Source organism: Micromonospora sp. BRA006-A (assembly GCF_033433935.1).
Taxonomy (GTDB): Bacteria; Actinomycetota; Actinomycetes; order Mycobacteriales; family Micromonosporaceae; genus Micromonospora; species Micromonospora aurantiaca.
Genome location: NZ_JANCLW010000001.1, coordinates 973670 through 1028840 on the forward strand (window position 1 = coordinate 973670; position 55171 = coordinate 1028840).

The 55171-nt window shown below is 72.2% G+C and carries 57 protein-coding genes (3 of these 57 running past the window's edge); 36 read left to right on the plus strand and 21 right to left on the minus strand.

Annotation, left to right across the window (positions count from 1 at the left end; translation table 11 throughout):
• Together NMK34_RS04845 and NMK34_RS04850 are read left to right on the plus strand one after the other, a co-directional pair.
• Positions 1–19, plus strand: partial view of a serine/threonine-protein kinase gene (locus NMK34_RS04845; RefSeq protein ID WP_318332375.1) — the 3' end only. Its footprint begins 1958 nt before the window's first position; 19 of the gene's 1977 nt are visible here — the last part of the coding sequence; its start codon lies beyond the left edge, outside the window; it ends in the stop codon at positions 17–19.
• Between the two features lie 88 nt (positions 20–107).
• The gene (locus tag NMK34_RS04850; RefSeq protein WP_091047495.1) at positions 108–320 is read left to right on the plus strand and encodes a hypothetical protein; all 213 of its coding nucleotides are present in this window, start codon (positions 108–110) and stop codon (positions 318–320) included.
• A 64-nt stretch (positions 321–384) separates the two neighbouring features.
• On the opposite strand, the gene NMK34_RS04855 is transcribed toward NMK34_RS04850, so the two are convergent.
• Positions 385–1137, minus strand: coding sequence for a GH25 family lysozyme (locus NMK34_RS04855; protein ID WP_318332376.1), 753 nt, complete (start codon positions 1135–1137; stop codon positions 385–387).
• Between the two features lie 128 nt (positions 1138–1265).
• Positions 1266–1814 (minus strand): Uma2 family endonuclease, encoded by a 549-nt coding sequence (locus tag NMK34_RS04860; protein WP_318332377.1) that lies wholly within the window; start codon positions 1812–1814, stop codon positions 1266–1268.
• 100 nt (positions 1815–1914) lie between these two features.
• Between NMK34_RS04860 and NMK34_RS04865 the strand changes: the two genes are divergently transcribed.
• The 4 genes from NMK34_RS04865 (at position 1915) to NMK34_RS04880 (ending at position 5169) form a co-directional block, all read left to right on the plus strand.
• Positions 1915–2658, plus strand: a complete 744-nt coding sequence (locus NMK34_RS04865; RefSeq protein WP_135243321.1) for a M50 family metallopeptidase — start codon at positions 1915–1917, stop codon at positions 2656–2658.
• A gap of 100 nt (positions 2659–2758) precedes the next feature.
• Entirely contained in the window at positions 2759–3742 is a 984-nt protein-coding gene (locus NMK34_RS04870; protein WP_318332378.1) for a ketopantoate reductase family protein, read from the plus strand.
• A gap of 61 nt (positions 3743–3803) precedes the next feature.
• Entirely contained in the window at positions 3804–4304 is a 501-nt protein-coding gene (locus NMK34_RS04875; protein WP_318332379.1) for a SigE family RNA polymerase sigma factor, read from the plus strand.
• On the plus strand, positions 4297–5169 hold the full coding sequence (locus NMK34_RS04880) for a hypothetical protein (protein WP_318332380.1): 873 nt from the start codon (positions 4297–4299) through the stop codon (positions 5167–5169). The genes NMK34_RS04875 and NMK34_RS04880 overlap by 8 nt, the downstream gene beginning before the upstream one ends.
• Before the next feature lie 43 nt (positions 5170–5212).
• On the opposite strand, the gene NMK34_RS04885 is transcribed toward NMK34_RS04880, so the two are convergent.
• Entirely contained in the window at positions 5213–6796 is a 1584-nt protein-coding gene (locus tag NMK34_RS04885; RefSeq protein ID WP_318332381.1) for an acyl-CoA carboxylase subunit beta, read from the minus strand.
• 72 nt (positions 6797–6868) lie between these two features.
• Between NMK34_RS04885 and NMK34_RS04890 the strand changes: the two genes are divergently transcribed.
• On the plus strand, positions 6869–7741 hold the full coding sequence (locus tag NMK34_RS04890) for a biotin--[acetyl-CoA-carboxylase] ligase (protein ID WP_318332382.1): 873 nt from the start codon (positions 6869–6871) through the stop codon (positions 7739–7741).
• Positions 7742–7928: 187 nt separating this feature from the next.
• A complete protein-coding gene (locus tag NMK34_RS04895) occupies positions 7929–8498 on the plus strand; it encodes a PH domain-containing protein (RefSeq protein ID WP_318332383.1) in 570 nt (189 codons plus the stop codon).
• Between the two features lie 57 nt (positions 8499–8555).
• On the opposite strand, the gene NMK34_RS04900 is transcribed toward NMK34_RS04895, so the two are convergent.
• Both NMK34_RS04900 and NMK34_RS04905 read right to left on the minus strand, forming a co-directional pair.
• Entirely contained in the window at positions 8556–9251 is a 696-nt protein-coding gene (locus tag NMK34_RS04900; RefSeq protein WP_318332384.1) for a GtrA family protein, read from the minus strand.
• Positions 9252–9313: 62 nt separating this feature from the next.
• A complete protein-coding gene (locus NMK34_RS04905; protein WP_318336273.1) occupies positions 9314–9850 on the minus strand; it encodes a GtrA family protein in 537 nt (178 codons plus the stop codon).
• Between the two features lie 491 nt (positions 9851–10341).
• Here NMK34_RS04905 and NMK34_RS04915 point away from each other — a divergent pair, with 491 nt between their 5' ends.
• From NMK34_RS04915 to NMK34_RS04930, 4 genes are all read left to right on the plus strand, one after another.
• The gene (locus tag NMK34_RS04915) at positions 10342–12183 is read left to right on the plus strand and encodes a phosphoenolpyruvate carboxykinase (GTP) (protein WP_194798589.1); all 1842 of its coding nucleotides are present in this window, start codon (positions 10342–10344) and stop codon (positions 12181–12183) included.
• Between the two features lie 40 nt (positions 12184–12223).
• A complete protein-coding gene (locus tag NMK34_RS04920) occupies positions 12224–13081 on the plus strand; it encodes a hypothetical protein (protein WP_318332385.1) in 858 nt (285 codons plus the stop codon).
• A gap of 91 nt (positions 13082–13172) precedes the next feature.
• Positions 13173–14333, plus strand: coding sequence for a geranylgeranyl reductase family protein (locus tag NMK34_RS04925; RefSeq protein WP_318332386.1), 1161 nt, complete (start codon positions 13173–13175; stop codon positions 14331–14333).
• A 31-nt stretch (positions 14334–14364) separates the two neighbouring features.
• Entirely contained in the window at positions 14365–15135 is a 771-nt protein-coding gene (locus NMK34_RS04930) for an isoprenyl transferase (RefSeq protein WP_013284060.1), read from the plus strand.
• 156 nt (positions 15136–15291) lie between these two features.
• On the opposite strand, the gene otsB is transcribed toward NMK34_RS04930, so the two are convergent.
• From otsB to NMK34_RS04945, 3 genes are all read right to left on the minus strand, one after another.
• Positions 15292–16116, minus strand: a complete 825-nt coding sequence (gene otsB, locus NMK34_RS04935) for a trehalose-phosphatase (RefSeq protein ID WP_318332387.1) — start codon at positions 16114–16116, stop codon at positions 15292–15294.
• Positions 16117–16185: 69 nt separating this feature from the next.
• A complete protein-coding gene (locus NMK34_RS04940) occupies positions 16186–16539 on the minus strand; it encodes a hypothetical protein (RefSeq protein ID WP_013284062.1) in 354 nt (117 codons plus the stop codon).
• Between the two features lie 163 nt (positions 16540–16702).
• Entirely contained in the window at positions 16703–17143 is a 441-nt protein-coding gene (locus tag NMK34_RS04945) for a helix-turn-helix domain-containing protein (RefSeq protein WP_318332388.1), read from the minus strand.
• Between the two features lie 264 nt (positions 17144–17407).
• Here NMK34_RS04945 and NMK34_RS04950 point away from each other — a divergent pair, with 264 nt between their 5' ends.
• From NMK34_RS04950 to NMK34_RS04975, 6 genes are all read left to right on the plus strand, one after another.
• Positions 17408–17749 carry a hypothetical protein gene (locus NMK34_RS04950; RefSeq protein WP_013284064.1) on the plus strand — a complete coding sequence of 114 codons (342 nt, stop codon included), beginning with the start codon at positions 17408–17410 and terminating at the stop codon, positions 17747–17749.
• Positions 17746–18171, plus strand: a complete 426-nt coding sequence (locus NMK34_RS04955) for a hypothetical protein (protein ID WP_135243334.1) — start codon at positions 17746–17748, stop codon at positions 18169–18171. The genes NMK34_RS04950 and NMK34_RS04955 overlap by 4 nt, the downstream gene beginning before the upstream one ends.
• A gap of 317 nt (positions 18172–18488) precedes the next feature.
• Positions 18489–19895: a PhoH family protein gene (locus tag NMK34_RS04960; RefSeq protein WP_318332389.1), complete on the plus strand. Its 1407-nt coding sequence runs from the start codon at positions 18489–18491 to the stop codon at positions 19893–19895.
• A gap of 232 nt (positions 19896–20127) precedes the next feature.
• On the plus strand, positions 20128–20811 hold the full coding sequence (locus NMK34_RS04965) for a transglycosylase SLT domain-containing protein (RefSeq protein WP_318332390.1): 684 nt from the start codon (positions 20128–20130) through the stop codon (positions 20809–20811).
• Positions 20812–20913: 102 nt separating this feature from the next.
• The gene (locus NMK34_RS04970; RefSeq protein ID WP_318332391.1) at positions 20914–21570 is read left to right on the plus strand and encodes a rhomboid family intramembrane serine protease; all 657 of its coding nucleotides are present in this window, start codon (positions 20914–20916) and stop codon (positions 21568–21570) included.
• Between the two features lie 105 nt (positions 21571–21675).
• A complete protein-coding gene (locus NMK34_RS04975) occupies positions 21676–22644 on the plus strand; it encodes an NAD(P)/FAD-dependent oxidoreductase (RefSeq protein ID WP_318332392.1) in 969 nt (322 codons plus the stop codon).
• Between the two features lie 12 nt (positions 22645–22656).
• On the opposite strand, the gene NMK34_RS04980 is transcribed toward NMK34_RS04975, so the two are convergent.
• Positions 22657–23343 carry a TetR/AcrR family transcriptional regulator gene (locus NMK34_RS04980; RefSeq protein ID WP_318332393.1) on the minus strand — a complete coding sequence of 229 codons (687 nt, stop codon included), beginning with the start codon at positions 23341–23343 and terminating at the stop codon, positions 22657–22659.
• A gap of 141 nt (positions 23344–23484) precedes the next feature.
• Here NMK34_RS04980 and NMK34_RS04985 point away from each other — a divergent pair, with 141 nt between their 5' ends.
• Entirely contained in the window at positions 23485–24423 is a 939-nt protein-coding gene (locus NMK34_RS04985) for an NAD-dependent epimerase/dehydratase family protein (protein ID WP_318332394.1), read from the plus strand.
• On the opposite strand, the gene NMK34_RS04990 is transcribed toward NMK34_RS04985, so the two are convergent.
• Positions 24420–25400 carry a DMT family transporter gene (locus NMK34_RS04990; protein ID WP_412098852.1) on the minus strand — a complete coding sequence of 327 codons (981 nt, stop codon included), beginning with the start codon at positions 25398–25400 and terminating at the stop codon, positions 24420–24422. The two genes, NMK34_RS04985 and NMK34_RS04990, sit on opposite strands and share 4 nt — an antisense overlap.
• The gene (gene glpX / locus NMK34_RS04995; RefSeq protein ID WP_318332395.1) at positions 25397–26428 is read right to left on the minus strand and encodes a class II fructose-bisphosphatase; all 1032 of its coding nucleotides are present in this window, start codon (positions 26426–26428) and stop codon (positions 25397–25399) included. The genes NMK34_RS04990 and glpX overlap by 4 nt, the downstream gene beginning before the upstream one ends.
• A 147-nt stretch (positions 26429–26575) precedes the next feature.
• Between glpX and NMK34_RS05000 the strand changes: the two genes are divergently transcribed.
• Positions 26576–27253: a DUF4245 domain-containing protein gene (locus NMK34_RS05000; protein WP_318332396.1), complete on the plus strand. Its 678-nt coding sequence runs from the start codon at positions 26576–26578 to the stop codon at positions 27251–27253.
• Positions 27254–27344: 91 nt separating this feature from the next.
• Positions 27345–28184: a hypothetical protein gene (locus NMK34_RS05005; RefSeq protein ID WP_318332397.1), complete on the plus strand. Its 840-nt coding sequence runs from the start codon at positions 27345–27347 to the stop codon at positions 28182–28184.
• Positions 28185–28224: 40 nt separating this feature from the next.
• Here the strand turns inward: NMK34_RS05005 and NMK34_RS05010 are convergent, their stop codons facing one another.
• Complete coding sequence (locus NMK34_RS05010; protein WP_120571616.1) at positions 28225–28437, minus strand: exodeoxyribonuclease VII small subunit; 213 nt, start codon at positions 28435–28437, stop codon at positions 28225–28227.
• 13 nt (positions 28438–28450) lie between these two features.
• Complete coding sequence (gene xseA / locus NMK34_RS05015; protein ID WP_318332398.1) at positions 28451–29689, minus strand: exodeoxyribonuclease VII large subunit; 1239 nt, start codon at positions 29687–29689, stop codon at positions 28451–28453.
• 87 nt (positions 29690–29776) lie between these two features.
• Here xseA and NMK34_RS05020 point away from each other — a divergent pair, with 87 nt between their 5' ends.
• Together NMK34_RS05020 and NMK34_RS05025 are read left to right on the plus strand one after the other, a co-directional pair.
• On the plus strand, positions 29777–30766 hold the full coding sequence (locus NMK34_RS05020) for a 4-hydroxy-3-methylbut-2-enyl diphosphate reductase (RefSeq protein WP_318332399.1): 990 nt from the start codon (positions 29777–29779) through the stop codon (positions 30764–30766).
• Positions 30767–30804: 38 nt separating this feature from the next.
• The gene (locus NMK34_RS05025; RefSeq protein WP_318332400.1) at positions 30805–31221 is read left to right on the plus strand and encodes a hypothetical protein; all 417 of its coding nucleotides are present in this window, start codon (positions 30805–30807) and stop codon (positions 31219–31221) included.
• A 54-nt stretch (positions 31222–31275) separates the two neighbouring features.
• Here the strand turns inward: NMK34_RS05025 and NMK34_RS05030 are convergent, their stop codons facing one another.
• The 3 genes from NMK34_RS05030 to NMK34_RS05040 all read right to left on the minus strand — a co-directional run bounded on the left by NMK34_RS05030 (position 31276) and on the right by NMK34_RS05040 (position 34246).
• The gene (locus NMK34_RS05030; protein WP_318332401.1) at positions 31276–32199 is read right to left on the minus strand and encodes a hypothetical protein; all 924 of its coding nucleotides are present in this window, start codon (positions 32197–32199) and stop codon (positions 31276–31278) included.
• A 153-nt stretch (positions 32200–32352) separates the two neighbouring features.
• Positions 32353–32886: a hypothetical protein gene (locus NMK34_RS05035; protein ID WP_318332402.1), complete on the minus strand. Its 534-nt coding sequence runs from the start codon at positions 32884–32886 to the stop codon at positions 32353–32355.
• A gap of 214 nt (positions 32887–33100) precedes the next feature.
• Positions 33101–34246 (minus strand): DNA recombination protein RmuC, encoded by a 1146-nt coding sequence (locus NMK34_RS05040; protein ID WP_318332403.1) that lies wholly within the window; start codon positions 34244–34246, stop codon positions 33101–33103.
• Between the two features lie 54 nt (positions 34247–34300).
• On the opposite strand from NMK34_RS05040, the gene NMK34_RS05045 reads away from it, so the two are divergent.
• Positions 34301–35113 (plus strand): hypothetical protein, encoded by an 813-nt coding sequence (locus NMK34_RS05045; RefSeq protein ID WP_318332404.1) that lies wholly within the window; start codon positions 34301–34303, stop codon positions 35111–35113.
• Positions 35114–35178: 65 nt separating this feature from the next.
• Here NMK34_RS05045 and ppc read toward each other — a convergent pair whose 3' ends face one another.
• Together ppc and NMK34_RS05055 are read right to left on the minus strand one after the other, a co-directional pair.
• On the minus strand, positions 35179–37965 hold the full coding sequence (ppc, locus tag NMK34_RS05050; protein ID WP_318332405.1) for a phosphoenolpyruvate carboxylase: 2787 nt from the start codon (positions 37963–37965) through the stop codon (positions 35179–35181).
• Positions 37966–38088: 123 nt separating this feature from the next.
• Positions 38089–39117 carry a hypothetical protein gene (locus tag NMK34_RS05055; RefSeq protein ID WP_318332406.1) on the minus strand — a complete coding sequence of 343 codons (1029 nt, stop codon included), beginning with the start codon at positions 39115–39117 and terminating at the stop codon, positions 38089–38091.
• A gap of 84 nt (positions 39118–39201) precedes the next feature.
• On the opposite strand from NMK34_RS05055, the gene NMK34_RS05060 reads away from it, so the two are divergent.
• Entirely contained in the window at positions 39202–40242 is a 1041-nt protein-coding gene (locus NMK34_RS05060) for an LD-carboxypeptidase (protein ID WP_318332407.1), read from the plus strand.
• A 289-nt stretch (positions 40243–40531) separates the two neighbouring features.
• Here NMK34_RS05060 and NMK34_RS05065 read toward each other — a convergent pair whose 3' ends face one another.
• Positions 40532–41440: a cyclase family protein gene (locus NMK34_RS05065; RefSeq protein WP_318332408.1), complete on the minus strand. Its 909-nt coding sequence runs from the start codon at positions 41438–41440 to the stop codon at positions 40532–40534.
• 155 nt (positions 41441–41595) lie between these two features.
• Here NMK34_RS05065 and mfd point away from each other — a divergent pair, with 155 nt between their 5' ends.
• From mfd to NMK34_RS05085, 4 genes are all read left to right on the plus strand, one after another.
• Positions 41596–45252, plus strand: coding sequence for a transcription-repair coupling factor (mfd, locus tag NMK34_RS05070; protein WP_318332409.1), 3657 nt, complete (start codon positions 41596–41598; stop codon positions 45250–45252).
• 104 nt (positions 45253–45356) lie between these two features.
• Positions 45357–46127 carry a SurA N-terminal domain-containing protein gene (locus tag NMK34_RS05075; protein ID WP_318332410.1) on the plus strand — a complete coding sequence of 257 codons (771 nt, stop codon included), beginning with the start codon at positions 45357–45359 and terminating at the stop codon, positions 46125–46127.
• The gene (locus NMK34_RS05080; RefSeq protein ID WP_318332411.1) at positions 46124–47113 is read left to right on the plus strand and encodes a nucleoside triphosphate pyrophosphohydrolase; all 990 of its coding nucleotides are present in this window, start codon (positions 46124–46126) and stop codon (positions 47111–47113) included. The genes NMK34_RS05075 and NMK34_RS05080 overlap by 4 nt, the downstream gene beginning before the upstream one ends.
• A 362-nt stretch (positions 47114–47475) precedes the next feature.
• On the plus strand, positions 47476–49095 hold the full coding sequence (locus tag NMK34_RS05085; protein ID WP_318332412.1) for a DUF885 domain-containing protein: 1620 nt from the start codon (positions 47476–47478) through the stop codon (positions 49093–49095).
• Between the two features lie 31 nt (positions 49096–49126).
• Here the strand turns inward: NMK34_RS05085 and NMK34_RS05090 are convergent, their stop codons facing one another.
• Together NMK34_RS05090 and NMK34_RS05095 are read right to left on the minus strand one after the other, a co-directional pair.
• Complete coding sequence (locus tag NMK34_RS05090; protein ID WP_318332413.1) at positions 49127–49951, minus strand: NAD(+) diphosphatase; 825 nt, start codon at positions 49949–49951, stop codon at positions 49127–49129.
• Entirely contained in the window at positions 49948–50640 is a 693-nt protein-coding gene (locus NMK34_RS05095) for a hypothetical protein (protein ID WP_318332414.1), read from the minus strand. Before NMK34_RS05095 ends, NMK34_RS05090 begins: the two co-directional genes overlap by 4 nt.
• 212 nt (positions 50641–50852) lie before the next feature.
• On the opposite strand from NMK34_RS05095, the gene eno reads away from it, so the two are divergent.
• On the plus strand, positions 50853–52136 hold the full coding sequence (eno, locus tag NMK34_RS05100) for a phosphopyruvate hydratase (RefSeq protein ID WP_013284093.1): 1284 nt from the start codon (positions 50853–50855) through the stop codon (positions 52134–52136).
• A gap of 28 nt (positions 52137–52164) precedes the next feature.
• Positions 52165–52800 (plus strand): septum formation initiator family protein, encoded by a 636-nt coding sequence (locus NMK34_RS05105; protein ID WP_318332415.1) that lies wholly within the window; start codon positions 52165–52167, stop codon positions 52798–52800.
• An 82-nt stretch (positions 52801–52882) separates the two neighbouring features.
• Positions 52883–53440, plus strand: a complete 558-nt coding sequence (locus NMK34_RS05110; RefSeq protein WP_135243360.1) for a DUF501 domain-containing protein — start codon at positions 52883–52885, stop codon at positions 53438–53440.
• A 1-nt stretch (position 53441) separates the two neighbouring features.
• Positions 53442–53951: an amino-acid N-acetyltransferase gene (locus tag NMK34_RS05115; protein WP_318332416.1), complete on the plus strand. Its 510-nt coding sequence runs from the start codon at positions 53442–53444 to the stop codon at positions 53949–53951.
• A 42-nt stretch (positions 53952–53993) separates the two neighbouring features.
• Positions 53994–54935 (plus strand): Ppx/GppA phosphatase family protein, encoded by a 942-nt coding sequence (locus NMK34_RS05120; protein WP_318336275.1) that lies wholly within the window; start codon positions 53994–53996, stop codon positions 54933–54935.
• 35 nt (positions 54936–54970) lie between these two features.
• Positions 54971–55171, plus strand: partial view of a ribbon-helix-helix domain-containing protein gene (locus NMK34_RS05125; protein WP_013731632.1) — the 5' portion only. It continues 3 nt past the right edge of the window; only the first 201 of its 204 coding nucleotides appear in the window; its start codon is at positions 54971–54973; its stop codon lies beyond the right edge, outside the window.
• Position 55171 carries a 1-nt sliver of a type II toxin-antitoxin system death-on-curing family toxin gene (locus NMK34_RS05130; RefSeq protein ID WP_318332417.1) on the plus strand. It continues 377 nt past the right edge of the window, so a 1-nt sliver of its 378-nt coding sequence is all that appears in the window; its start codon straddles the right edge of the window (only 1 of its three bases is visible, at position 55171); its stop codon lies off the right edge, out of view. The genes NMK34_RS05125 and NMK34_RS05130 overlap by 4 nt, the downstream gene beginning before the upstream one ends.

Here is a 55171-nt window from a genome sequence, read left to right on the forward strand (position 1 = left end):
GCCGGACCGCAGGAACTGACCGGGAATCCCGCCGGTCACGAAACTCGCTCGCATGGCTTTCCGTCCTCGGGGGTATGAATCCCTCCGACGACGGAAGGAGGCGCGACATGGGTTACCGACGGAGGTACACCGGCCCGCGGCTGGCACTGTGGATGCTCGTGGCGCTCGGCGACGTCGTACTGCTCCTGATCAGCGCCGGCCTGTCCGCGCCGGTCGCGGTCCTCGGCGTGCTGACGCTCACGGTCGCCGGCGTGGCGGCGTGGCGTCTGACGCGCCGCACGCCGGTGCCCGTCCCGGCCACCGCGCGCCGCAGAGCCTGACTTCGGGTACGACGACAGTGGGACCGCCTCGTGAGGGGGCGGTCCCACTGGTTTCCGGCGTACGTCAGGTGTTGTTGGCCAGGGCGATCAGCCGGCTGCGGTCACCGTTCCAGTAGTTGCGGTCGACGTTGCCGCTGATCCCGGAGACGGCGCCGGTGCTGGTGTACTGCCAGAAACTCCAAAACGGTGCCCCGGCCGGCAGGGTGCCGGGCGAGCTGGCCCAGCGGGCGAGCCACAGCGGGTGGTTGGCCCACGGGCCGGACCAGCTGCCCGTGCACTGGTTCCACCAGCTCGTGGTGGTGTAGATGACCGCGTACCGGCCGGTGCGGGAGCGGTAGGTGTTCAGGAAGTCCTGGATCCAGTTGCGCATGCCGGTGGTGCTCAGGCCGTAGCAGTAGCCGCCGCTGTACGGGTTGCCCTCGATGTCCAGCGCGGCGGGAAGCGTACGGCTGTCCGCCGACCAGGCGCCACCGTTGCTGGCCAGGTAGTTGGCCTGGGTGGAACCGGCGGAGATGTTCGGCCGGGCGAAGTGGTACGCCCCGCGGATCACCCCGGCGTTGTACGCGTTGACGTAGTTCGCGTTGAAGTTCGGGTCCTTGTAGCTCGTACCCTCGGTCGCCTTGATGAACGCGAACTGGATGCCCGAGTTGCGCACGCTGGTCCAGTTGATGCTGCCCTGGTAGCGGGAGACGTCGATCCCGGGCGTGGTCGCGGCGGCGGCCGGTCCGGCGGTCGCCACGAGGGCCGCGGCCGCGGTGGCGGCGGCGGCCAGGCCGGCGGCGAGAAGCCGGCGTACGGAGAGTCTGGTGCTGGGCATGGTTGCCTCCAGAGGGACGTCCATCTATTGACGCCCATCTTTGGAGGTTAGTGCCCTAGATCGCAATAGGCAGAAAGGAAATCTTCATCGACGGCCGTCGTTCGCCCAGGTGGCGCGACAGTTGCGGGTCAGCGCAGGACGCTCGGGTCCATCGCCCAGCGGAACGGCTCGGTGACACTGAGCGTCTCGCCCGCCTTGGCGACGACATCCTCGACGTAGTGCGCGCCGTCGAGCCGGTGCAGCCGTAGCGAGTGGCTGTCACCGTCCTGCTCGACGAGCAGGTACCACGGAATCCGGGCGATCGCGTAGAGCTGCATCTTCAACACCCGGTCGACGCCCGCGTTCCGGGGCGAGACGACCTCGCCGACCAGCGCGACATGTTTCGCCTCGAGGACCGTGCTCTCGTCCTGCGCATCCGTGACGACGAGGTCGGGGATCATGACTCGGTCGACGTCGAGCCGAACGTTGACGCCGTGGTACACGAGGAGACCGGTCGGCGCGGCCGCCGACTCGACGGCGTTCGCCAGCCGTCGCGCCACCCGCTGATGCCGAAGGTCGGGGGCGGGACTGACGACCAGTCCCCGGTCGAACAGTTCGACGCGATGACGACCGTAGTCCGCCGCGAGGTAGTCGGCCTCGGTCAGCGGAGTCACGGACGAACCGCCTACCGGATCCACTTGATCTCATCTCCGTTCCCGCGTCTGCCCGGCCAAGTGTGACCGCCCCACAGAGCACGCCCGTCGAGCGACACGGCTCGGGGCGGTAGGCTCCCCGCCCATGCCCCTGATCGACGGTCTCACCACGCTCTGGGACACGCTGACCAGCGCCCAGCCGGACCCGCCGCCGCTGCTCGTGGTGGTCACCGCCGCCGTCGCGCTCGCGGTGGTCGTGGCCCGGTTGCCCTGGCGGATCGCCCGTAACGCGGTGACCATCGCGCACGAGGGCGGCCACGCGCTCGTCGCGTTGCTCACCGGCCGGCGGCTGCACGGCATCCGGCTGCACTCGGACACCTCCGGGCTCACGCTCTCCGCCGGCCGTCCCACCGGGCCCGGCATGATCCTCACGCTGCTCGCCGGGTACGTCGCGCCGTCCCTGCTCGGTCTCGGCGGCGCGTGGCTGCTGGCCGGTAACCGGATCACGCTGCTGCTGTGGCTCGCGGTGGCACTGCTGCTGGCCATGCTGGTGATGATCCGCAACCTGTTCGGCGTGCTGTCGCTACTCGTCACCGGCGGCGTGGTGCTCGCCGTCTCCTGGTACACCTCGCCCGAGGTGCAGGCCGCGTTCGCGTGGACGTCGGTCTGGTTCCTGCTGATCGGCGGCGTGCGGCCGGTGTTCGAGCTGCACCGGCAACGCGCCCGGGGCCGGATGCCGCAGTCCGACGCCGACCAGCTCGCCCGGATCACGCCGTTCCCGGCGCTGTTCTGGGTGGGCGTGTTCCTGCTGGTGAGCGTGGGCGCGCTGGCCGCCGGAGCGCTGCTGCTGGCCGGCCCGATCCTGGCCGACGCGGGGCTCACCGGCTGACCGTGCCGAGCCGCACCGCTGCGGGCCGCGCCGAGCCGGCCCGCAGCGCGCCGTATCGCGTCGCGGAGCGGGCCGCTACGCGGCAGGGCAGAATCGGGCCGTGCGATACGTGATCATCGGAGCGGGCGCGGTCGGCGGCACCATCGGCGTACTCCTGGCCGACGCCGGCCACGACGTGACGCTCGTGGCCCGTGGGGCGCACCCGGACGCGTTGCGGGAGCGGGGTCTGACGCTGCGCACGCCGGACCGTGACGTGACGGGCCGGCTCCCCGCAGTGGCCGGTCCGGACGGGCCGCCGCTGCCGGCGGACACCGTGCTGGTCCTCACCGTAAAGTCGCAGGACACCGTGGCGGCGCTCGACGTCTGGGCGGACGCCCCGGTCGAGGGCGGCGGGACGGCGGGCGAACGGCTGCCGGTCGTGCTGGCCCAGAACGGCGTCGCGAACGAGCCGGCCGCGCTGCGGCGCTTCGCCCGCGTACACCCGGTGTGCGTGTGGCTGCCCGCCACCCACCTGGAGCCGGGCGTGGTGGTCGCCAACGGCCATCCGCATCCGGGCATGCTGCACATCGGCCGCTACCCGAGCGGCGCCGACGACACCAGCCGCGCGGTCGCCGCCGACCTGACCGCAGCCGGGTTCGTCGCGCCGGTCCGCGACGACGTGATGCGCTGGAAGTACGGCAAGCTGCTCGCCAACCTCGGCAACGGCCTCCAGGCGCTGCTCGCATGGGACGTGCCCGAGTCGCTGTCGAAGCGGGTACGCGCCGAGGGCGAGGCGGCGCTCGCCGCCGCAGGCATCGCCCACACCACCGTCGAGGAGGAGGCCGCCGAACGCGGCGACCGGGTGTCGCACCGGCCGGTGGGCGGCGAGGAACGCTCCGGCGGCTCCACCTGGCAGAGCCTGGCCCGTGGCGCGGGCTCGGTCGAGACCGACCACCTCAACGGTGAGATCGTGCTGCTCGGGCGCCTGCACGGCGTGCCGACCCCGGCCAACGCGGCGGTGCAGACGGCGGTCCGCCGAGCGGTCCGCGACCGGATCCCGGCAGGCGGCTTGCCGGTGAGCGAACTGGAGAAAATGATCGGCTGAGTGGCAACCGCACCCGGTACGCCAGGCGTCTCCCCTGCGACCGCCACTCGGGAGGTAGCAGGTGCCGGAGGTCGACGGGTTCGACGAGTTCTACCGGGGCAGCCGGCAACGGCTGCTCGGGTTCGTCTACGTGCTCACCGGCAACCTCGCCGAGGCGCAGGACGCCGTGCAGGAGGCGTACATCAGGGCCTGGCAGCGGTGGTCCACAGTGCGCGGGTACGACGACCCGGAGGCGTGGGTGCGGGTGGTGGCGAGCCGGATCGCGGTGAGCCGCTGGCGCAGCCTGCGCAGCCGGGCGCGCGCCTACCTGCGGCACGGCGCCGAGGAGAGCATGCCGGCCCCGAGCACCGACACGGTCGAGGTGGTGGCGGCGTTGCGGCGGCTGCCCGAGGAACAACGCGTCGCCCTCGCGCTGTACTACCTGCTCGGCATGCCGGTCGCCGAGGTCGCCCGGGAGACCGAGGCGCCGGTCGGCACGGTCAAGGCGCGTCTGTCCCGGGGCCGAGCCGCCCTGGCCGAACTGCTCGCGGTCGTGGATCTGGAGGAGCCCGCCGATGCGTGACGACGACCTGGCGTTCATCGACGTGATGCAGCGGGACCTGCGCAACGTACGCTGGGCGGAACCGGCCGAGTTGCGGGCACGTGCCCGGCGCCGCAGCCGCCGCACGGTGGCCGCCGCGGCGGTGACGGTGCTCGCGCTCACCTCCGGGACCGCGTTCGTGGCGGCCGGTCGTGCCGCCCCACCGGCGCCGGCCCCGGTCGCCGCCAGTCCGTCGGTCACCCCGTGGAGCGCCACGGATGTGCCCGCCGAGGCGTTGCTGCAACCGTCCGACCTGCGGCCGGCCGGCACGACGCCGTGGAACGACGCCGGCCTCGACGAGGAGATCCGGCTGGACCAGTTGCTGGAGGTCTGCCGGCAGGATCAGGGCCTGCGGACGGAGTGGGTGAAGTCCCGCTATTCGCGGTCGGTGACCCTCCTGCGGCAGCGGCCGGGCAGCAGCGATCCGTCGGACCGGCAGCCGGTGGCCCTTCAGGACGTCTACCGGCTCGCGGCGCAGGACGGTGAGCGGCTGTTCGACGGGCTGCCCGCGCTGCTGGCGCCCTGCCGCACGTGGCGATCCGCCGGCCCCGTGGAGGTGAAGGGCAAGCGGATCCAGGCGGAGGTCGTCCACTCCTGGCAGGCGGTCGACAGCGGCTTCGCCGGCGACGAGTCGGTGCTCGTGCGGCACACCGTCGGGAAGGGCCGGCGGCTGGACACCGGAGCGTCGCTCGGTCCCGGGAGCCCGCCGAGGGAGCAGGCGGTGGTGCGGGTCGGTGACCTCGTCACGGTGCTGCGCACCGGCGCGGGCGGCGACGAGGTGGCCCTGCGAGATCTGGCGAGGGTCGCGGCCGAGCGGATGTGCGTGGCCGCGAACCCGGGCTGCTGACGCCGGTGCCCCCGCCACCTCAGCGGCGGGGGCACCGGGCCGGCTACAGCGGGATGTTGCCGTGCTTCTTCGGCGGCAGCGTCTCGCGCTTGGTGCGCAGCACCCGCAGCGCCCGCACGATCTGGGTACGCGTCTCGTGCGGCGGGATCACCCCGTCCACGTAGCCGCGCTCGGCGGCGATGTACGGGTTGGCGAGCGTGTCCTCGTACTCGGCGATCTTCTCGGCGCGGACGGCGGCCGGATCCTCGGCGTTCGCCAGCTCCGAGCGGTAGAGGATGTTCACCGCGCCCTGCGCGCCCATCACCGCGATCTGCGCGGTCGGCCAGGCGAAGTTCAGGTCCGCGCCCAGGTGCTTGGAGCCCATCACGTCGTACGCGCCGCCGTACGCCTTGCGGGTGATGACGGTGACCTTCGGGACGGTGGCCTCGGCGTACGCGTAGATGAGCTTCGCGCCGCGGCGGATGATGCCGTCCCACTCCTGACCGGTGCCGGGCAGGAAGCCGGGCACGTCCACGAAGGTGAGCACCGGGACGTTGAACGCGTCGCAGGTGCGCACGAACCGGGCCGCCTTCTCCGACGCGGCGATGTCGAGCGTGCCGGCGAACTGCATCGGCTGGTTCGCCACCACACCCACCGGGCGCCCCTCGACGCGGCCGAAACCGACCACCATGTTCTGCGCGTACAGCGGCTGCACCTCGAGGAACTCGCCGTCGTCGAGCACGTGCTCGATGACCCGGTGCATGTCGTACGGCTGGTTCGCCGAGTCCGGGATCAGCGTGTCCAGCTCGCGGTCGGAGTCCGTGACGTCGAGGATCGCGGGCGCGTCGAAGACCGGCGGCTCGTCCAGGTTGTTCGACGGCAGGTACGACAGCAGCGCCTTGACGTACTCGATCGCGTCCTCCTCGTCGCTGCCGAGGTAGTGCGCGTTGCCGCTGCGGGTGTTGTGGGTACGGGCGCCGCCCAGCTCCTCCATGCCCACGTCCTCGCCGGTGACCGTCTTGATCACGTCGGGACCGGTGATGAACATGTGCGAGGTCTGGTCGACCATGACGGTGAAGTCGGTGACCGCCGGGGAGTAGACGGCGCCGCCCGCGCACGGGCCCATGATGAGCGAGATCTGCGGGATGACGCCGCTGGCCCGGACGTTGCGGAAGAAGATCTCGCCGTAGAGGCCGAGGGACGTGACGCCCTCCTGGATCCGTGCGCCGCCGGAGTCGTTGATGCCGACCACCGGGCAGCCGATCTTCATGGCGAGGTCCATCAGCTTGACGATCTTCTCGCCGAAGACCTCGCCGAGGGAGCCGCCGAAGACGGTGAAGTCCTGTGAGAAGACGCAGACCTGCCGGCCGTCGACGGTGCCGTAGCCGGTCACCACGCCGTCCCCGTACGGGCGGGTCCTCTCCAGCCCGAAGTTGGTCGAGCGGTGCCGGGCGAACTCGTCCAGCTCGACGAACGAGCCCTCGTCGAGGAGCATCTCGATCCGCTCGCGGGCGGTCTTCTTGCCCCGCGCGTGCTGCTTCTCGACCGCGCGTGCCGACCCGGCGTGCACCGCCTCGTCGAGCCGTCGCTCCAGGTCCGCCAGCTTGCCGGCGGTCGTGTGGATGTTGAACCCGGTCTCGGTAGTCACCAGGGGAATATAACGATGGTTCAGGTCGAAGAGGCTGTGCAGTGCGCCTCACTCGGGCCGTAGGCTGGCGGGATGCCCGGCTCGCCGTACACCGATCTGGACCGACCGCCGCTGTCGGCGGCCCGGCTGCGGCGCGCGTTGGTCGCGCCGCACGGGCCCTGGCGCCGCCTGGAACTGCTGGCCGAGACCGGCTCGACGAACGCCGACGCGGTGGCCGCGGCGCGCGCCGGCGAGCCGGAGGGCCTGGTGGTGGTCGCCGAGCGGCAGACGTCCGGCCGGGGCCGGCGAGGCCGCGTCTGGCAGTCGCCGCCGCGCGCCGGTCTCGCCACGAGCGTGCTGCTGCGGCCCGGAGAGGCGGTCCCCGAGCGCGGCTGGGCGCCGGTGCCGGTCACCGGGTACGGCTGGCTGCCGCTGCTCGCCGGTGTCGCGCTGGTCGAGGCGGTACGCCTGCTGGCCGAGCTGGACGCGCGGCTGAAGTGGCCGAACGACCTGCTGGTGGACGGCGCGAAGTGCGCCGGGGTGCTCGCCGAGGCGGTGCCGGGGGAGAACGACAGGCCGCCGGCGATCGTGGTCGGTGTCGGGCTGAACGTGACGCTGCGCGCCGACGAGCTGCCGGAGAACCCGACCGGGCTGCCGGCCACCTCGCTCCAGCTCGCCGGCGCCACCGCCACCGACCGGGATCCGCTGCTGCGGGCGCTGCTGCGCGCGCTCGCCGACTGGTACGAGCGTTGGCGTGACGCCGGAGGGGACGCGGAGGCCAGCGGGTTGCGCGAGGCGTACCTGGCCGGGTGCGCCACCATCGGCCGCCAGGTACGGGTGCTGCTGCCCGACGGCAGCGAGGCGCGCGGTACGGCCACCGGTGTGGACGCCGACGGGCAGCTCCTGGTGGAGACGGGCGCCGAGACGCTGCGGCTGGCGGCAGGCGACGTGCTGCACCTGCGGTGAAAGGAAGGGCCCCCTATTAACGCCTCCGGTAGAGGAAGGGCCCCTTCTTAACAGCCGCGGGCCGCCGCCCCGCACAACCGCGGGCCGCCGCCCGCACAACCACGGGCCACCGTCCGCGCGGCCGATGCCGACCGGGTGCGCCGACCGGTTACGGTCAGCGCGTCCTGTTCTGCGAGGAGGTTCCCCCGTGGCGTTCCCCGAAGACGTGCTCACCGAGGACGAGCACGTCGTGTTGCACCTGCACCCGCACTGGAAGGCCCTGATCCGGCCGGTCCTGGTGCTCGTGCTCGCCGTCGCGGCGGTCGTCGCCGGCTGGCTCCTGCTGCCCGACGGCAGCGGCGGCACGATCGCGCTCTACGCGATCGCCGTGGTCGCCCTGGCGCTGGTGCTGTGGCTGGGTCTGTGGCCGTTTCTGGTCTGGCGCACCACGCACTACCTGTTCACAAACGAGCGGGTGCTGCTCCAGCAGGGGGTGCTGTCGCGCAACCGGCGGGACCTGCCGCTGACCCGGATCAACGACCACGCCATGCATCAGCGTTTCGTGGAGCGGCTGCTCGGCTGCGGCACGCTGACCATCGAGTCGGCGGGTGAGCGCGGCCAGTCGGTGCTGCACGACGTGCCGGGCGTGGACAGGGTGCAGACGAAGCTCTACGAGCTGGTCGAGGCGCACCACGACAAGCACAGCCTGGGTGACGGCGAGATGCGCGAGATCCTGGCCGACATGACCGAGGGCAAGTCCCTGCGCGAGCAGCCCTGAACGCGTTCGACGGAGAAGGCCGGTCCCCCAGTTCGGGGGTGCCGGCCTTCTCGTGGTTCAGCGGCGGGCGCGGCGGGGCTGGAGTTCCGCGGCGAGTTCGGCGTCCAGGTCGGCGTCGAGCGCCCCACCGAGTCCGGCGTCCGCCGGTGCGGGGCGACCACGCGGTGGCGGGAAGTCGGGTGCCCGGCCGGTGCCGGGAGGCGGTTCCTCCTCCTCCAGCTCGCTGACCGACTCGGCCAGCTCGGCCACCGGGTCCATCTCGGCGACGTTGTCCCACTCGTCACGCGGCACCGAGTGCCAGGTCTCCTCGGCGTGCTTGGGGACGGGCTGGAAGACGAACGTCCGGTAGGACCAGAAGCGGAACAGCGTGGCCAGCAGGACACCGATGGTCTTGGCGACGTTCAGCGCGAGCAGGCCGTGGACGCCGAGGCCGTACTTGGCCAGGGCCAGGACGCCGAGCTCGATGAGCAGACCAGCACCGTTGAAGAGGAAGAACAGGACGTATTCGCGCCGGAGTGCCGATTTCGGTCGATCACGGTACGTCCAGTGACGATTCATCAGATACGACGTGATCGTGGCGACAATCGTCGCGATCACTGTCGCCTTCAGCTGGCCGTCACGGAAAACCGTGAGTGCCAGCGCATTGAACACCGCGTAATTGATGACGGTGTTGATGCCGCCGACGATGCCGAATTTGAGCGCCTCGTGGATGAACTTCTGCCAGCGCTCGGGCAGCAGACGGACTCCAGGCATGCGGAACACCTTAGGCAGTTGGCTGGGCCGGCTGGGCCCGGCGGGTCGGGATGGGCGGTTCGTCACGCCCCGGACTCTCGGTCGTGGCTCGTTGCCGGAACGGGAGGTGTTCCCGCCTCGACGAAGACGAACCGTCGGTACGACCAGAACCGGAAGAGCGTTCCCAGGCCGGTGCCGACGATGAAGCTGGCGAGGTTGTCGGCCAGGGGGGTCTGGAACACCGCGGGCCAGATCGCGCCGAGCCCGTAGTGGCTGATCGCCAGGCAGGCCACCGCGATGCCGAGGCCGACCGCGTTGAAGAAGAAGAACAGGGCGTACTCGCGGGCCGGGTTCGACCGCTGCCGGTGCCGCCACGTCCAGAACCGGTTGCCGACGAAGGCGACTGTCGCGGCGATCACCGTGGAGATGGTCTTCGCGGCCAGCGGCGGCATGTCCCGGCCGCTGGACAGGTAGTTGAAGAGGATGAAGTCCACGACGAAGGCGAGCCCGCCGACGGTGGCGAACTTGCTCAGCTCGTGGATGAGGTGACCGAAACGGTCGAGCAGTGCTCCGATCGGACCCCGGCGGGTCTGCGGAGCCCCCGGTTGGTCTCCGGTCATCGTCGCGGCCACCCGCCGAGAGTACCGGTTGGGCGGTAACCGGGCGGACTCCAACGGCGAGTCGGCCACGACGGCTTCGCCGCGGCCGTCGCCCGCGGGCCGCCCGGGTCGGAGAGGCGTCGCCCGTTCTCGATGTCCGTGAGCAGAGCGTAACGCGCTGTGCGAATCTGTGGAGCGCATCACGGAATCGTCTTTCGCGACATGTTCGTACGCTTCCCCGCGATCGGACGTCCGTGTCACTCCGGTGCCGGACCCGGCCGTCGAAGGTTCACCGCAGGATTTGCGTGAAACTGCGCGCGAAAGCGGGTATCAGATCGTGATGCCGCAGCGTGGCCGTACCTTGTGCAGTTCTTCACAACCAGTCCCACTGACTGACGAGGCAGTCCGGTTTACGCTGAGCCCAATCCCAGGTTTCCACGAGGCGGCGTACCAGCCCGCCGGAACTCGTGCACCCCATAGATCGGTCAGCGTCGACCACAAGGAGAAGTGACATGGTTGCTCCGGCTGCTGTTCGGGGTATCGATCAGGCCCCGACATCCCACCCCAAGCTGCTGGCCTGGGTACGTGAGGTCGCGGAACTGACCACCCCCGACCGCGTGGTCTGGGTGGACGGGTCTGATGAGGAGTGGCGCCGCCTCACCGACGAACTCGTCGAGAACGGCACCCTGATCCGACTGAATCCCGAGAAGAAGCCCAACTCGTTCTACGCGCGTACCGACCCCACGGACGTCGCCCGGGTGGAGGAGCGCACCTTCATCTGCTCCGCCGACGAGGCGGACGCCGGCCCGACCAACAACTGGATGGCGCCGGCCGAGATGAAGCGGACGATGACGGAGCTGTACCGCGGCAGCATGCGCGGGCGCACCATGTACGTCATCCCGTTCTGCATGGGCCCGGTCGAGGCCGAGAACCCCATGTTCGGCGTGGAGATCACCGACAGCCCGTACGTCGTCGCCTCGATGCGGATCATGACCCGGATGGGGTCTTCGGTCCTGGAGGCGATGGGCGACGACGCCGACTTCGTGCACGCGCTGCACTCCATCGGCGCCCCGCTCGCGCCGGGCGAGCAGGACGTGGCGTGGCCGTGCAACGAGACCAAGTACATCTCGCACTTCCCGGAGACCCGGGAGATCTGGTCCTACGGCTCCGGCTACGGCGGCAACTCGCTGCTGGGCAAGAAGTGCTACTCGCTGCGTATCGCCAGCGTGATGGGGCGCGACGAGGGCTGGCTGGCCGAGCACATGCTGATCCTCAAGATCACCTCGCCGGAGGGCAAGGTCTACCACATCGCCGGCGCCTTCCCGTCGGCCTGCGGCAAGACCAACCTCGCCATGCTGGAGCCGACCATCCCGGGCTGGAAGGTCGAGACCATCGGCGACGACATCGCCTGGATGCGGTTCGGCGCGGACGGCCGCCTCTACGCGGTCAACCCCGAGTACGGCCTGTTCGGCGTCGCGCCCGGCACCGACTGGAAGACCAACGCCAACGCCATGCGGACGCTGGACCGGGGCAACTCCATCTTCACCAACGTGGCGCTCACCGACGACGGCGACATCTGGTGGGAGGGCATGGGTGAGCCGCCGGCGCACCTGATCGACTGGAAGGGCAACGACTGGACGCCGGAGAGCGAGAACCTCTCCTCGCACGCGAACAGCCGTTTCTGCACGCCGATCACGCAGTGCCCGATCCTGGCCGACGACTACTACGACCCGAACGGCGTGCCGATCGACGCGATCCTGTTCGGTGGCCGCCGCCGGGACACCATCCCGCTGGTCACCGAGGCCCGCGACTGGGTGCACGGCGTCTACATGGGCGCCACGCTCTCCTCGGAGACGACCGCCGCCGCCTCCGGCGCGGTCGGCGTGGTCCGCCGCGACCCGATGGCCATGCTGCCGTTCATCGGTTACAACGCCGGCGACTACTTCCGGCACTGGATCGAGATGGGCAAGGGCGCGGACGGCGACGAGGCCAAGCTACCCAAGATCTACTACGTGAACTGGTTCCGCAAGGACGCCGAGGGCAACTTCCTCTGGCCGGGCTTCGGCGAGAACTCCCGCGTGCTCAAGTGGGTCATCGAGCGGCTGGAGGGCCGGGCCGAGGCGGTGGAGACGCCGATCGGCATGGTGCCGGCGCAGGACGCGCTCGACGTCGAGGGTCTGGACATGACCCCGGAGGACGTCCGGATCGCGCTGAAGGTCGACGCGGACGAGTGGCGCAACGAACTGCCGCTGGTCACCGAGTGGTTCGAGAAGTTCGGGGACAAGCTCCCCGGCGTGCTCTGGGCCGAGCTGGACGCGCTGCGCGCCCGGCTGGACGCGGAGCCGCAGAAGTAACAGGTGTGCCTGTTGCCCGCGCCGGGCAACATCGGATGCCATGAGGACGGCCGCTGAACCTGTCGAGGTCCGGCGGCCGTCCGCCGTCCGGGCGCTCACCACGCTGCTCGCCGTGACCGCGGCGGCCACCGTCGTGGTCGAGCTGCTCAACTACTGGTACGCCCCGGAGCAGGAGTTCGGTCTGGCCGTACGCACCGGCTGGGCGATGCTCCGGTCGCTCGGCTTCCTGCTGCTGATCGGCCACGTGAACAAGGGCCGGGTGGGCGCCCGGCCGTTGGGGCTGATCCTGGCGGTGACCACGATCTTCGCGGTCGGGCGGCTGATCGTGCCCCGGCAGGGGGTGCCCGCGCTGCCCGGCCTGGTCGGGTTCGCCGTGCTCACCGCGCTCTGCGTCGCTGTGGTGGTGCTGCTGTACCGCTCCGAGGCGATCCGCGCCCACCTGGTCCGGCACCGCAAGGGTCTGGTCGTCGAGGGCGGGACGATCGCCTGGCGGGAGGTGGCGCCGAAGCGCCCGCAGGCGAACGGCTGGCTGCTGACCGCCCGGGTCGCGGCGTTCACCTACAGTCCGCTGATGCTCGTGCCGGCGCTGGTGGCGACGGGTGCCGTGCTGGACGGGCGGCTGGCCGCCGTACCGGCATTGATCTTCTGGTTCGGCGCGGGCATCGCGGTCAGCTACGCCGTGCTGTTCTGTACCGCGTTCCTGCTCCGCGACCGCCCGTGGGCGCGCAAGGCCCTGGTCGTGGTCACGCTCGGCGTCCTGGTGATCGACCTGCCGCTGTGCTGGTGGCTGCTCGGCACCGACGGCCTGATCCGCGACGGCGCCCCCCTGGTCACGGCCGCCGCCCTCACCTTCTACTCCCTCCACCGCGCCACCCGCACCCCCACCACACCCCGTTGACCATGAAGGTGGCGGCGATTTCGATCTCCGTTGATGCCGTCAACCTCATGATCGTCGCCCGGGGCGGGGTGCGGCGGGGCAGGATGAGGACATGTGGGACGTCGTGGTGGTGGGGGCGGGGCCCGCTGGGGCCGCCGCGGCGATCGGCGCGCGTCGTGCCGGGGCGGCGCGGGTGCTGCTGCTCGACAGGTCCGACTTCCCCCGCGACAAGGCTTGCGGGGACGGCATCGCCGCGCACGCGCTGGACGTCCTCGCCGAGCTGGGCGTGACCGGCGCCGTCGACGGCTACGCGCCGCTGCCCGCGCTGCGCCTGGTCGGACCCGGTGGTGGCACCGTCGCCCGGACGCTGCCCCGGCCCGCATACACGGTGCCCCGCGAGGTGTTCGACGCACGCCTGGTCGCGGCGGCGGTGGCGGCGGGCGCGGAGCTGCGGCGGCACTCGGTACGCCGGGTGGAGATCGCCGCCGGCCGGGTGCTGCTCGACGGTGAACTGTCCGCGCGGGCGGTGGTCGGCGCGGACGGCGCCGGATCGGTGGTACGGCGCGCGCTCGGCCACCCGGTCAACCCGGACCGGCACCTGGCGCTCGCCATCCGCGGCTACGCTCCCGCGCCGGCCGGGCCGCCCGAACAGCTCATCGTCACGTCGGCGGCGCGCTGGCCCGCGTACGCCTGGGCCTTTCCGATCGGCGACGGTCGCGCGAACGTCGGGTACGGGGAGGTGTTGCGCGGCGAACCGCTCAGCCGGGCGCACCTGCTGGACCGGATGGCCGCGCTGCTCCCCGACGTCGACCCGGCCACGGTGACCGGGCTGCGGGCGCACCACCTGCCGCTGTCCACCCACCGGCCCGCGCCAGGCCGCGGACGGGTGGTGCTGGCCGGGGACGCGCTGTCGCTGATCAACCCGTTCACCGGCGAGGGCATCTTCTACGCGCTGCGCTCCGGGGCACTCGCCGGCGCGGCGGCGGCCGGCTCCCCGGCCGAGGCCGCCCGGGCGTACGCCGCCGCGCTGCGCGCCCGGCTCGGCACCCACCTGCGGCACAGCTCGATCGCGGCGTGGCTGGCCCGGCGGCGCCGGGTGGTCGACGCGGTGGTCGGCGCGGCCCGGCGGGACGAACGCGTCTACCGCACCGTCGTGGAGCTGGGACTCGGCGACGGCCGGCTGGATGCACGCACCCTGATGGCGATCGGGGCGGACCTGCCGCGACCGCGCCGGACCGGCGCACAGTCAGGTGATACGCCACCGAGACACTGATCTCTCCCGCGGGTCGCTACCCTGCAAGGTGATGACTCTGCGGAAACTCCTCTACTCCGTGTACGAGCGCCGGCTGACGGCGAAGCTCGCGGGCAAGCCCGTACCCGCACACGTCGGCGTGATGTGCGACGGCAACCGCAGATGGGCCCGGGAGATGGGCTTCGTCGACCCGAACGACGGCCACCGGATGGGCGCCGAGCGGATCAAGGAGCTGCTCCGATGGTGCGACGCGGCAGGCGTCGGGCACGTCACACTCTGGCTGCTCTCCACCGACAACCTGTCCCGCCCGGCCGCCGAGCTGGACCCGCTGCTCCAGATCATCGAGGACCTCACCACCGAGCTGGCCGAGGAGGGCAACCCCTGGCGGCTGCGGATGGTCGGCGCGCTCGACGTACTGCCGGCGCAGCACGCCGCCGCGCTCAAGGCCGCCGAGGAACGCACCCGCGACCGCGACGGCGGGGCTCAGGTCAACATCGCGGTCGGGTACGGCGGGCGGCGCGAGATCGCCGACGCGGTCCGCTCGCTGCTGGTGGAGCACGCGGCGAACGGCGGCACGATCGAGGAGCTGGCCACCTCGATCAACGTCGACCACATCTCCGAGCACCTCTACACGAAGGGGCTGCCGGACCCGGATCTGATCATCCGGACCAGTGGCGAGCAGCGGCTCTCCGGGTTCATGCTCTGGCAGAGCGCGCACTCGGAGTTCTACTTCTGCGAGCTGAACTGGCCCGACTTCCGCAAGGTCGACTTCCTGCGGGCCCTGCGCTCCTACGCCACCCGCCAGCGCCGCTTCGGCACCTGACCCACCGCCGCCTCCCGCCCGCCCTCGCCCTCCGCCCGCCGTCCCGCCTCGGCGATCTTGCACTTGTTGCCCCGGCAAAGGGGGCATATGCCACGCCCTCGGGGCCGAAAGTGCAAGATCGCGGGGGAGAGGCCGCGGCCCGCGCGGGCCGGGGGGTCAGCGGAGGTGGGGGAGGGCGGCGGTGAGGAAGTCGGCCAGGGCGGCGGGGGAGTCCAGGGTCAGGTCGGCGGCGTCGGCCACCTCTCGACCGGTCTCCGGGTTGGCGACGGCGACGCAGACACCGAGGAAGTCGGGATCGGCGGCGGCGCGGGCGCGCAGCGCGGCGAACGCCTTGATGTCGGAGACGTCGTCACCGAAGTACCAGGCGCCACCGGCGTCCCAGACCGTCTCGCCGATCACCATGCCCTTGTCCCGGTCGACAGGGGGCTTCAGTTCCAGCACCATCCGGCCCGGCTGGGCGCGCAGTCCCAGCCGCTCGGCCTGGGCCCGGCCCCACTCCTGCACCAGGTCGCCGAGCTGCGGCGCGGTACGCCAGTGCAGCGCGACGGAGAGCCGCTTGAACTCGACGAGCGCGCCGGGCGGCAGTTCGGCCCGGGCCTGCTCGGCCAGCTCCGACATGGTCGGCACCCACGGCAGGGCGGCCGGCTCGGTGACCGTCTCGCCGCCGGAGTGGCTGTGCTCCAGGCCGTAGAGCCCGTACAGGTCGATGCCGGCGAGGCCGCCGAGGTGGTCGCGGAGGAAGTCCACCGGGCGGGCGGACACGATGGCGATCCGGCGGACGTGCGGGGCGAGCGCCTCCAGTGCGGTGAGCACGTTGGGCGCGGGCCGCACGGCCGTGGGATCGTCGTCGACGGGCGCCAGGGTGCCGTCGAAGTCGAAGAAGAGGACGACGTCACCCGCGCGGGCGGCGGTCGCACGCCAGGCGTGCTCCGCGTTCAACGGGGTCTTCGGCTGCTGGTTGCCCAGATTCAACGGCGGCACGCGCGTCAGCGTACCCCGCGCCGGGCGGCGTATTCGTGGCCGAGATGTGACGTCGGAACGACGTGGTGATCAGCGTTCGGCGGCTCCTCGTCCCCGGCGACCGAACGGCACCACTGCCGCCTCCTGCCCGTGGCTGAGCAGGTAGCCCTCCACGAAGCCGGTGTTGCGGTCGCCGGTGTGCGCCTCGATCTCGTTGAGCCGCGCCACCAGGAACTCGGTGAGCGCGCTGACCCGGTCGTTTAGTCGATCGTGCAGCTCGGCGACGACGGCGAGGATCACCGCGGTGCCGGCTGTGGTGAGCGCGAAGAGGTTGACGACCAGGGGAAGCTGCCCGCCGTCCAGTACGCCGACCACCACGTTGCCGGTCACGCACGATGTCAGCGACACCACCGCGACCACGACTGCCAACCATTTCAGGGTCATGGACAGACCCCTCCTTCTGTCCCGCAGGGCTGGGTTCGGCTGTGTCCCGTCCCCCCGCCGATGACGAGCCCCTAGCAGTACAAACGTGGACGCTAGCGGGTCCGATCCGTCCCCGCGGCGAAACGATCGGGTCCGACCTTCCGTTCTTTCGCCATCTGAGGAACTACCCGGCCTGTTTACCCCTATTTCGGACACCGCCCGGCAGAGTCGGGCGATATGCGAGGTAACGAATGGTTTCTCGAATGTGGAACTTCTCCGCGTCGGACACGTTCGGGTCGACCAGCCGGCGCAGCAGCGCCTCCACGTCCGGGTCCATCGGGGGCGGGGCCGGCGCGGTACGCGGTCCGGTGGTCCGGTCCCAGCCGAGCGCGGTGAACGCGGCGGCCGGATCGAGTCCCAGCCCCTCGCAGAAGGCGACGACGCGTTCCGCCTCCGGGTCGCTGGCCCAGTCCCCGCGTACCCATCGGTTGATGGTCTGGCGGGAGACGCCGGTGCGCCGGGAGACCTCGGTGCCGCTCCAGGCCCGCAGCGCGCGGGCGTCGTCGAGCGCGCGCCGGACGAAGGTGGCGAACGCGATCTTCCGTGCGTTGGTCGTCTCGGTCACCCCGTGACGGTACGGCCAGTCGGTCCCGGGAGGGCGGCTCGGCACGCTGCTGTCACGCCGACGTGACGCTGATCGCGGATTCCCGGTAAACGATCCAGTGCTGCTCCTGAGGGGTGTCACCCGGGCAGAATAGATGGACGCCAGTACGGCGGCAAAGGCCTGAAAAGCTGATACTGTCACGCTCATGAGACAACTTACGGTGTGTCACGTGCTTGAGACGACGAGTGCTCACATGCGTCACTCCGCGGGTGCCGAGGGGGTCTCGTGACCGAGCTCGCGACCCGTGCCCAGGCCTTCGGGCTGATCGCGGACGGAGTGTCCGCCGGGCTGAGCGCCCCCTGGCGTCTCTATCTCGCCCGCGGGTGCCGGTACCTCTCGCTCAGCGTCGGCGACCGGGGGGAGTGGGACGCCTGGCGGACCCACCTCGGCTGCCCCGAGCTGAGCGTTCGGGTCTACGACTCCGGCGGCGAGATCCGCCGGGCGTCGGTGGCCGAGGTGATCCTCGACGGATGCCGGATCAGCGTCGAGCTGGTCGAGGAGGTCAGCACAGACGACCTGGAACGGCTGCTGGTGGTCGACCCGCTCCCCGGGGCGGACGAGCGATGACCCCCTTTCTCGCCGTGGTGCTCGTCCTCGTGCTCGGCTCCACCTGCTACGCGGCCGGCCGCCTGCACGGCCAGCTCAGCTACCGCATCGGCTACCGGTTCGGTTACCGCCAGGGCTACTTCGACGGCGACCGGGGCGCCTGGAACCGCCGCCGGCGCGACGCCCAGGCGGCCATCGCCTCCGCGTTGTCCGGCCCCAGCCCGACGGTGGTGACCTCGGCCGGGCGCTCGGCGGTGCCGTTCGCCGGCACCTCCGTACCCGCGGCGGTCGCCGCCCGGCCCGGCTCGGCTCCGGCCGTCCGCGTCACCGCCACCGGCCGGCTCGGCGCCGTCGGGCGGGTGGGCACCACGTACACCGGATCGTCCTTCGGCGCGGCCGGCGCCGGACCGCGGGCCGGCACGCTGGTGCGCCGGCAGGGCTGAGGCCCGCGCCGCGTCGCGGCGCCGCAGTGGACGACCGGCCGGGGTGCGCGCAGGGGGCATGCATCCCGGCCGGTTCCGGTCCGCCGGTCACTCGAACGGGTGTACGTCCGGCGAAGACCGCACGATGATCCACGCGCGCCTCTAGCCGAGCGGCCCCGGTGCGATTAGCGTCTAGGCATGGCACGGGGTTTTCCCGGGCCAGCCGGACAGCCCGGACCTGCGTCCTCGCGCACGGGGCCCGCATCCGACCCCGTGTCCTCCAGGCACCGGAAGAGGCGGAACTCGGGTGGCCGGGTGCCCATCCGCGGAGCAGGCCTGTGATCACTCGCCGTACCCCCGCCGGAGCCGAGCAGACCCCGGCCTCGACCGCCCCGACCCGCCGGACCACCCGTAGCCGCCGCGCCGCCGCCGCCGAGGCCGAGGAGCCCCGACCAGCCGGCCCGGCCTTCGTCCTGGACACCTCGGTCCTGCTGTCCGATCCGGCGGCGTTCCACCGCTTCGCCGAGCACGAGGTGGTGCTGCCGCTGGTGGTGATCTCCGAGCTGGAGGGCAAGCGACACCACCCCGAGCTGGGCTGGTTCGCCCGCCAGTCGCTGCGCATGCTGGACGAGCTGCGGGTGCGGCACGGCCGGCTGGACCGCCCGGTGCCCGCCAACGACCAGGGCGGCACGCTGCGGGTGGAGCTGAACCACACCGACGACGGGGTGCTGCCGCCCGGCTTCCGCAACGAGTCGAACGACGCGCGCATCCTGTCGGTGGCGCTCAACCTGGCCGCCGAGGGGCGTGAGGTCACGCTCGTCAGCAAGGACATGCCGCTGCGGGTGAAGGCGGCCTCGGTGGGCCTGCGCGCCGACGAGTACCGGCACGGCCAGGCCAGCGACCCGACCTGGACCGGGATGGCCGAGCTGGACCTGGCCGAGGAGGAGATCGGCCGGCTGTACGCGGGCGAGGCGCTCGACGTCGACGCCGCGGCGGGCCTGCCGTGCCACACCGGCCTGGTGCTGCACTCGGGGCGGGGCTCGGCGCTGGGGCGGGTGCTGCCGGACAAGACGATCCGTCTGGTCCGGGGCGACCGGGAGGCGTTCGGCGTGCACGGGCGCTCGGCGGAGCAGCGGATCGCGCTCGACCTGCTGCTGGACGAGTCCATCGGCATCGTGTCGCTCGGCGGTCGGGCCGGCACCGGCAAGTCCGCGCTGGCGCTCTGCGCCGGCCTGGAGGCGGTGATGGAGCGTCGCCGGCACAAGAAGGTGATCGTGTTCCGTCCCCTGTACGCGGTCGGCGGCCAGGAACTCGGCTACCTGCCCGGGTCGGAGTCGGAGAAGATGTCGCCGTGGGCGCAGGCCGTCTTCGACACGCTCGGCTCGGTGGTGCACGAGAACGTGCTGGAGGAGGTCACCTCGCGCGGGCTGCTGGAGGTGCTGCCGCTGACCCACATCCGCGGCCGGAGCCTGCACGACGCGTTCGTCATCGTGGACGAGGCGCAGTCGCTGGAGCGGGGCGTCCTGCTCACCGTGCTGTCCCGGATCGGTCAGGGGTCGCGGGTGGTGCTCACCCACGACGTGGCCCAGCGGGACAATCTGCGGGTCGGCCGGCACGACGGGGTGACGGCGGTGATCGAGGCGCTGAAGGGGCATCCCCTCTTCGCGCACGTCACGCTCAGCCGATCGGAGCGTTCTCCGATCGCCGCTATGGTCACCGATCTGCTGGAGGACATCCCCGGCTGACTGCGGCTTTTGCCCTACTTTGTCCGCATTTTAAGGGTGACGCAGATCACTTTTGAGCCCGGCCATTTCCCACCGGCCTCACTGTGCGCAATGGTGTCCATCGAGCGTCACCTACCACTCGGGAGCCGGACACGGCCCGGAGTCACACCGGTACCGGTGCGCTCACGGCACCGGCGTGACCCGACCCGGCCATGCGCGTGCCGTGTCCCTGCCCCCGACGAAGGGAAACTTCGTGAGTCGGCTCTGGAGCCGGTTCGGCGCCCGTACGGCCGCTGTCGCGCTGCTCTCCGTGGGCGTCGCCGGCGGCTTCTATCTGGGTGAGGATCGACAGACCCAGCAGCAGGGCCTGACCGCGCAGGTCGGCCTGGAGGTCGACCAGGCGGAGTACGCGTATCAGCGCGACCGGCTGTCCGACCACCGCGTGGACTCGTCCCGGCAGCGTGCCGCCGAGTACCAGGCGAAGCTGCGTGCCGCCGCGGCGGCGAAGGAGGCCGCCGAGCGGGCCAGGAAGGCCGAGGCGGCCGCCGCCACCCGCAAGAAGGAGCGGGCCGCGGCGGAGGAGGAGACGAAGATCAAGCCGTACGACGGCCCGATCCCGTCCTCGTGCGCGGAGTACAGCGGCAACCGGAAGATCGGTTGCGCCGTCATGCTCGACAAGGGCTTCGGCATCGACCAGTTCCCCTGTCTGGACAAGCTCTGGACCAAGGAGAGCGGCTGGAACCCGAAGGCTTCCAACAGCTCGTCCGGGGCGTACGGCATCCCGCAGGCCGTGCCGGGCAGCAAGATGGCCTCGGTGGCCGACGACTGGAAGACCAACCCGGCGACCCAGATCACGTGGGGGCTCGGCTACATCAAGGGCCGGTACGACACCCCCTGCGGCGCCTGGCAGAAGTCGCAGAGTTCGGGCTGGTACTGACATCACGACGACGGCGGGACACGCGGGGAGACCCGGTGTCCCGCCGTCGTCCTATCGGCCCCCGACTGGCGGCCTGCCACTTTTGCTGATAGCTCTTGGTAGGTGACCTGGCACGGCGGCCCCAGCGGCGACCCCTACCGGTTCGGCACCGACGCGTTCTACGCGGCGCTCGGCCGGGCCTTCGTCGCCATGTGCGCGGTCGTGCCGGTGCTGTTCCTCATCGAGGCGCTCGACGTCGGCCTGCGACTCGGCCTGGACTACACCGCAGGCATCATCCCGCAGCGGCTCCAGGGCCTGGACGGCGTCTTCTTCTCACCGTTCCTGCACGCCGGCTGGAACCACCTCTACAGCAACAGCATCCCGCTGATCCTGCTCGGCACGTTCGTGCTCGCCGCCGGCACCCGCCGGTTCCTCTGGTCCACCGCCGTCATCATCCTGGTCAGCGGCCTGGGCGTCTGGTTCACCGGCTCACCCGACTCGGTGGTGGTCGGCGCCAGCGGCGTCATCTTCGGCTACCTCGGCATCCTGCTCACCCGGGGCGTGGTGGAGCGGAGCTGGTGGAACTTCGCCGTCGGCCTGCTGGTCGGGTTGCTCTACGGCTGGCAACTGCTCGGCATCCTGCCCACCGACGAGCGCATCTCCTGGCAGGGCCACCTGTTCGGGCTGCTCGGCGGCGTGGTCGCGGCGATCCTGTTCCGCCGCCGCAACGACACCGGCGAATCCGACCGCCTCGGCTCACCCAGGATGACGCTGCCCTGACGGCGCGTTGATCGAAGCGCGGGACGTGCTTGCCCGGGGCCACCCGCCCGCCTACCGTTTCGGCATCAGCACGGGGTGATCCGAAGCGGAAAGTGACGGTACGCCATGCGCGAGGTCGATGTCGCCGTGATCGGGGCCGGTCCCGCCGGGCTCTTCGCCGCCTACTACGCCGGTTTCCGCGGACTCTCCGTGTCGGTGATCGACGCGCTGCCCGAGCCGGGCGGCCAGGTCACCGCGATGTACCCGGAGAAGCTGATCCTCGACGTCGCCGGCTTCCCCGCGATCAAGGGCCGTGAGCTGGTCGCGAACCTGGTCGCCCAGGCCGCGCCGTTCCACCCCGACTACCGGCTCGGCGTCCGCGCGGAGAAGCTGTCCTACCTCGACGGCCGGCCGGTGCTCGGCCTGGCCGGCGGCGAGCAGCTCACCTGCGGCGCGGTGCTGGTCACCGGCGGGCTCGGCAGCTTCACGCCCCGGCCGCTGCCGGTCGCCGAGAGCTTCACCGGCGGCGGGATCGTCTACTTCGTGCCGCAGCCCACCGAGTTGACCGACCGGCACGTGCTCATCGTCGGCGGCGGCGACTCGGCGTTCGACTGGGCCGCCACGCTCGCCCCGCTGGCCCGGTCGGTGACGCTGGTGCACCGGCGGGACCGCTTCCGGGCGCACGCCGCCACCATCGAGCGTGTCCGGGCGCTGCCGGTGCGGATCGTGGTGAACGCCGAGGTGAGCCGGCTGTACGGCGAGGAGACGGTCACCGGCGCCGAGCTGACCGTACGCGGCGGCGAGGTGGAGACGCTGCCGGTGGACACCGTGGTGGCCGCGCTCGGCTTCACCGCCGACCTCGGGCCGCTCGCCGAGTGGGGGCTGAGCCTCGACCGCCGGCACATCGTGGTGGACAGCGCGATGGCCACCAACCTGCCCCGGGTGTTCGCGGCCGGGGACATCACCGAGTACCCGGGCAAGGTCCGCCTGATCGCCACCGGCTTCGGTGAGGCCGCCACCGCCGTGAACAACGCAGCCGTCGTCATCGACCCGACCGCGCACCTGTTCCCCGGTCACTCCTCCGACGGCACCTGACGCCGATCAGCGTCAGGGCAGGCCGACCAGGTCCGCCATCAGGCCGATCTGGTGGTCGAAGTACTCGTCGCGGTGCGGCAGCGCCCGGTTGATCCGGCCGAACAGCTCGAAGCTGATCAGCCCGAACAGCTGGGTCCAGCCGGCCATGCCGCGCGCCAGCAGCGCGGGCGGTACGTCCATGCCGAGCAGTCCGACCAGTTCGGCCACGTCGCCGCGCAGCGGCTCGGGCAGTTCCTCGTCGGGCGGTGCGAGCCGGCCGGAGGCGAGCCCGTCGCGCAGGATGCCGACCAGGGTGACCGGTGGGCGCTGGGCGGGCGCGACGGTGTCGTCCGGGGCCGCGTACCCGGGCACCGGGCTGCCGTAGAGCAGCGCGTACTCGGCGGGGTGGGCCAGCGCCCACGCGCGGGCGGCCCGGCAGGCGGCGAGCCAGCGTCCGCGCAGGTCGGCCTGGTCGGCGTCGGCGTCGGCCGCCTCCACCGCGTCGCCGAGCGCGTCGTACGCCTCGAGGATCAGCGCGGTGAGCAGGTCGTCGCGGCTGGGGAAGTAGCGGTAGATGGCCGAGGAGACCATGCCGAGGTCGCGGGCCACAGCGCGCAGGGAGAGGTTCGCGCCGTCGGTGTCCAGGTGGCGGCGGGCCACCGTCTTGATCTCTTCGATCATCCCGGCGCGGACCCGGGCGCGGAGCGAGGGAGCGACCATGCCGTCACTCTGCCACGGATGAGAGCGGCAATCAAAAGAGAGAGCACTGCTCTTGACGGGGACTGCTCACATGAGTCATGCTCTGTTTCGAGAGCGGTGCTCTCGCTTCGGACAACTGCCTTAGCAAAGGTGGAACCTGCCATGGCACTGCACGTGATCGTCGGCGCCGGCCCCGTCGGTACCGCCACCGCCCGCCTCCTCGCCGAGCGCGGCGAGCGCGTCCGCGTGGTGACTCGGCGCGGCACCGGCCCCGAGCACCAGGCGATCGAGCGGGTGGCCGCCGACGCCGCCGACGCGGACCGGCTCGCCGCGCTCACCGAGGGCGCCGACGCGCTCTACAACTGCGCCAACCCGGAGTACCACACGTGGCAGACGGACTGGCCGCCGCTCGCCGCCGCCCTGCTCACCGCCGCCGAGCGCAGCGGCGCCGTGCTCGCCACAGTCGGTAACCTCTATGGGTACGGCCCGGTCGACGCACCGATGACCGAGGCCACCCCGCTCGCCGCCACGGGCGTCAAGGGCCGGGTCCGCAACCGGATGTGGGCCGACGCCCTGGCCGCCCACCGCGCCGGCCGGGCCCGGATCACCGAGGTACGCGGCTCCGACTACATCGGCCTCGGCGGCAACTCGCTGCCCATGATGGTGCTACCCAAGGTGCTCGCCGGGCAGCGGGTGTTCCTGCCGGTCGCCTGGGACGCGCCGCACACCTGGACGTACGTGGGCGACGTCGCCCGTACCCTCGTCGCCGCCGCCACCGACCCGCGGGCCTGGGGACGGGCCTGGCACGTGCCCAGCGCGCCCCCGATGTCCATGCGGGCGCTCGCCGACCGGGCGGCGGAGCGGGCCGGTGCGCCGGCGCCCCGGCTGACCCGGATGCCCTATCCGGTGCTCTGGCTCGGCGGCCTGGCCGACCCGTTCGCCCGGGAGCTGCGGGAGACCGCCCACCAGTTCGCCGGGCCGTTCGTGATGGACTCCACCGCCGCCAGTGAGACGTTCGGGATCGACGGGACGCCGCTGGACCGGGTGGTCGACGAGATGGTCACCGGCCTGCGCGCCGCCGCGCCCGCCGCCGCCCGTTAGGGGCGGCGGGCCGGGCCGAAGGCGGCCACGAGCACGGCGACCATGGTCAGCGCCGCGCCGAGCAGCGTGGCCAGCCCGGGGTGCGAGGCGGCGGTCGGCAGTACCAGGTCCAGCAGCACCGCGCCGACGATCTGCCCGGCGATCGTGGCCAGACCGAGCAGCAGCACCCCGGTGAACCGGACGAGGGCGGCGGCAAGCGCGATGAACACGATGCCGAGCGGGCCGCCGAGATAGAGCCACGGCTCGCTCGGGAACGCGCCGGCCGGCCGGCCGCGTACCGCCAGGTCCACCGCGAGAGTGACGAGCAGCGCCGCCGTGCCGACGGTGAAGTTCACGAGCGTGGCCGTCATGGCGCTGCCCGCCGCCGCCCGGACCCGCCCGTTGACCGCCTGCTGCCAGGCGATGCCCACCCCGGCCGCCAGCGGTAGCAGGGCCAGCACCAGCGCCTTCGGGTCGCCGAGCCGGTCGCCCACCGCCAGCAGGACGGCGAGCACGGTGAGCACCGCACCGATCAGCCGGTTCGGGGTGACCGGCTGCCGGCCGCTCGGGCCGATGCCGGCCCGGTCGACGAGCAGGCTGCTGCCGGACTGCCCGGCCACCACCGCGACGGTGAAGACCGCCACCCCGAGCGCGCCGATGGTCAGCCCCTGCGTCGCCACCAGGAACGCGCCGCACACCCCGCCCAGGCACTGCCACGGTCGCAGCGTGCCGGCGCGCAACGCGCCGCGCAGGGCGGCCAGTCCCCGCCGGCCACCGGGGGTGGCGGGGACCAGCACCAGCAGGATCAGCAGACCCACACCGAACGAGACCACCGCGGCGGCGATCCCGTCGGCCAGGCGTACGCCCAGCTCACCGTTGATCCGGGACTGTACGGCGACTATCACGCCCGAGGCGGTGGCCAACCCGACACCGGCGACACGTCGCCCGGTCGACAGCGTCGGCGGTGCCGGTGGTGCCGCCGTCCCGGCCCGGCTCACTCCTGCTCGGCCAGCGGGCGGCCGTCGAAGTCGACAGCCGAGTAGAGGGCGAGCTTCTCCAGGCGGTGGTACGAGTCGATCACCCGGATCGTGCCGCTCTTGGAACGCATCACGATCGACTGGGTGTACGCCCCACCGGAGCGGTACCGCACGCCGCGCAGCAGGTCACCGGAGGTGACACCGGTGGCCACGAAGAAGCAGTTGTCGCCGGTGACCAGGTCGTCGGTGAACAGCACCCGGTCCAGGTCGTGCCCGGCGTCCAGCGCCTTGCGGCGCTCGTCTTCGTCCTTCGGCCAGAGCTTGGCCTGCATCATGCCGCCCATGCACTTGAGCGCGCACGCGGCGGTGATGCCCTCCGGGGTGCCGCCGATGCCCATCAGCACGTCCACGTCCGACTCGCCGCGGGCCGCCGCGATGGCGCCCGCGATGTCGCCGTCGGAGATGAACCGGATCCCCGCGCCGGTACGCCGGATCTGCTTGACCAGGTCGTCGTGGCGCGACCGGTCCAGCACGCACACGGTCACCTCGGCGGCGTCGGTGCCCTTGACCTTGGCGATCCGGTTGATGTTCTCGGCCACCCCGGCGTTGATGTCCACCACGTCGGCGTACATCGGGCCGACCGCCAGCTTCTCCATGTAGAAGACCGCGCTCGGGTCGAACATCGCGCCGCGCTCGGCCACCGCGAGCACCGCCAGCGCGTTCGGCATGCCCTTGCTCATCAGCGTGGTGCCGTCGATCGGGTCGACCGCCACGTCCACCTCGGGGCCGGTCCCGTCGCCGACCTCCTCGCCGTTGAACAGCATCGGGGCGTTGTCCTTCTCGCCCTCGCCGATCACCACGACGCCGCGCATCGGGATCGAGTTGATCAGCTTTCGCATGGCGTCGACAGCTGCGCCGTCGCCGCCCTCCTTGTCGCCTCGGCCGACCCAGCGGCCGGCGGCCATCGCCGCGGCCTCGGTGACCCGGACCAGATCGAGGGCGAGGTTGCGGTCGAGATCCTGGGGCGTCCGCGTCCTGGTGGTTGTCATGGCGGCCTCCTCGCGACGTTGCGGGGTGGGACCGGCGGCCACCGCCGCCGGTTTTGTCGCTGATCCTCACACGATCTCAGGTTCGCCGTCCCGGCGGGGCGGAGGAGGCCAGGATCACGTCACCCGGTGGGCTGCGACAATGACCCTGTGGAAGCCGCACAGCCTGCCGACCGCACACCGACCGACGCCACCCCGCCGGACGGCCAGCCCGCGCTGGTCGAGCCCGCGACCGCGCCGTCCGCGGCCCCGCAACCAGCGGCTGTGGCACCCGCGCCCGCCGAGCCCGAGCCCGAGCCCGCTCCTGCGACGGGCAAGGCCCGGTCCGAGCGGTCGCCGAAGGACATGGCGCTCTCCCTGCTGATCCTGCTGGTCCCGATCGCGCTGCTGCTCGCCTTCTACCGGGGCTTCCTCGGCGGCGACTCGCCGGTCACCGTCGACCCGGCGCCCGCGCTGGAGCAGGCACGCTCCGCGAACGCCTTCCCGGTCAGCGAGCCGACCGGGCTGGGCGACGACTGGCGTATTGTCAACGCCCGCTTCCGGACCGAACCGGACGGCTCGACGCTGCGGATCGGGTACGTGACCCCGGAGGGCCGTGGCGCGCAGCTCGTGGAGAGCAACGTCCCGGCGGAGAAGCTGCTGCCGGCCGAGCTGACCGAGGGGCAGCCGCAGGGCGCCGCCGACCTGCCCGGCGGGCTGAGCTGGCAGCGCTACACGGCACGCGGCAACGAGCAGGCGCTCGTCCTGCTGGAGCCGAACCGCACCGTGATCGTGGTCGGTGACGCGGGCGAGACGGAGCTGCGCAAGCTCGCCACGTCGCTGCGCTGACTCCTCCCTCCGGGTGAGGCGGGATTGCGGATCCCCGCTTCCGGGAACAGAAGGGACATCGAGCCCGGACGACCCACCTGGAGAGGTTGACGTGAAGATACGACGCTTCAGCGCCACCGCGTTCGCCGCGGCGCTGCTCATTCCCGGCCTGGCGGCCTGCAACGGCAACGGGACGACGTCCGACGCCTCCGCGACCCCGAGCGCCTCCGGCAGCGTCGCACCGAGCGCCACGGCGTCCAGCAGCGCGGCCAAGCAGGCCCTGCTCGACTCCACGAACGCGATCCGCGAGGGGAACTTCAAGTTCTCCATGACCGGCGCGGGCTCCACCGCCGAAGGGCAGGTGCACGAGCCGAGCCAGAGCGCCGACATGCGGATGACCATCGGCGACCCGTCGTCGGACCTGATGATGAAGCTGGACCTCATCCACGCGAAGCCGGACAGCTGGGTCAAGCTGGAACTCGGCGGCGCCGCCGCCACGCAGATCCCCGGCGTGAAGAACCTCAACACCGGCAAGTACCACCACCTCGACCAGAACCGGATCAAGGGCAACCGGGCGCTGGGCTTCGACTTCGAGAAGCTCGACCCGGCCGGCAGCGCCGTGCTCACCCAGGGCATCACCGAGGTACGGCAGACCGGCGAGGGTGCGTACGAGGGCACCGTCGACGTGTCGAAGGCCGCCGAGGCGGGTTCGCTCGACCCGGCCGTGATCACCGCGCTCGGTGCGCAGGCCCAGTCGGTGCCGTTCACCGCCAAGGTCGACACGCAGGGCCGGCTCAGCGAGATGGTGCTCAAGATCCCGGCCGCCGGGCAGAGCGCCGCGCAGGACCTGAAGATCACCTACACCGACTACGGCAACGCGGCGCCGGCCCAGAAGCCCTCGGCCGACCAGGTCGTCGAGGCCCCCGCCGAGCTGTACAACCTGTTCAACTGAGGTCTGCGGTGGGGTTCGGCGATCGCGCCGAATCCCACCGTCAGTCCTCGGCGCGCTGGCGGGCGGCGTCGATGCGGGCGCGGGCGCCGTCCAGCCAGCGCTGGCACACCCCGGCGAGCTGCTCGCCGCGCTCCCAGAGGGCCAGCGACTCCTCCAGGGAGGTGCCGCCCGCCTCCAGCTTCTCCACCACCGAGGCCAGCTCGGCGCGGGCCTGCTCGTAGCTGAGCTGTTCGTCCTGCTTCGTCCCGGTCATCGTCTCTCTTCCCTCAGCCGTCGACGGTGGCGGTCAGCTCGCCCTCGGCGAGGCGTACCCGCAGTGGATCGCCCTTGGCGACCTCGGAGGCCGCGCGGACGACGTGGCCGTCGGCGCGCTGCACGATCGCGTAGCCGCGCTCCAGCGTCGCGGCCGGGGACAGCGCGCGCAGCCGGGCCAGCGTGTGCCGCAGGTCGTCGGTGGCGCCCCGCAGCCGGTGCTCCAGGGACCGGCCGGCGCGGTCGCGCAGCGCGGACACGTCCACCGCGCGCTGCTCGACCATCACCTGCGGCCGGGCCAGCACCGGGCGGGAGCGCAGCAGGTCGATCCGGTGCTGCTCCCGGTCGACCAGGTGACGCACCGCCCGTTCCAGCCGGGACCGGGCCTGGCCGATCAGGCGGACCTCCTCGGTCAGGTCCGGCACGATGCGCTTCGCCGCGTCGGTCGGGGTGGAGGCGCGCACGTCGGCCACGTAGTCGAGCAGCGGCGCGTCCGTCTCGTGGCCGATCGCGCTGACCACCGGGGTGCGGCAGGCGAAGACCGCCCGGCACAGCGCCTCGTCGGAGAAGGGCAGCAGATCCTCGATGCCGCCGCCGCCGCGGGCGATGACGATCACGTCGACGGCCGGGTCGGTGTCGAGCACCTTCAGCGCGCCGACGATGTCGGGTACCGCGCTCGGCCCCTGCACCGCCACGTTGATCGTGCGGAAGTCGACGGCGGGCCAGCGGCGGCGGGCGTTGGTCAGCACGTCCCGCTCGGCCGCCGAGGCGCGGCCGGTGATCAGGCCGACCCGGCCCGGCAGGAACGGCAGCCTCCGCTTGCGGGACCGGTCGAACAGGCCCTCGGCGGCGAGCAGCTTCTTGAGCTTCTCCAGCCGGGCCAGCAGCTCACCGAGACCGACCTGACGAATCTCGTCGGCCCGCAGGCTGAGCGTGCCCCGCGCGGCGTAGAACTCCGGCTTGGCGTGCAGCACCACCCGGGCGCCCTCACGCAGCTCCGGCGCGCCCGCGTCCAGCACGTCGCGGTTCGTGGTGACGGTGAGGCTGAGGTCGGCCGACGGGTCGCGCAGCGTGAGGAAGACTGTGCTCGCGCCGGGGCGGCGGCTGATCTGCGCCACCTGGCCGTCGACCCACACCCAGCCCAGGCGGGCGATCCACGCGCCGACCTTCTGGCTGACCACCCGGACCGGCCACGGCTCCTCGGGCGTGCTCCGCCCGTCCGGCGCCCCCCGGCCGTCCTCTCCCGCGCTCACCCGCCCACCCTACGGCCCGGGACCGACAGCGCCCGCGCGCGCCTCGCGGCCGCTGCCGTACGGGAGGGCGGCACGTACGATGGGCGGGTGACTGACGCTGAGACGACTCCCCGGACCGGCAAGCGCGTGCTCCTGGCCAACCCTCGCGGCTACTGCGCGGGCGTGGACCGGGCGGTGCAGACCGTCGAGGAGGCGCTGAAGCTCTACGGCGCGCCGATCTACGTGCGCAAGCAGATCGTGCACAACAAGCACGTGGTGCGCACGCTTGAGGCCCAGGGCGCGATCTTCGTGGAGGAGAACGAGGAGGTGCCGGAGGGCGCCACGGTCATCTTCTCCGCCCACGGCGTGGCCCCCGAGGTCTACGAGCAGGCCAAGCAGCGCTCGCTGCGGGCGATCGACGCCACCTGCCCGCTGGTCACGAAGGTGCACCACGAGGCCCGGCGGTTCGCCGCGCAGGAATACGACATCCTGCTCATCGGGCACGAGGGGCACGAGGAGGTCATCGGCACCGCCGGCGAGGCCCCCGCCCACATCCAGCTCGTCGACGGCCCGGACGGCGTCGACAAGGTCACCGTGCGCGACCCGGAGAAGGTGGTCTGGCTGTCCCAGACCACGCTGTCGGTGGACGAGACGCTGGAGACGGTGGCCCGGCTCAAGAAGCGGCTGCCGCTGCTCCAGTCGCCGCCCAGCGACGACATCTGCTACGCCACCTCCAACCGCCAGCACGTGGTCAAGGAGATCGCCCCCGAGTGCGACGTGGTGATCGTGGTCGGGTCGCGCAACTCCTCGAACTCGGTCCGGCTGGTCGAGGTGGCGCTCGACGCCGGGGCCCGCGCCGGCTACCTGGTCGACTTCGCGCACGAGATCGAGGACGCCTGGCTGACCGGCGCCCGGACGGTGGGTGTGACCTCCGGCGCGAGCGTGCCCGACGAGCTGGTCCAGCAGGTGCTCGCGCACCTGGCCGAGCGCGGTTTCGGCGACGTGGAGGAGATCACCACCGCGGACGAGCGCCTGACGTTCTCGCTGCCGCAGGAGCTCAAGCGCGACATGAAGGCCGCCGCCGCGGCCCGCGGCTGACCGGGAACGGATCGGCCGCCCGCCGCGTCCAACCGACCATGAAGACTCCTCGTACGGTGCTCGTCGCACTGCTCGCCGGCCTCGCGCTGACCGCCTGCGCCGCGCCCGGCGACGGGTCCGCCGACTCCAGCCCGAACCCGAGCCCGAGTACGACGGGAGCCGCCCCCGTGACCAGCCAGCCCGACCCCGGCACCAGCCCGAGCCGCCCGGACCCGTCCTGGAAGGGTGGCCCGTCGACCCCACCGGGGGTCGGCGGCACCGTCCTCAGCGGCACCGTGCAGGCCGGCGTCGAGCCGAACTGCCTGCTGCTCGACGGCCACCTGCTCGTCGGCGGGCCGCGCGACGTGCTCAAGGCCGGTGCCAAGGTCGAGGTCACCGGCCGTCCCGAGCCGGGCATGATGACCACCTGCCAGCAGGGCACCCCGTTCGTGGTCGAGTCCGCCCGCCGCGCCTGACCTCGCTACTGAAGTCCCGGCCGGCAGGCCGACAAAGCGTCGAACCATCTGTTGTCAGACTGGGCGGCTCTGCGTCACCTGCCTGGCGTCGTCCAGCCCTGGCCGTCTCCACAACGTCAGAACGGCAATCGTGAGAAGCGCAGCACCGATCCATGCACCGAGCCGCAGAAAGACGAATCCAAATCCAAGCCAGACCGGGATCGGCTCCGCCGGCGCGCTGAGGGCCTGGCCAAGGGCCAATGCGCTCACTGCCGCGGCCGGTAGCAACGCGACGCTGCCGGTGATGAAAAGCACCACGATCGGCTGGCTTGCAGCGGCCGGCCGACGCCGCATGTGGCGTGCGATGCCGGCGATCATCCACCAGCCCGCAATCGCCCCCAACGCCGCACCGGCCAGGGCCGCGGGCGACGCCAGCGCGGGGGCGGTGCGAGTTACCGAGGCTTGAACGCCCACGCGATCAGCGTCGACGACGCCCTGTGAGCCCACCTCGATCCGCCAACCATCGCGATACGCCACGAAGGTCGGGCAGCATGTCTCGTCCAGGAGGGGCCCGACGTCCCATCCCGCCTGCCGCAGCGGATCGCGGGCGTCGTTGACGGCAGAGACTGCGGCGGACCGGTCCGGCCAGGTACTCAACCAGCTCACCGAGCCGGGACGGTAGCCGTCGGTCCCGAGTAGTAGATCTTTCCAACCTCGCTCGGCGTCCGGAGCGAAGACCGCCTCGAGCCGATGAGGTCCCTCGGAGTCTGCCGGTAGAGCCGGTGCGATCATCCTTTGCGCTTCCCCATCGGTCGGCAGCGCAGGCGCAGTCTGCCAGGTCAAGAAAGACAGGAAGGAAGCCGCGGCGACGGCGCAGAGCAAGGCCGCCACGAATGCCGCCGAAAGCTCCCACCTTCCCCGAACAGCCAGCTTCTCACGGGCCGTGCCGATCAACGCCGCGACCACCCGTCGTGGCCGAGCTGATGGCGATCGGGTCATGATTTCCCCTTAAGCGGTGCCGCGGACGCGGTCAGGGCGGTGCTCACCTTAACACCCTGAGCCCATTGAAATGCGGTTGAGAATTAATGGAGATGAAATGAATTGGTGCGGGCGCTTGGCGCCCGCACCAATTCATTTCACGCTTTGGTTCGCTTAGTAGATCCAGACGCCATTGTAGATGCGGATCCAGCTTCCCTTACCGTAGAACCATCCACGGTAGAAGATGCGATGGGTGGTCGACCTGAAGCAGTCGGTGTCGCGCCAGCCGAAGTAGGAATTCGAGCTCTTTCCGCTGGGAAGGTTGCCGTACGGCCCGGTCACCGAGCATGAGGTGTGGCTCGACGAATCGCGGCTCAGGTTGAGCGTCTTTCCGCTCCGGTTGTGCACGACCCCACAGAACACGTTGCACGAAGTGCCGTTGGTGCAGTCCGGCGGCGGTGCGAGGGTCCTGAACGCGCCACCGCCCTCCTCGCAGTCCAGCGATGGGATGGCCAGCTTCGCCTCGGCCACGTCGAGGTCGAGCCCTGCGGCGTCGATCTCTTCCTGAGTCGTGCCGAGCTCGACGATGATGATGGTTTCCTCTGGCTCGTCAGCCCATGCTGCGCCGCTGTTCGGAAGAGTCAGGCCGCCAATTGAAATGGCCAGCGCACCCAATGTCGCCAACAATGCGCGACGGATTCCCCGCATGTGCACCTCGTTCTCTGGAAGGGGTGTTGCGGACACCATACATAGGCATCGAAGTATCGGCAAGTGTCTAAGACTGGCCCGGCTGATTTACCTTAATGTCCGTTATGTCAAAGGGGGCATCGCGTATTTCGGCAGTCTGACAGAATGCGATTCTGTCCCGACTTGGGCGGGCAGGCGCAGCTGCCGCATGGGCTTTGACGAGCCGCGCTGTGGCTCAGAATTCGTGGTGGCGAAGTTCGGGCGCCTGCGGCTGCCTCGGTGCCAGCTCCACCTGCGCCGGCGCGGCCAGCTCATCGTCGGAGACACCCAGCTCGGCCAGCTTGCGGGCGCTGACGAGCACCCGCGCCTCCAGCGACCCCACCGCCCGGTTGTACGCCGTCACCGCCCCGCTCAGCGAACTGCCGAGCTTGCCGACGTGGTCGCCCAGAGTGGACAGCCGCCCGTACAGCTCGCGGGCCAGCGAGTGGACGGTGGCGGCGTTGCGGGCCAGCGCCTCCTGCCGCCACGAGTAGGCCACCGTGCGCAGCAGCGCCACCAGCGTGGCCGGCGTGGCGAGCACCACGTTGCGGGCGAACGCGTGCTCCAGCAGGGACGGGTCGCGTTGCAGCGCCACGTCGAGGAACGGGTCCGCCGGCACGAACAGCACCACGAACTCGGGCGTCTGGTCGAACGCCGACCAGTAGGACTTGGCCGCCAGGCCGTCCACGTGCGCGCGCAGGTGCCGGGCGTGCGCGTCCAGGTGGGTGTCGCGCCCCCGCTCGTCGCGCGCCTCCATCGCGGTCAGGTACGCGTCGAACGGCGCCTTCGCGTCCACCACCACCGTCCGGCCGCCGTGCAGGCGCACCACCAGGTCGGGGCGTACCCCCTGGTGGTCGGTCGCGGCGGTGACCTGCTCGCTGAAGTCGCAGTGTTCGAGCATGCCGGCGGCCTCGACGATCCGGCGGAGCTGGTGCTCGCCCCAGCGGCCGCGTACCTGCGGCGCGCGCAGCGCGGCGACCAGCTGCTTGGTCTCGGTGCGCAGCTCGCCGGAGACCGCGCTCATGGATCGCACCTGCTCGCGCAGCTCGGCGTACGCGTCGACCCGGTCCCGCTCAAGCTCCGCCACCCGCTGTTCGTAGCGGCGCAGCGTGTCGTGCAGCGGCGCCACCGCGCGGGCCACCGCCTCCTGGGACTGCGCCGTCGCCTCGTAGCTGAGCGCCCGCATCGACTGCTCCAGCCGGCCCTCACCGGCCTGGGTGGCGGCGAGCGTCGCCTCCAGGCGGGCGATGTCGGCCGCCGCGCGCGCCCGCGCGGCCAGCCAGCCCACCGCGCCGCCCGCGGCGAGGCAGAGCACCACCACGGCCAGCGTCGCAAAGCTCATGGCCAAGAGCTTGCCAAACGGGTACGACGAGCGCCCGGTGGGTACGTTCGAGTCATGGAGTTCGCGTTGTGGCTGGTCCTGATCCTGCTGCTCGGAGGTGCGTTCGTGTTCTGGCGGAGGGGCAGCAGATCGCGCCGGTCGAACGAACTGGCCGACGCCCGCGCCGAGGCGCAGCGCTGGTACGAGCGGCTCGGCGGCCAGCTGATGAACCTGCACGGCGACGCCCCGGCGGTCCGGCAGGCGCTCGCCGACGCCGGTGAGCGCTACAACGCGGCCGGTTCGCAGCTGGAGCAGGCCACCACGCCACGCCAGTTCGGGCTGGCCCGGGAGACCGCGCTGGAGGGGCTGGCGTACATCCGGGCGGCGCGGACCGCGATGGGCATCGACCCGGGCCCGGAGCTGCCGCCGCTCGCCGCCGCTCAGGGTGCCGGCGCGCTCACCAAGGAGCGCCAGGTCGACGTGCAGGGGCAGACGTTCCGGGCCGGCCCGCAGCCGGGGAACGCGACGCCCTACTACTACCCGGGTGGCCGGTTCCAGGGGCGGCCGGTGCCGGCCGGCTGGTACTCCACGCCATGGTGGAAGACCGCGCTCGGCGCGGGTGTCGGCGTGGTCGGCGGTCTCCTGATCGCGGACGCGCTGTTCTCACCGGCGTTCGCCGACCCCGGGTACGACGCCGGTTACCAGGAGGGCTTCGGCGACGGCCAGGACTTCGGCGACCAGGGCGGCGACATGGGCGGCGGCGACATGGGCGGCGGTGGCGACTACGCCGGTGGCGACTTCGGCGGCGGCGGGGACTACGGCGGCGGCGACTTCGGTGGCTTCGGCGGCGGGGATTTCGGTGGTGACTTCGGCGGCGGCGACTTCTAGCCGCGCGCGTTAAGAAGGGCCCCCTCTTATGCACGAGGCGTTAAGAGGGGGCCCTTCCTTACACCTCAGCCGGTGTTGCGCATGCCGGCGGCGATGCCGTTGACGGTGGTCAGCAGCGCCCGCTCCAGCGCCGTACCGTCGTTCGGGGCACGCCGCCCACCCGGCGCGGTCGCCACCGCCCGCCCGGCCGCGCCTGATTCGCGGTACTGCCGCAGCAAGGCCACCTGGAGGTGGTGCAGCGGCTCCAGGTAGGTGTCCCGCACGGCGAGCGTGCGCTGCAGCACCGGTGAGTTGTCCAGCAGCGCCGGTGCGGCGGTGACCGCGAGCACCTCCTGCTTGGTCAGCTCGTACTCCTGCTCGATCTTGTCGAAGATCGGGTGCAGCTTCTTCGGCACCAGCGTCTCCACGTACCGCCGGGCGATGGTCAGGTCGGTCTTGGTCAGCATCATCTCGACGTTCGACAGGAACGTGCGGAAGAAGTGCCAGTTCCGGTTCATCTCGGCGAGCACGTCGGCCAGCCCGGCCGCCCGCGCGGCGGCCAGCCCGGAGCCCACGCCGAACCAGCCCGGCACGATCTGCCGGGTCTGCGTCCAGCCGAACACCCACGGGATGGCCCGCAGGCCGGACAGGCCGGCGCCGGTGTTCGGGCGCTTCGCCGGCCGGGAACCGATGTTCAGCGCGCCGAGCAGCTCGGTCGGGGTGGACGCCCAGAAGTACGCGGGCAGGTCCGGATCCTCGACCAGCGACCGGTACGACCGGAACGCCGACTCGGACACCACGTCCATCGCCGCGTCCCAGCGCTCCAGCATCTCGGCCGGCTGCCGGGGGGCGGTGTGCAGCAGCGTCGCCTGGAGCACCGCCGCCACCGTCAGTTCCAGGTTCTCCCGGGCCAGCGCCGGCAGCGTGTACTTGTCGGAGATGACCTCGCCCTGCTCGGTCACCTTGATCGCGCCGTCCAGCGTGCCGTACGGCTGGGCCAGGATCGCGTCGTGCGTGGGGCCGCCACCACGGCCGACGGTGCCGCCCCGGCCGTGGAACAACCGCAGGTGTACGCCGTGCCGCGCGGCCACGTCCCGCAGCGCGCGCTGCGCCCGGTGGATGGACCACTGGCTGGTGGTGATGCCCGCCTCCTTGTTGGAGTCGGAGTAGCCGAGCATCACCTCCTGCACGTCGCCCCGGGCCGCCACGAGCGCCCGGTACGCGGGCAGCGACAGCAGCTCGTCCAGCAGCTCTCCACCGGCGTTCAGCTCGGCCGGGGTCTCCAGCAGCGGCACGATGCCGATGCGGGCCCGCCCGGAGTGCACGTCCACCAGGCCGGCCTCGCGGGCCAGCACCACGGCGGCCAGCACGTCGTCCACGCCGAGCGTCATCGAGATGATGTACGACTCGATCACCTCGGGGCCGAACCGGTCCTGCGCCTCGCGGATCGCCGCGAACACGTCGAACGTCTTGCGGGCCGACTCGGTGAGCGGGCTGTCCTGGGTGGAGAGCGGCCGGCGGCCGGTCAGCTCGTCGGCGAGCAGCTTGGTGCGCTCCAGCCGGGACAGCGCCGGGTAGTCGGAGACCTCGCCGACCGCCTCGTAGAGCTGGGCCAGCACCTCGTGGTGCTTCTCCGCGTGCTCCCGGATGTCCATGGTGGCCAGGTGCAGGCCGAACGCGGACACCGTACGGATGGCCGAGGCCAGCCGCCCGACGGCGGTGAGCTGGCCGGAGTTGCGGGCCAGCGACGCGCGCAGCAGCTCCAGGTCGGCGATCAGCTCGGACGAGCCCCGGTAGTCGCGCCCCGGCACGTGCGGGGTGTCGGCGCGCAGCCGCTCCCGGGTGTTGGCGAGCTTCGCCTTCACGCACCGCGCCTTGAGCCGGTACGGCTCCTCCGCGTTGACCCGGCGGAACCGGGGCGCCACCTCTGGTAGCGCATCCAGGTCCTTGGCGAGGCTGGCGGACAGGTCGAGCGACACCGCGCGCAGCCGCCGGGAGACGCTGACCTCGGTGATCAGCTCGTCCATCGCCTTCTCGGTGGCGGCGATGCCGTGTTCGTGCTGGATGCGCAGCACCTCGCGGGTGACCACCGGCGTGACGAACGGGTTGCCGTCGCGGTCGCCGCCGATCCAGGTGCCGAAGCTCAGCGGGCGGGACGTCGGCGACGTCTCCACGCCGAGCGTGCGCAGCGTGTCGGCGAGGTCGTCGAGGACCTGCGGCGCGGCCTCGGCGTACAGGTCGCGCAGGTAGTAGATCGCGTTGCGCGCCTCGTCTGTCGGATCAGGCCGGTCGAGCCGCAGCTCGTCGGTCTGCCACATGAGGTCGAGCAGTTCGGCCAGGCGGCGGTTCGCCGGGCCCTCGTCGCTGGCGCCGTACAGGATCGCGTTCGCGGTCTCGGTGTCCAGCTCGTCGGCCACGGCGCGCAGCTTGGACAGGATGGACCGGCGGGCCGCCTCGGTGGGGTGGGCGGTGAAGGCCGGGCGTACGGCCAGCCGGCGGGCCGCGGCGGCGATCTCCTCGGCCGGTACGCCCCGTTCGGCGATCATCTTGGCCGCCTGGTCCAGCCAGCCGCCGTGGGTGGCGCGGCGGCGGCGCAGATCCCGGGCGCGGTGCACCTGCTCGGTGATGTTCGCCAGGTGGAAGTAGGTGGAGAAGGCACGGGCCAGCTTCGTGCCGGTGGTGACGTCGAGCCCGGCGAGGCGCTGGGCGGCGGCCGGCGCGTCGGAGCGGACCTGGGCGCGGATCTCCTCGACCAGGTCGAGGAGCGGGCGGCCCTCCTGCCGGGCGAGGGTCTGCCCGAGCAGCGTGCCGAGGCGGCGGATGTCGGCCCGGAGAGCGGCGTCGGGGCCGTCGTGGTCGTGCTGGTCGGTCACGGTTGCGCTCCTTACGCGAGGACGAAGGACAGCGCTGTCCGACTCCTCTGGATGGTATCCGCGTGGGCCCGGGGGACAGGAGGGGGACACCGTGATGATCTGCACTCTGGGACGGTGTGCCGGTCAGCTCCGCTCGACGGCGTGCCGTCCCGCCTCCGGTCCGCGGCGCGCCCGGAACAGGGTCGCGGTGAGCAGACCGGCCAGGCCGGCGACCACCCAGACCAGCAGCCCGGTCAGTGCCCAGCCGCCGCCGCGCCAGTCGAAGTAGATGGCCGACTTGAACAGGTCGGTGGCGAGGCCCGGCACGTTCCAGCGGTGCATGCCGCGCAGGAACGGCGGCAGGAACTCGGGGGCGTAGATGCCGCCGGAACCGGGGTTGCCGAGCACCACGAGCAGCAGGATCACGATGCCGGTGCCGAGCAGCCCGAGCCAGCCCTGAACGGCGGCGGCGACCATCCCGGCCGCGAACGCGGCGAGCGCCCCGACCACCGCCACCGTCGCCACCTGATCGGGGAACACGCCGAGCACCGGTCCGACCAGGATCGCCCCGATGACGCCGAGCAGGACCGCGTGCACCGCCAGCGTGGCGATCCGCAGCCCGGCCCGGCGCAGGTCGCGCGGACTGGTGCCGAGCGAGATGCCGAGCGCCGTGGACGCCAGGTAGCCGCCGAGCACCACGCCGACGGCCAGGTAGAACGGGACCAGGCCGCGCGGGTCGTCGGCGGAGACCGGCACGTCGTCGGTGACCTCCAGTGGCACCCCGGCCTGCCGGGCCGCCTCGGTGAACACGTCGGTGACGAGTTCGGTGGCGGCGGGCGCTCCCGCGCTGGCGGTGGCGAGCGTCAGGCCGCCGCCCGGGGCGGAGCCGAGCACCGCGTACACCGATCTGTCGGTGAGTCCGTCCTGGGCGGCGTCGCGGCTGTCGTACCCGACGGGTTTGATCGTGTCGGTGCGGGCGCGGACGGCGGACATCACGGCCTGGGCCTGCTGGTCGCTCGTGACCACGGCGACCGGCACGTCGCGGGGGTCCGGCTTGTGCAGCGCGCCGACGTAGGCGGCGATGAACGCGCTCGCCAGCGCGAGGGTGCCGAGGATCAGCGCCGCCGTGCGGGGCAGCCAGTCCCGGGTACGCAGCTCCGGCTCGTCGTCCACGGCCTCAGCCTATTGCGGGCATATGCCCGGCTCATGGGGTTTCGTCGGGCGAAAACCGCTGGTCCCTGCCGATAGCGTCGGGCCATGACGGTGCCTGTCTATCCCGCCAAACCGCAGCCGGGCGACCGGGTCGCGGTCGTCTCACCCTCCGCCGGCCTGCCGGGTCTCTTCCCCCACGTGTACGAGCTGGGCCTGCGCCGCCTCCGCGACGAGCTGGGGCTGGAACCGGTGGAGTATCCGACCACCCGCGTCATGGGCGCCGACCCGCGGGAGCGGGCGCGTGACCTGACCGCCGCGTTCGCCGACCCGACGATCACCGCTGTGCTGGCGACGGTCGGCGGGGACGACCTGATCACCGTCACCACGTACCTGGACGACGAGGTGCTGCGGGCCAATCCGAAGCCGTACTTCGGCTACTCGGACAACACGAACGTGCTCAACCACCTGTACCGGCTGGGCGTCGTCGGCTACCACGGCGGCTCGGTGCTGGTGCACCTCGGGCGCTCCGGGAAGCCGCACCCGCTCACGCTCGACTCGCTGCGCGCCGCGCTGTTCACCACCGGCTGGTACGAGCTGACCGCCGCGCCCGAGTGGGGCGACGAGCCGTGCGACTGGCGCGACCCGGCCACGCTGGCCGAGGAGCCGCCGATGTACCCGTCCGAGGGCTGGCGCTGGCACGGCCCGGCTCGGGTGGTGCAGAGCCGGACATGGGGCGGCTGCCTGGAGATCGTGCACTGGCTGATGGCGACCGACCGGGTGCCTACGGCCGCCGAGCTGGCCGGGTCGGTGTTGGTGCTGGAGACGTCGAACGAGCTGCCGCCCGCACAGGAGGTCTTCCGGATCGTGCGGAACATGGGCGAGCGCGGGCTGCTGGCCGCCGTCCCGGCGATCGTGGTCGGCCGCCCCAAGGCGTGGGACTTCGACCGGCCGCACTCGGTCGCGGAGCGGCTGGCCTGGGCCGCCGACCAGCGGGAGGCGATCCTGTCGGCACTCGCCCCCTACGCCGGCGACCCGGTGGTGGTCTTCGACGTCGACCTGGGCCACACCGACCCGCAGGTGATCATCCCGTACGGCGGCGAGATCCGCGTGGACGCGGTGGAGCGACGGATCGCCGTGCGCTACTGACCACGCCCGAACTCACCTGCGAGACGTCGGCCGCTACTCACCCGCCGCTCCATCCGGCTGGGTGGAACGTCGTGGGTGTCTCCGGCCTGGTTTGGCACCCATGACGTTCCACCCACGCATCGAAATGCCGGTCAGTGGAACGTCATGGGTGTCTCGGGCCCGTCTTGACACCCATGCCGTTCCACTCGCTGCTGCCAGCGGCCGGGTGGGCGGAGAGACTTACTGCGCCTCGGCGAGGTGGGGTGGGGTGGGGTGGGGTTTCGGAAAGCGGTGGGCCCCGCCATCTCGGTCAGGCGTCGACGACGGCGAAGGCGCGGACCGGGAACGTGCCCATCCCGGCGACCCGCGGCGGGGCGGCGGTGAACCGGAAGCCGGTCGGGGGCAGCGCGTCCAGGCCGGTCAGGTGCTCCACGATCGGGATGCCGGCGGCCAGCAGACCGGTGTGCGCCGGGCGCTGACCCGCTGCCGCCGCCGTCATGTCGTCGATGTTGATCGAGTCGATGCCGACCAGCGCCGCGCCCGACTCGGCCAGCCACTGCGCGCCGTCACCGGTCAGGTAGGGCGCGTCCGGTGCGGCGTACCCGTCGGTGCCGAAGTGCGCGTCCCACCCGGTGTGCAGCAGCACCGCGCACCCGGCCACGTCGTACGGGGCGAGCATCAGCCGGTCCACCGCCCGGGTACCCGCGGGCACGCGTACCACCAGGCCGGGCAGGTCGGCGAGACGGTCCAGCGGCATCCCGGTCAGGTCCGGGCCGTCCGCGAAGCGGTGCGACGGCGTGTCCACGTACGTGCCGGTGTTGGCGATCATGTCGATCCGCGCGACGTGGAACTCGACACCCGGCGCGTACCGATTCCGGGACTCCTCCCGGGTCAGCCAGTCGGTGATCGCCGGTCCGGGCCAGCCGGGCAGCGTGACCATGCCGTCGGTGACCACGTGACTCAGTTCGACGAGCCTCCGCCCACCGGAGGCCGGGACGTCGAGGCCTCGCCCGCCCTTGTGCGGCTCCTCGACGACGGTCCGGTTGGTGATCCGTACCTCGCCGACCATGAGCAGCCCCAGGTGCCGGACCAGCAGCGCGCCCACCTCGTCGTCGGTGACGTCCGGGTGCGGCACGTCCAGCCGGAACCCGTCGGTGCGCAGACCGCCACCGTTGGAGAAAATTACCTCGGCGTCGAAGACCGCCCGATACTCGACCATCCGCCCACCGCACCACGCCCGGTCACGGCCGGTCAAGATCCAACATCGGGCGGGCCCGGTTCGTCGGTGGAGGGGGATAGGCTCGGACGGTGCACCCCCCGTCCGGCTGGACGCGGGGTCGTCGTCGTGTGTCGATCCGCTGGAAGTGATCACTGATGCTCACCGGACTCTTCTCCGCCGCCCTGGCCGACCCGGGGCTGGCCCGGGCGCGTGACCTGGCGCGCTCCGGTGCCGCGCAGGTCGACGGGCTCGACCTGACCGCCCCGGCCGCGCTGCGCCCGTTCGCGGTGGCGGCGGTCGCCGCCGACGAGCCGGCCGGCGGCGCGGGCCGCCCCGTGCTCGCGGTCACCGCCACCACCCGGGAGGCCGACGACCTGGCCTCCGCGCTGGGCAGCCTGCTGCCGCCGGAGCAGGTGGCGGTCTTCCCGTCCTGGGAGACGCTGCCGCACGAGCGCCTGTCGCCCCGATCCGACACGGTCGGGCGGCGCCTCGCCGTGCTGCGCCGCCTGGCCCACCCGGACGCCGCCGACGCGCACGGCCGCACCGGGCCGCTGCGGGTGGTCGTCGCGCCGGTCCGGTCGCTGCTCCAGCCGCAGCTCAAGGGCCTCGGCGACCTGAAGCCGGTGCAGCTCGCCGCCGGGGACGAGGCCGACCTGGAGGAGGTGGCCCGCCGGCTCACCGACATGGCCTACGCCCGGGTCGACCTGGTCACCAAGCGCGGCGAGTTCGCCGTCCGCGGCGGCATCCTGGACGTCTTCCCGCCCACCGACGAGCACCCGTCCCGGGTCGAGTTCTGGGGCGACGAGGTGGAGGAGATCCGCACCTTCGCAGTCGCCGACCAGCGCACCATCGAGGGCGTCGCGCAGATGTGGGCGCCGCCGTGCCGGGAACTGCTGCTGACCCCGGCGGTGCGGGAGCGGGCCGCCGCGCTCGCCGCCGAGCACCCCGAGCTGGCCGAGATCCTGGACAAGCTCGCCGAGGGCATCCCGGTCGAGGGCATGGAGTCACTCGCCCCCGCGCTGATCGGTGCGGACGCGCTGGAACTGCTCGTCGACTGCATGCCGGCCGGCACCCACGTACTCCTCTGCGACCCCGAGCGCATCCGCACCCGCGCGCACGACCTGGTCCGTACCTCGGAGGAGTTCCTCCAGGCCAGTTGGGCCGCGGCCGCCGTCGGCGGCCAGGCCCCGGTCGACCTCGGCGCCGCCGCCTTCAAGACCCTGGCCGAGGTACGCACGGCGGCCCGCGCCCTGCGCCAGCCCTGGTGGACGCTCGCGCCGTTCGGCCTGGTCGAGGCGGGCGCGGCACCGGCCCGGCAGCCCTGGGAGGACGAGCCGGCCGAAGTCGACGTCACCCCCGACGACGCCATCGCGGTGAGCCTGGCCGCCCAGCCGGCGCCGCTCTACCACGGCGAGACCGCCCGGGTGGTCGAGGATCTGAAGCGCTGGGCCGGCGAGGGTTGGTCGATCGCGCTCGTCTTCGAGGGGCACGGTCCCGCCCAGCGGGCCGTCGAGGTGCTCCGCGACGCCGGTCTCGGCGCCCGGCTCACCGAGGAGGTGCCCGCCGCGCCCGCACCGGGCGAGCTGCTCGTGTCCTGCGGCTGCCTGACCGCCGGGTTCGTCGACGAGGCGTCGAAGTTCGTGCTGCTCACCGGCAACGACGTCACCGGCGGCCGGGGCACCTCCACCCGCGACATGCGCAAGATGCCCAGCCGGCGGCGCAACACCATCGACCCGCTGGAGCTGAAGGCCGGCGACTTCGTCGTGCACGAGCAGCACGGCATCGGCCGCTACGTCGAGCTGGTGCAGCGCACGGTGAACGGCGCCAGCCGCGAATACCTGGTCATCGAGTACGCGCCGAGCAAGCGCGGCCAGCCCGGCGACCGCCTCTTCGTGCCGACCGACCAGCTCGACCAGCTCTCCCGCTACGTCGGCGGCGAGCAGCCCACGCTGCACAAGATGGGCGGCTCGGACTGGCAGAAGTCCAAGGCCCGGGCGCGCAAGGCGGTCCGTGAGATCGCCGCGCAGCTCATCCAGCTGTACGCCGCGCGCAAGGCGTCGAAGGGGCACAACTTCGGCCCCGACACCCCGTGGCAGCGGGAGCTGGAGGACGCGTTCCCCTGGCAGGAGACGCCGGACCAGCTGGCCGCCATCGAGGAGGTCAAGCGGGACATGGAACAGACCGTCCCGATGGACCGGCTGATCTGCGGTGACGTCGGCTACGGCAAGACCGAGATCGCGGTACGGGCGGCGTTCAAGGCGGTGCAGGACGGCAAGCAGGTGGCCGTGCTGGTGCCGACCACGCTGCTGGTGCAGCAGCACTACAACACGTTCGCCGAGCGGATGAGCCAGTTCCCGGTGTCGATCCGGCAGCTGTCCCGGTTCCAGACGCCGAAGGAGACCGAGCAGACGCTGGAGATGGTCGCCGCCGGCACCGTCGACATCGTCATCGGCACCCACCGGCTGCTCCAGGCGTCCACCCGGTTCAAGCAGTTGGGGCTGGTCATCATCGACGAGGAGCAGCGGTTCGGCGTCGAGCACAAGGAGCACCTGAAGACGCTGCGCGCCTCGGTCGACGTGCTCGCCATGTCGGCCACCCCGATCCCGCGGACGCTGGAGATGGCGATCACCGGCATCCGGGAGATGTCCACCATCGCCACCCCGCCGGAGGAGCGGCACCCGGTGCTCACGTTCGTCGGCGCGTACGACGACCGGCAGGTGGCCGCGTCCATCCACCGTGAGCTGCTGCGCGACGGTCAGGTCTTCTACCTGCACAACCGGGTCGAGTCGATCGAGAAGACGGCCCGCAAGCTCCGGGAGCTGGTCCCGGAGGCGCGGGTCGCGGTGGCGCACGGCCAGATGGGCGAGGAGGCGCTGGAGAAGGTGATGGTCGGCTTCTGGGAGAAGGAGTTCGACGTCCTGGTCTGCACCACGATCGTCGAATCAGGCATCGACATCCCGAACGCCAACACGCTCATCGTCGAGCGGGCCGACCTGCTCGGCCTGGCCCAGCTGCACCAGATCCGCGGCCGGGTCGGCCGGGGCCGGGAGCGGGCGTACGCGTACTTCCTCTACCCGCCGGAGAAGCCGCTCACCGAGAACGCGCACGAGCGGCTGGCCACCATCGCGCAGCACACCGAACTCGGCGCGGGCATGTACGTGGCGATGAAGGATCTGGAGATCCGCGGCGCCGGCAACCTGCTCGGCGGCGAGCAGTCCGGCCATATCGAGGGCGTCGGCTTCGACCTGTACGTACGGATGGTCGGCGAGGCGGTGTCCGCCTTCAAGGGCGAGCAGCAGGAGGAGGAGACGGAGGTCAAGGTCGACCTGCCGATCGACGCGCACCTGCCGCACGACTACGTGGCGGTGGAGCGGCTGCGCCTGGAGATGTACCGCAAGCTCGCCGAGGCCCGCGACTCCGAACGTCTGCGCGAGGTGGTCGCCGAGATGACCGACCGGTACGGCGAGCCGCCCGCGCCGGTGCAGAACCTGGTCGCGGTGGCCCGGTTCCGGCTGCTGGCCCGCCGCTACGGGCTCACCGACGTGTCGATGCAGGGCAAGCACATCCGGTTCGGCCCGCTGCCACTGCCCGACTCGAAGCAGATGCGGCTCAAGCGCTACCACCCGGACTCGGTCTACAAGCAGGCGCTCGACCAGGTCAGTGTGCCCCGGCCGAGCACCCGGCGGATCGGCGGCGAGCCGTTGCGCGATCAGGCGCTGCTGGAGTGGTGCGGGCAGCTCCTGGCCGACGTGCTCGGCAAGCCCGAGGAGCTGGCCGGTGTTGCCAGCCCCGCAGTGGCGAGCGGACGATGACACAGCAAGCCCGAGGAGCCGGCCGGTGTCGCCCGGTCCGGGGCGGGTGCGCGATGAGGTGGGCGGAGTCACAGGCTGGTACTCGGCGTGAGAGAGTGACCCTCATGCGTGCTCGCCGTTCCCTCGTCGCTGTCAGCGTCGCGGCCCTCGCCGCGCTCTCCCTCGCCGCCTGTGGCCGCTCCGCCCCGGACGTCGCCGCGTACGTCGGCGACACCCGGTACTCCGTCGACCGGGTCGACGCGATCTACGAGGACGCGCAGCGGCAGTACGCGGACGCCGTCCGTAGCCAGGCTCCGCAGACGCCGTCGCCGGCGGAGCTGCGGTCCTCGGTGACCCGGCAGGACGTGCTGAACCTGCTGGTCGCGATCGACCTGGGCAAGCGTGTGGCGGCCGAGAAGGGCCTCCAGGTCACCGACCAGATCTCCCCGGAGCAGATCCAGCAGGCGCTCCGCATGCCGGCGACCACCGAGTACACGAAGCTGTGGGGCGAGTGGGTCGACCTCTCCGGCACGCTTCAGCAGAGCCTGCCCCCGGCCGACCTCAGCGACGAGTCCCTGATGGCCGTCTACCACGCCATCGAGAAGACCGGGGCGATCCAGCCGGGCCTGAGCGTCGACCAGGTCCGGCAGGCGTTCGGCGAGGCCGGCTTCGTCCGCACCGCCACCGCGCTCAGCAGCGCGCTGCAGGAGCAGGCCGACAAGTCGGATGTCCGCGTCAACCCCCGGTTCGGCGTGACCGGCGTGCCGTCACTCGTCAACACCGGCCAGTCGTTCGTCTTCTACTCCCTGCCGTACGTCGACAAGGACGGCCCGGTCACCGACATCTCCACGCCCGAGGCACCGGCCTCCGGCTCCCCGGCTCCCGGAGCCGCATGACCGCGCGCATCGTCCTGCTCGTCACCTCACCCCGGCTGCCCGCCGGCCTGCTGACCTCGGCCGCCTGGGACGCCGTACGCTCCGCGCCGGTCCTCGCCGGTGCGGAGAGCGCGCTGACCCGCGCGGTCCGGACGGCCGGGGCCGAGGTGAGCGTGGTGACCGAGGGTGCGACCCAGGCGCTGCTCGACGCCGCCGCCGCGCACGGCGGGGCGGTCTGGCTGGCCGGCCCGGCCGGCGACGAGACGCTGGCCCGTGAGCTGGGGCTGCGGCTTGCGCGCGAGCCCGGGCTGGCCGAGCTGGAGCTGATGTACGGCTCGTGGGATCCGCCCGGTGCCCGGCTGCTCGACGCGGTCGAGGTGATGGACCGGCTGGCCTCCCCGGGTGGCGACCCGTGGAAGCGGGCGCAGACCCACCGCAGCCTCGCGGGTTTCCTGCTGGAGGAGTGCTACGAGGCGTACGACGCGATCAGCGCCGACGACACCGACGCGCTCCGCGAGGAACTGGGCGACGTGTTGCTCCAGGTGCTGCTGCACGCCCGGCTGGCCGAGAACCTGCCGGAGGGCGAGAGCTGGACCGTCGACGACGTCGCGGGCACCCTGGTCGACAAGATGGTGCGGCGCAACCCGCACGTGTTCTCCGGTGAGCCGGCCGGTTCGATCGAGGAGATCGAGGCGAACTGGGAACGGATCAAGCGGGCCGAGAAGACCCGTGAGTCGGTGCTGGACGGCATCGCGCTGAGCCAGCCCGCGCTGTCGCTGGCCGCGAAGATCCTGGACCGGGCGGGGCGGGTCGGCCTCGCCGTACCGCCCCCGCTGGCCGAGTCGCAGGTGGACCCGGAGGCCCGGCTCGGCGCGAGCCTGCTGGCCACGGTCGCCGCCGCCCGTCAGGCCGGCATCGACCCCGAGGCCGCCCTGCGGCGGGCTACCTTGGCGTACGCCGAAGCAGTCCGAGCCGCCGAACGCCCCACCCCCACCAGCCCCGCCTGACGCCCTCCCCGCCCCGGGCCCTTGCCCCCGCGATCTTGCACTTGCGGCCCCGTGGGTGTCGGGAATGCCCCATCTGCCCGGGCGTGAAGTGCAAGATCGTCGCAGACCTCCCGGCAGACGAGAAGTGCAGTCCACATTCACAGCCCGCCTGGCGTGTGGTGCACGCGGCCGACCGGCCCGCCGTCCTGGAGGCGGTGGTCCGGTCGAGACGTGCGCCTCCGGGCGACTCGCGGCGTTGATCAAGGAGCTTGTGTCCGGATTGGACGCTGCGGGGGGACACAAACTCCTTGATCAAGGGGGTGGGGGCGCGGGGAGGGGCGCGGGAGGAGGGGAAGGGGCGGGAGGGTCGGTAGGGTCGGGGGATGGAAGCGTTCGTGCCGCTGGCGGAGCGGATCGTGGAGGCGTTGCTGGAGAGCCGGCCCGGGCTGGCCACCTCCGTCGGGGATCACCGCTACGACGACCGGCTGCCCGATCTCTCCGCCGACGCCCTCGCCGCCGACCAGGCGATGCTCAAGGACGCGGCCGACGCGCTCGCCGAGATCGACCCGGACGCGCTCGACCCGGCGGAGAGCGTCGACCATGCGCTGCTCACCAGCCTCGTCGACCGGGGACTGTTCGAGGCCACCGAGATCCGCGGCCACGAGTGGGATCCGCTGCGCCACAATCCGGGGCCGCTGCTGCACGCCCTGCTGGCCCGTCCGTTCGCCCCGGCCGAGGAGCGCCTGACCAGTCTCGCCGGGCGTCTGTCGGCCGTACCCGATGCGCTGTCGACGGCGCGCGCGACGCTGCGGGACATGCCGCGGGTCCACGCGGAGACGGCGGTCGGGCAGTTCACCGGTACGGCGGCGCTGATCCGCGACGAGGTGCCCGGCCTGCTGGCCGAGGCGCCGGCGATGCGCGACCGGGTCGGTCCGGCGGCCACCGACGCGATCGCCGCGCTGGAGGAGTTCGTGGCCTGGCTGCGGCAGGGCCTGGCCGCGGACGCCGGCCCGGGGCGTGACCCGCGGCTGGGCCGGCGGCGGTGGGAGGCGCGGCTGTGGCACACGCTCGACACCGAGCTGAGCGCCGCCGAGGTGCAGCGCCGCGCCTGGGCCAACCTCGACCGGGTCACCGAGGAGATCCGCGCGGCGTCGGTCGAGCTGGTCGGTGGTCCGGCCGACGACGAGACGGTACGCCGGGCGCTGGACCTGCTCGCCGCCGAGCACCCGGACGACGCCACGATCGTCGACCTCGCCTCGGTCACGCTCGACGAGGCGAGTGACTTCGTCCGCCACCACGACCTGGTCAGCATGGTCGGCGACCCGTGCGTGATCCAGGAGATGCCGGAGTTCGCGCGCGGCGTGGCGGTGGCCTACTGCGACTCGCCGGGCCCGCTGGAGACGGCCGACGTACCGACGTTCTACTGCATCTCGCCCACCCCGTCGGACTGGCCGGCGCAGCGGGTCGAGTCGTTCTACCGCGAGTACAACGACCACATGATCCGCAACCTGACCGTGCACGAGGCGATGCCCGGTCACTTCCTCCAGCTCGCGCACGCCCGCCGGTACGACGGCCCGACCCGGGTACGCGCGCTCACCGAGTCGGGTGTGTTCGTGGAGGGCTGGGCGGTCTACGCGGAGGAGCTGATGGCCGGGCTCGGCTTCGGCGGGCTGCCGGTGCGGTTGCAGCAGCTCAAGATGCAGCTCCGGATGACCATCAACGCGCTGCTGGACCAGCTCGTGCACTGCGACGACCTGCCCGAGTCCGAGGCGATGGCGCTGATGACCGGGCGCGGTTTCCAGGAGGAGGGCGAGGCGGCCGGCAAGTGGCGGCGGGCGCTGCTCACCTCGACGCAGCTCTCCACGTACTTCGTCGGCTACAGCGAGATGGCCGACATCGCCGCCGCCCGGCCGGACGGCGTGACGGTGCGCGACTGGCACGACGCCATGCTGGCGCACGACTGCCCGCCGCCGCGCCACCTGCGCACGCTGCTGGGGGTGTGAGGCTCACCGCCGAGCGGCGATCCGCCTGCGGTCACCGCCGGGCGGCGACCGCGTCGATCAGCCAGCGCGACAGGGAGTACGCGGGCGGCAGCTCGGCGGGCAGCGCATCCACCGGGAACCAGCGCGCCTCGGTCAGCTCGATGCCGTCGACGACGGGTTCGGCGGCCGGGTCGGTCACCTGGGCGGTGAAACCGGCGAGCAGCGTGCCCGGTCCGGACAGCGCCCACGGCTGGCTGTCCACGTACACCGGTCGCCGCAGCGTCAGGCCGACCTCCTCGGCGACCTCGCGGTGCACCGCCGCCTCCAGCGACTCGCCCGCCTCGACGAACCCGGCGACGAGCGCCCACAGCTGCGTCGGCCCCTGCGCGTGCCGGACCAGCAGCAGTTCGTCTACGCCACCCGCCGGTCCGGGGCGGGTGATCGCGGTCAGTACCGCGACGGACAGGGGCAGGAACGAGGTGAGCCCGCAGTCCGGGCAGCGCCGCGCGGTCTCGCCCGGCACGTCGGCCAGCTCGGCCCGGCACGCCCCGCACCACCTGTGGGTACGCCGCCAGGTGACCACGGCGAGCGCCCGCCCGGCGAGGTCCGCGCGGGGTGCGGGCAGCTCGGCGGCGAGGCCGCGCCAGCCGCGCCACCGGCCGGGAAGCGACTCCGGATCGGTCACCTCGGCCGCCCACGCCGGGACGCCGTCGAGCGTGCCGACCGGGATCCAGGCGAGGTCGCCGGGTAGCGCGTCGATCCGCAGCGGCTGCTCGTCCGGGCCGGTCAGCAGCTTCCGCCCGGACACCGGCAGCGCCAGGTCGTCCGGGCGCGGCGGCCGCCCGTGATCGGCAGCAGGCAGGAACCTCGGGGTCACGACGTGGACGGGCGGCGGTCCACCACGCCGGCGCCGGCCGGAACCGCGAACGCGGCCGCCTCGACGCTCTCGGTGTAGCGGCTCAGCGTCACCTCGGCGGGCTTGCCGTCGAGCGTGCCGGAGAAGCTGCCCAGCACACCCTCGGTCGTCACGCAGGCGTTGAAGCGTTCCCCGTCGTGGGTGACGTCGACGCAGGTGGCGTGGCGGCCGGCGAGCGTGGTGTCGCTCTGCTCGATGACCGCGTCCGGCGCCAGCGCCGCGTCGGTGAGCAGCCGGATCACCGCGGGCGGCGTGACCAGGCCCTGCTTGCGCGCCTCGTCGTAGACGATCACCGACGGCTTCCCGGCGGTGAGCACTGGCGGCGAGACGGTGCAGGAGGTACGGGAGGCCGTGCTGGCACACCGGGTCACCGACTCCTGGGTCACCGTGATCTTGCCGCCGGGCCAGGTGTACGTGGAGCGCAGCGGCTTCTTGGTCTGCGCGATCGAGGCGGTCCGGCCGCCGTCGATCTGGTAGTCGGCGGCCCAGGTCTGCTCCAGCGCCCGGTCCATCCGCGCGGCGAGGTCGTTGACCAGGTCGGCGCGACCGAGCGCGACGTTCGCGTCGTCCAGGGCCTGACAGCCGGTGACCGAGAGCGACGCGATGACCGAGGCGGCGAGCACGCGGAGAGTCGTCGAGGCGGCAGGCATGATGCCCAGCCTTGTCGATCGACGCAACGTCTCGCAAACCGGTTGCCGGTTGACGACCGGTAATCCGGGAATGTCCGTCTCAGCAAGCGCCTCGGGGGCCGCCCCGAGCGGGGTGCGGCAGGGCGGGGACCGATACGCTGCGTTCAACACCTGCCTCAGCCGCACCGTCGCGGCCCATACGGACCGGAACCACACAAACGAGGAGCGACTCAGTGGCAACCATCGAGGGAATCGTCGCCCGGGAGATCCTGGACTCGCGGGGCAACCCGACGGTCGAGGTCGAGGTCGGGCTCGACGACGGCACGATCGCCCGCGCCGCGGTGCCGTCCGGCGCCTCCACCGGCGCCTTCGAGGCGGTCGAGCTGCGCGACGGTGACAAGGATCGCTACCTGGGCAAGGGTGTCGAGAAGGCGGTCGCCAACATCGAGGACCGCATCGTCGACCAGCTCATCGGCTACGAGGCCAGCGAGCAGCGGCTGATCGACCAGAAGATGATCGACATCGACGGCTCGGACAACAAGGGCGAGCTGGGCGCGAACGCCATCCTCGGCGTCTCCCTGGCCGTGGCGAAGGCCGCCGCCGGCAGCGCCGAGCTGAGCCTGTTCCGCTACCTGGGCGGTCCGAACGCGCACCTGCTCCCGGTGCCGATGATGAACATCCTCAACGGTGGCGCGCACGCCGACTCGAACGTCGACATCCAGGAGTTCATGATCGCGCCGATCGGTGCGCCGACGTTCCGGGACGCGCTGCGCTCCGGCGCCGAGGTCTACCACGCGCTGAAGTCGGTGCTGAAGAAGAAGGACCTGTCGACCGGTCTGGGCGACGAGGGCGGCTTCGCCCCGAACCTGCCCACCAACGCCGCCGCGCTGGACCTGATCGCCGAGGCCGTGGAGAAGGCCGGCTACCGGCTCGGCACCGACATCGTCTTCGCGCTCGACGTGGCCGCCACCGAGTTCTTCGACAACGGCACCTACACGTTCGAGGGCAGCGCCAAGAGCGCCGAGGAGATGAGCAACTACTACACCAAGCTCGCCGGCGACTACCCGATCGTGTCGATCGAGGACCCGCTGGCCGAGGACGACTGGAGCGGCTGGGCCACCCTCACCGCCGCGCTCGGCGACCGCATCCAGATCGTCGGCGACGACCTGTTCGTGACCAACCCGCAGCGCATCGCCCGGGGCATCGCCGAGCAGGCCGCGAACGCGGTGCTGGTGAAGGTCAACCAGATCGGCTCGCTCACCGAGACGCTCGACGCCGTCGACCTGGCCCACCGGGCCGGCTTCAAGTGCATGATGAGCCACCGTTCCGGCGAGACCGAGGACACCACCATCGCCGACCTGGCCGTCGCCACCGGCTGCGGGCAGATCAAGACCGGCGCGCCGGCCCGCTCGGACCGGGTCGCCAAGTACAACCAGCTCCTGCGGATCGAGGAGGAGCTGGCCGACGCGGCGCGGTACGCCGGTGCCGGCGCGTTCCCGCGCTACCGTTCGGCCTGAGCGAGCGCTCCGGGGGAGGGGTGTGACGATGCAGCAGCGCCGCACACCGGGTGGCCAGCGGCCCGCCCGTCGGCCGGGTCAGCCCGGCCGGACGGGCGGTGCCCGGGTCCGGTCCACGGCACGCGACAACGGCGTCCGCGCGGAGGCGCGCGCCGCCGGGCGGTCACCCGGCGCGTCCCGTGCCACCGACGGCGTACGCTCCGCGAGCCGCCCCGCCGCGGCCCGGCGTACCGCCGCCGGTGGCCCGGTCAAGCGGCTCACCGCACCCCAACCCCGGCGCTTCACCGGGCGCGCCACAGTGCTTTTCGCGGTGCTGATCGCGCTCGCCCTGGCGTACACCTATCCGGTCCGCGTCTACCTGGACCAGCAGGCCGACATCGAGCGGATGGAAGCCGCGCAGGCCGCCCAGCGGGCCGAGATCGAGCGCCTCACCGCCGAGGCGGCCAAGTGGCAGGATCCGGAGTACGTCAAGACGCAGGCCCGGGAGCGGTTCTTCATGGGCAAGCCGGGCGAGACGTTGCTCGTGGTGCTCTCCGACCCGGAGGGCGCCGCGAAGGACGCCGGCAAGGGCGCGAAGCCGGGGGCGCCGAAGCCGCCCGCGCCCTGGTACGACACCCTGTGGTCGAGCGTGCAGGCGGCCAACGCCGACCGTGGGGACAAGTGAGCACCACACGAAAGGCATTTCCTGTGAGCGCGAGGAGTGAGCCGGGTTTGCGAGCCCCGCAGTCGCGAACGAAGGCGGCGCAGTGAGCGTCGTACCACCGCAGGAGCCGGCGGCGGACTCCGTACCCCCGCCGGAACGCCAGCCGGCCACCGAGGCCGACCTGGCCGCGGTGGCCGCGCAGCTCGGACGCCCGCCGCGCGGCACCCGCGCGGTGGCCCACAGGTGTCCGTGTGGTCTGCCCGACGTGGTGGAGACGACGCCGCGGCTGGCCGACGGCACGCCGTTCCCGACGCTGTTCTACCTGACCTGCCCGCGTGCCACGGCGGCGTGCAGCCGGCTGGAGTCGGCGGGGTTGATGAAGGAGATGGCCGAGCGGCTCGCCGAGGACCCGGAGTTGGCGGCGCGGTACCGGGCGGCGCACGAGGACTACCTGACCCGCCGGGAGGCGATCGGTGAGGTGCCGGAGATCGCCGGCATCTCGGCCGGCGGCATGCCGGGGCGGGTGAAGTGCCTGCACGTGCACCTCGGGCACGCGCTCGCCGCCGGGCCGGGGGTCAACCCGTTCGGCGACGAGACGCTGGCGCTCGTGGAGAAGTGGTGGGCGGCCGGCCCCTGCGTGGACGTGCCGCCGGCGGAGTGAGATGAGCGCCGACGAGATCACTGTGCGCCGGGCCCGCACCACTGACGTGCGCGGCATCCGGCGGCTGGTGGACACCTACACCGACGACCGGCGGCTGCTCAGCAAGGCGACTGTGACGCTGTACGAGGACGTGCAGGAGTTCCGCGTCGCCGTGACGCCTGACGGCACGGTGGTCGGCTGCGGCGCGCTGCACGTCATGTGGGAGGACCTGGCGGAGATCCGGACGGTGGCGGTCGACCCGTCCTGCCGGGGCCACCGGATCGGGCACCGGATCGTCGCCGGGCTGATCGACGCGGCGCGGGAGTTGGGCGTCGCCCGGATCTTCGTGCTCACGTTCGAGACCGGCTTCTTCGGCTCGTTCGGCTTCCGCGAGATCGACGGCGCACCCGTCCCGCAGCCGGTGTACGAGCAGCTCCTGCGCTCGTACGACGAGGGTGTGGCCGAGTTCCTGGACCTGGAACGGGTCAAGCCCAACACCCTGGGCAACACCCGCATGCTGCTGCGCCTCTGAGCTTGGACGGGCTGCCGTAGGGTGGGCGCCGTGAGTGCGCGTGTGGCAGCCATCGACTGCGGGACCAACTCGATCCGACTGCTGATCGCCGACCTGCCCGAGGCGTCGGCCGGGGACGCCGCGCCACTGGTGGACGTCTCGCGGCGGATGGAGATCGTGCGGCTGGGGCAGGGCGTCGACCAGACCGGCATGCTCGCCCCGGAGGCGATCGAGCGGACCCGGGTGGCGCTCGCCGGCTACGCGGCCGAGATCGAGAAGTCCGGCGCCGACCGGGTACGCATGTGCGCCACCTCGGCCTCCCGCGACGCCTCCAACGCCGCCGACTTCCGCACCATGGTCGAGCGCACGCTCGGCGTACCGCCCGAGGTGGTGACCGGCGACGAGGAGGCACGGCTGTCGTTCACCGGCGCGGTGCGCGGCCTGCCCGCCGACGCCGAACCGCCGTACCTGGTGGTCGACATCGGCGGCGGTTCGACCGAGTTCGTCGTCGGCACCCGCGCCGACGGGGTGCGCGGCGCGATCTCGGTGGACATCGGCTGCGTCCGGATGACCGAACGGCACCTGCACGACGATCCGCCGGCAGCGGCGCAGATCGCCGCCGCCGAGGCCGACATCGCCGCCGCCGTCGACCGCGCGCTCGCCGCCGTGCCCGGCCGCGAGGCTGCCACGCTGGTCGGGCTCGCCGGTTCGGTCACCACCGTGGTCGCCCTGGCGCAAGGGCTCCAGGAGTACGACCCGAGCCGCATCCATCACGCCCGCGTCTCGTACGAGCAGGTGGCCGAGGTGACAGCCGACCTGCTCGGCAAGAGCAGTGAGCAGCGGCTGGCGTACCCGGTGATGCACCCGGGGCGGGCCGACGTGATCGGCGCCGGCGCGCTGGTGCTGCGGGTGATCATGGAGCGGGCCGGGATGCCGTCGGTGGTCGCCTCCGAGCACGACATCCTCGACGGCATCGCCTGGAGCCTCGCGGCGGCCTCGAGATAGGTGGTTTCCCTGCGTGCGGCCGGTATGATTTCCATATGGTCACCACTGTCAATCTTCCTGACGGACTGCACGAGCGGCTCAAGCAGCTTGCCGAGCAGGAGCACCGGTCGATGAACGCCACCATCGTTGTCGCAGTCGAGGAGTACGTCTCGGCGCGCAATCATCGTGCCCGCGTGCGGGATCTTGCGCGGGAGGTTGCCGAGCGTGACGCTGAGCTGCTGCGGCGGTTGGCGGAG

Coding starts and splice junctions, on each gene's coding strand:
- NMK34_RS04925 (WP_318332386.1), top strand. CDS start 13,173: ATGTGGGACGTCGTGGTGGTGGGGGCGGGGCCCGCTGGGGCCGCCGCG.
- NMK34_RS04915 (WP_194798589.1), top strand. CDS start 10,342: ATGGTTGCTCCGGCTGCTGTTCGGGGTATCGATCAGGCCCCGACATCC.
- NMK34_RS05040 (WP_318332403.1), bottom strand. CDS start 34,246: ATGAGCTTTGCGACGCTGGCCGTGGTGGTGCTCTGCCTCGCCGCGGGC.
- NMK34_RS05080 (WP_318332411.1), top strand. CDS start 46,124: ATGACCGCGCGCATCGTCCTGCTCGTCACCTCACCCCGGCTGCCCGCC.
- NMK34_RS04980 (WP_318332393.1), bottom strand. CDS start 23,343: ATGGTCGCTCCCTCGCTCCGCGCCCGGGTCCGCGCCGGGATGATCGAA.
- mfd (WP_318332409.1), top strand. CDS start 41,596: ATGCTCACCGGACTCTTCTCCGCCGCCCTGGCCGACCCGGGGCTGGCC.
- NMK34_RS05045 (WP_318332404.1), top strand. CDS start 34,301: ATGGAGTTCGCGTTGTGGCTGGTCCTGATCCTGCTGCTCGGAGGTGCG.
- NMK34_RS04905 (WP_318336273.1), bottom strand. CDS start 9,850: ATGACCGGAGACCAACCGGGGGCTCCGCAGACCCGCCGGGGTCCGATC.
- glpX (WP_318332395.1), bottom strand. CDS start 26,428: ATGACAACCACCAGGACGCGGACGCCCCAGGATCTCGACCGCAACCTC.
- NMK34_RS05105 (WP_318332415.1), top strand. CDS start 52,165: ATGCAGCAGCGCCGCACACCGGGTGGCCAGCGGCCCGCCCGTCGGCCG.
- NMK34_RS04920 (WP_318332385.1), top strand. CDS start 12,224: ATGAGGACGGCCGCTGAACCTGTCGAGGTCCGGCGGCCGTCCGCCGTC.
- NMK34_RS04955 (WP_135243334.1), top strand. CDS start 17,746: ATGACCCCCTTTCTCGCCGTGGTGCTCGTCCTCGTGCTCGGCTCCACC.
- NMK34_RS04850 (WP_091047495.1), top strand. CDS start 108: ATGGGTTACCGACGGAGGTACACCGGCCCGCGGCTGGCACTGTGGATG.
- NMK34_RS05030 (WP_318332401.1), bottom strand. CDS start 32,199: ATGACCCGATCGCCATCAGCTCGGCCACGACGGGTGGTCGCGGCGTTG.
- NMK34_RS05115 (WP_318332416.1), top strand. CDS start 53,442: ATGAGCGCCGACGAGATCACTGTGCGCCGGGCCCGCACCACTGACGTG.
- NMK34_RS04940 (WP_013284062.1), bottom strand. CDS start 16,539: ATGACCCTGAAATGGTTGGCAGTCGTGGTCGCGGTGGTGTCGCTGACA.
- NMK34_RS04865 (WP_135243321.1), top strand. CDS start 1,915: ATGCCCCTGATCGACGGTCTCACCACGCTCTGGGACACGCTGACCAGC.
- NMK34_RS05025 (WP_318332400.1), top strand. CDS start 30,805: ATGAAGACTCCTCGTACGGTGCTCGTCGCACTGCTCGCCGGCCTCGCG.
- NMK34_RS05060 (WP_318332407.1), top strand. CDS start 39,202: ATGACGGTGCCTGTCTATCCCGCCAAACCGCAGCCGGGCGACCGGGTC.
- NMK34_RS04900 (WP_318332384.1), bottom strand. CDS start 9,251: ATGCCTGGAGTCCGTCTGCTGCCCGAGCGCTGGCAGAAGTTCATCCAC.
- NMK34_RS05065 (WP_318332408.1), bottom strand. CDS start 41,440: ATGGTCGAGTATCGGGCGGTCTTCGACGCCGAGGTAATTTTCTCCAAC.
- NMK34_RS05075 (WP_318332410.1), top strand. CDS start 45,357: ATGCGTGCTCGCCGTTCCCTCGTCGCTGTCAGCGTCGCGGCCCTCGCC.
- NMK34_RS05095 (WP_318332414.1), bottom strand. CDS start 50,640: ATGCCTGCCGCCTCGACGACTCTCCGCGTGCTCGCCGCCTCGGTCATC.
- NMK34_RS04930 (WP_013284060.1), top strand. CDS start 14,365: ATGACTCTGCGGAAACTCCTCTACTCCGTGTACGAGCGCCGGCTGACG.
- NMK34_RS05085 (WP_318332412.1), top strand. CDS start 47,476: ATGGAAGCGTTCGTGCCGCTGGCGGAGCGGATCGTGGAGGCGTTGCTG.
- NMK34_RS04855 (WP_318332376.1), bottom strand. CDS start 1,137: ATGCCCAGCACCAGACTCTCCGTACGCCGGCTTCTCGCCGCCGGCCTG.
- NMK34_RS05035 (WP_318332402.1), bottom strand. CDS start 32,886: ATGCGGGGAATCCGTCGCGCATTGTTGGCGACATTGGGTGCGCTGGCC.
- NMK34_RS04890 (WP_318332382.1), top strand. CDS start 6,869: ATGCCCGGCTCGCCGTACACCGATCTGGACCGACCGCCGCTGTCGGCG.
- NMK34_RS04985 (WP_318332394.1), top strand. CDS start 23,485: ATGGCACTGCACGTGATCGTCGGCGCCGGCCCCGTCGGTACCGCCACC.
- NMK34_RS04975 (WP_318332392.1), top strand. CDS start 21,676: ATGCGCGAGGTCGATGTCGCCGTGATCGGGGCCGGTCCCGCCGGGCTC.
- NMK34_RS05010 (WP_120571616.1), bottom strand. CDS start 28,437: ATGACCGGGACGAAGCAGGACGAACAGCTCAGCTACGAGCAGGCCCGC.
- NMK34_RS04880 (WP_318332380.1), top strand. CDS start 4,297: ATGCGTGACGACGACCTGGCGTTCATCGACGTGATGCAGCGGGACCTG.